Below are 54861 nucleotides of genomic sequence, written 5' to 3'. Positions count from 1 at the left end.
ATAATTTCTGGACCATTCGTGCATCGCCATCACGAGCTTTACGCCCACCTTCAACAGGCAGGGGCAGCCAATGAGGTCAAGTCAGCAACCGAGTTGGGCGATGCCGTCGTACAGCTTCTGGCACCAGACCGCGCCGCTGACATGGCTTTGGCTGGATGGCAGATAATCACCGAAGGTGCGCCGCAGGCAGACACCCTCATCGAAATGGTGCAGGATATTCTGGACCAGCGGAGCGCAGATCATGCGGGCACCTGATTTCTGGAACAGTCCTCCGGACCAGCCGGATCTGAGGGCGCGGCTTCTGGCCCCGCTGGGCCGCCTTTATGCTGCGGCGACGGCCCGCAGGATTGCCTCGAAATCAGGGGAAAATCCCGGTGTGCCCGTGATCTGCATCGGCAATCTGAATGCAGGAGGAACCGGGAAAACGCCCACCGTGATCTGGACCCTCGAACAACTGGGTAATGCCTGGCACAAGCCCCATGTCGTGACACGAGGACATGGCGGGTCACTGGAAGGCCCGGTGCAGGTCGATCCGGGCAGGCACTCCGCCGCCGAGGTGGGGGACGAGCCGCTGTTGCTGGCGATGTTTGCCGAGGTCTGGGTTGCCAAGGATCGGGCGGCGGGCGCGCGTGCAGCGGCCGCAGCGGGGGCAACAGTGATCGTTCTGGATGATGGCTTTCAGAACCCTTCGGTCGCCAAGGATTTCTCGATTATCGTTGTGGACGCCCAGCGCGGATTTGGAAACGGCTTATGCCTGCCAGCCGGTCCACTGCGAGAGCCCGTCGATACCGGCCTGCAACGGGCCGATCTTGTACTGTCCTTGGGGGAAGAGGCGGCACAAAAGGTATTTGCCAACAACTGGAAAGGCCGGTTGACCGTTCCTCATGTCACCGGGGCAGTCGAACCCCTGCAAACCGGTATGGATTGGTCAGAAACGCGTGCGTTGGCGTTCGCAGGCATCGGCTATCCCGAAAAGTTCTTCCAAACCCTGCGACGGCTGGGTGTGGATCTGGTACGGGCCGAGGCGTTGGACGATCACCAGCCGTTGACACAAGCCCTGATGACCCGACTGGAAAACGAGGCGCGTTTGCTGGACGCTCAGATGGTCACCACCGAAAAAGACGCCGTTCGCCTGCCCCCCGCTTTCCGAAGCAAGGTGATCACTTTGCCGGTTCGGCTTCAAATTTCAGATGCCGACAGGGTCAGGGACATGCTTTTGAAAGCCGCCCCTTCACCAAAGTAACTCAGGCTGGCCCCCGGCGGGGCCAGCTGGGGTCGAGTCAGCTGCCGAGCTCTGCTTCGATCAGCTTTTTGAAATCCGCGTAGGACTGATTGTCGACTTTCTTGCCGTTCACGATGAAGGACGGGGTTGCGTGAATTCCATCGCGTTCAGCGTTTTCCTGATACCACGCGGCCAATGTCCGCGCCTTGGTGCCATCCTGCAAACAGGCCTCAAGCTGGTCGCCATCGATACCTGCCAGACGACCGATCTTGCGCAGTTCATCGACGATCTCGGCCGGACCTCCTGCGCGCGTCCATTCTGACTGACCTTCATAGATCAGATCGGTGATGCCAAAGAATTTCTCGGGACCGGCGCAGCGGGCCACCATTGATGCCCACAGACCATAGCGATCAAAATAGACCTCACGATAGGTGAACTTGACCTTACCAGTATCAATGAAATCCTTCTTGAGCTGTTTATACGCGCTCTTGTGGAAATTCGCGCAATGCGGGCAGGTGTAGGATGCGTATTCGATGATTTCGACAGGCGCGCCCTCGGCGCCCTGAACCATGTCAATGATGGTGGATGTATCCAGGTCCGCCTCTTGCGCCTCGGCGGCGCTGACCAGCGGAAAACTTGTGTTGGAATTTGACAGCGACACCCAATAGCCGCCTGCGGCCACGGCGACGGCCGCACAGATTACGGTTGCAATACGGCTCATTCTCAGCCCTTTCTCAGCGTTTCTGTTTGGATAAAACGTTGCGCCCAAGACGTTCAAGGGCCGCGCGCAATTCTTCATCATTTACACTGCGTGACACTTTGTCTGCCTCGGCAGCAATTTCAGGTGCAATCTCGGGTTTTGCTTGCTTCGGTTTATGGTCGAAACTGGCCTGCCCCTCGGCAAATCCGGTCGGAGCGGTCTGAGTAATGCGGACACGGCTAATGGCATTGTAACCGTAAACCGCGTTCACTTTACCACGCAGCTGTTCCTTCTGCATTTCCAGCATCGGGGCCTGCGGACCTGTGGTCAGAACGGTCAGGGTCGCGCCGAAACCACCTTTGCCATAGCCGACACTGACTGGGCGCGCGATAGCGGCGGTATCCTGACCCACGATCTCGGCCCAATGGGTCAACAGACGTAACACAGCAAAGCCCCGGCTTTCCCCGGCGCGCCTGATCTGGTCATTCAGCAAAGACGCGGTGCGCTTGAACCCGCGGGTTGACGAACGTCTGCGTTGCATCTGGTTTCCAACTCCTGCACCGCTATTGTAATAGGCAGAACACCGGGTGCCAGCGAAACCTGACAGGGAGACGAATAAAACTTGCGTGATTCCTTTGAATTCACCGTCAGCGCTGCGCTTCTGGAGTGGTATGACCACAACGCTCGCGCCATGCCATGGCGCACAGGACCGGCAGAGCGCGCCGCCGGGGTGCGCCCTGACCCTTATCGGATCTGGTTATCCGAAGTGATGTTGCAACAGACGACTGTAGCAGCGGTGCGGGATTACTTTCTGCGCTTCGTGACACGTTGGCCTACGGTTCAGGCGTTGGCCGCCGCGCCGGATGAGCAGGTCATGGGGGAATGGGCCGGCCTTGGGTATTACGCACGTGCGCGAAACCTTTTGAAGTGCGCCCGCGTTGTGACGCGGGATCACAATGGTCAGTTCCCCGAAACTTATGATGCGCTGCTGAAGTTACCCGGAATCGGCCCTTATACAGCTGCGGCAATCTCGGCCATTGCCTTTGATCAGCCTGAAACAGTTCTGGATGGCAATGTCGAACGCGTCATGGCCCGATTTTACGACATTGATGCGCCGCTGCCCGGCTCGAAACCCCTGCTGAAGGAAAAAGCTTCAGCGCTGACACCCTCTTCTCGGCCCGGTGACTACGCACAGGCAGTCATGGATCTGGGGGCCACGATCTGCACGCCGAAATCCCCGGCATGTGGCATCTGCCCGCTGCGCGATCCATGCCAAGCGCAGCTTGCGGGAACACAGGCTGATCTTCCCCGAAAAAGACCGAAAAAGCCCAAACCCACCCGTCACGGTCACGTTTACATCGCGCGCATGCCAGATGGGGCCTTGCTGCTGGAGCGCCGACCGGACAAAGGTTTGCTGGGCGGAATGCTGGGCTGGCCCGGATCGGAATGGGCTGACGATCCGGTCGAGCACCCCCCGCTTGCGGCAGATTGGAAGATGGTGCCGGGCGAGGTGCGCCACACTTTTACGCATTTTCATCTGATTTTAAGAATCTGGACCGCAGAAACCACCGGTCAAGATGTTCCCGATCATCTGATCGCAGTGGGAAAGCACAGCTTCAAACCCAGCGACCTGCCCACGGTGATGCGCAAAGCCTATGATCTGTGGAAAGGGCAATAACACCGCTGTGCATTCCCTGGCCTCGCGGCTAGGCTGTCCCCATCTAGTAGGAGCACCAGAGATGAGCGCAACAGTCTCGTTGGCACGCTGGCAACCGGCATCACCCTTCTGGGTGTCCCTTCTGTTGATCCCACTGATCTGGTTCACTGCTTTCGCGGGCGGATGGTGGGTTCTGCTGATCCCGATCTCGACCTGGTGGGTCTTTGCCGTGCTGGACCGGATCACCGGGCTCAACGTGGGAAATGCGGACCCTGAGACGCCAGACGATGCTCTGCAACGGTATATCCTGCTGACCAAGCTTTGGGCACCCCTTCAGTTCCTTACCCTGTTTGGCCTGATCTGGTACGCGAGCCACGGCAGTCAGCTTTCGACGCCTGAGAAAATCGGCCTGTTCTTTGGCATGGGTGTTATCACGGGTACGGTCGGTATCAATTACAGCCACGAGCTGATGCATCAGAAAAGCCGTTGGGAACGCTGGCTGGGCGATATCCTTCTTGCCATGGTGCTCTATTCTCATTTCCGGTCCGAGCATCTGCTGGTCCATCACCGTCATGTGGGAACGCCACGCGATCCGGTGACGGCGCGATACAACGAAGGGTTTCACCGCTTTTACCCTAGGGTGTTGCGGCAAAGTCTGATCTCGGCCTTCAACGCCGAGCGCGGAAAACTGGCCCGCAAGGACCGCCCCTGGACCGACCGCTCCAACCCGTTCTGGCGGTATTGGGCGTTGCAAGGGGGGATGCTGGCACTGGCGGCCCTGATCGGAGGATGGTCCGGTCTGGCCCTTTTTCTCTTGCAGGCCGGGGTCGCGATCTGGCAGCTGGAACTGGTCAACTACGTTGAACATTACGGGTTGACCCGGAAATATCTGGGCGACGGGCGGTATGAGCACGTCCTGCCCCGGCATTCCTGGAACGCCTCGCAAAAGGCTTCAAACTGGTTGCTGATCAATCTTCAGCGCCATTCGGATCACCACTACAAGCCAAACCGCCGGTTCCCGCTGCTTCAACACCACACGCCCGAAACGGCACCGCAACTGCCCTATGGCTATCCCGTCATGACTGTGGCTGCGATGATCCCACCGCTGTGGCGACGGGTTATGAACCCGCGGGTCAGGGAATGGCGGCGCCAGTACTACCCCGAGATCACCGATTGGCACGCCTATAACAAGGCCCTGAACCCGGTACCTGATGCGTAAACGATGCGCGCCGGGCGGGCGCATCAGGCCCGGCGCTTTGGGTACTGTTCTGGCGAGGTGTAAGGTCTTCAGCCTTTCATCACCCAGATATCCATCGGTGTTTCCACGCCGCGCACAGATTGATCGGTAAGCTCTGTAAAGCCAGTCATGGCGACAGACGCAGACTGGTTTTCCTCTGCGATCCGCGCGCGCACGGCATCACTGACCACGATACGCGCCTGCAAATCACGCGTCAGCGCCTCGAACTTGGCCGCGACATTGACGGCATTCCCGATGACAGCAAATTCAAGCCGGTTCGCGCCAATGTCTCCCAGCACGACCGAGCCATAGTGCACCCCGATCCCGACATGGATTTCAGGCTCTCCCACCCGGCGGCGGTCCAGATTCCATCGATCAATCACGCTGACCATCGCGCGTGCGCATCCCAGCGCATTGCTTGCGTCCAGCGGTGTGGGCACCGGGGTGCCAAAGGTCGCCATCAGGCCATCCCCCAAATACTTGTCCAGGGTTCCGTGGTGGCGAAAAACTTCGGTTTCCATGCGGGCGTGAAAGCCCCGCAGCACTTCGATTACGTCATAGGGGTCGCGCCCGGCGGCGTATTTTGTAAACCCGACGATGTCGATGAACAGAACGGCCACATTCTCTTTTCGGACCTGTTTCAGCGGCTCGTCATTCTGGCTCAGCTCCTCCACCACGTTGGGCGAGAAATAGCGTGACAGGTTGGCCCGTTCCCGTTCCAGCCCTGCATTGCTCATCAATAGCCGGTTCAGCCGCTGCATCGAAAGGCCCAAAGTCACGGCCACCATCATGAAAACGATCACCTGCTGGATGCGCTGAGGCGCCATGAAACTGTTCGGATCCAGAAGCTCGGCAACATCCGGGTAGCCTTGCAAAGCAGTCGCAACTTTTTCGCTGATCCCGGGAATGGGCGTTGCGACCCACCAGGCAACGATCCACCCGATCGTCCACATCATCGCCGTCCAGGTCCCGATGGCGATCACGGTCCGCCAAGAATAGGCCAATGTGCCTGCCGCCAGAATGATGAAGAAGTACTGAAAGTTGTCGAACCGGTATTGCATGGCCAATGGCCTGACATCATCGCTGAAGGGATTGGGTACGATCATCCCAAGTGTCATGATCAGCAGGTCGACGAAAATCAAAAACAACTCGCCCCGCGATTGCCCGACACGACCTGCACGGCGGATCAACCACCCGTTGCCGCAGATCAGCAGCAGAATGAAGTGATACCAAAGCACCTCCCATTGCGGGTTCAGAAAAACCAGCAGCACCGCAGTCAGCGCCATCGCCACCCATCGCGCACGCACAGCCAATTCCAGACCCTCGCGCTTGTGCCGTTCCAACGCGGCCTCGGTATATTTGTTGTCCAGATCAAACGCATCGGGCTGGGTGAAAAACAGGCTTCGGCGGGGCTGTGCGGTCGTCTCGGTCATGGCCGTGGTCTTTCTTGCGGAGGCTAGGCAGCCTTATGCAATCACTGTTGAAGGCAAAACAAAAGACCCCGCCGGTTGATCGGCGGGGCAAGGCATAGTGCCATGTGTCAGGCCACAGGCACCGGCGGTGTTCGTGAATTCAGTTGTGCATCTCTGCGCGGATCTGTTGCCGCAAGATGTCAATCGGTACGGTCTTGCCGTCCCGCTTGAAGCACCAGTATGTCCAGCCGTTGCAGGACGGGGCGTTTTCCAGATGCGCGCCGACCTGATGGATTGACCCTTTGACATTGTCACCCACCAGCGTTCCATCCGCACGCACCTTTGCCTTGTGGCGCTGGTTCATGGAATAAAGCTCTTCACCCGGGCGCAACATCCCGCGTTCGACCAGTTGGCCGAATGGCACGCGTGGCTCGGCACGTTTGCTGGCACTGACTTCCAGAGCTTCGCGATCAAACTTGCGGACCTTGGCGATGCGTTTTTCAGCCACCTTGCGATAGCTTTCCTCTCGCTCGATACCAATGAACTCGCGCCCCAGCATCTTGGCGACGGCCCCGGTGGTGCCGGTGCCAAAGAACGGATCCAGCACCACATCGCCAGGGTTGGTCGAGCCGACCAGCACGCGGTGCAACAGCGATTCCGGTTTTTGCGTCGGATGCGCCTTGTCGCCGTTTTCATCCTTGAGCCGCTCATGCCCGGTGCAGATCGGCAGCACCCAGTCGCTGCGCATTTGCACACCCTCGTTCAGGGCTTTCAGCGCCTCATAGTTGAAGGTGTATTTCGCGCCTTCGCGCTTGGACGCCCAGATCATCGTCTCATGCGCATTGGTGAACCGTTTGCCGCGGAAATTCGGCATCGGGTTCGACTTACGCCACACAACGTCGTTCAGAATCCAGTATCCGGCGTCCTGCAGCGCTGACCCCACGCGGAAAATGTTGTGATAAGACCCGATCACCCAGATCGCACCATTGGGTTTCAGCAGACGATGCGCCGCCTTCAGCCATTCGCGTGTAAACTGGTCATACGCCCCGAAGCTTGCGAACTGATCCCAGTGATCATCCACCGCATCGACCTGGGAATTATCCGGACGATGCAACTGACCTTTCAATTGCAGGTTATACGGCGGGTCCGCAAAAATCAGATCCACTGACGCCTCGGGCAGACTGTTCATCACATCGATGCAGTCCCCGGATAGAATCGTGTTTAAAGGGAGCGCTCTTGCGCCCTTTTTGGTGGTTGTTGTCATATCACTGCCTCAAGTGTCCACGGCGCTTTTGCGCTCATTTGGTTGAGACAAGGATGAGTCAAAGTCGATTCGCCGTCAAATTCTTTTTTGAATCAGCAGCTTACGATTTACTCTTGATACAAGATATTGTGCACCGGTTTGAACGAACGCCTATGGTGTGGGGTCACGCCAAGATTTCGCAGCGCTTCCTTGTGTTGTTTTGACGGATAGCCTGCGTTGGTTTCCCACCCATAACCCGGATGCTGTTGCGCTAAATCCACCATCACCTGATCGCGCCAGTTTTTCGCCAGGATCGAAGCAGCCGCGATCGACACCGATCGTGCATCGCCCTTCACAACGGCCTGTGACGGAATTCTCAGACCCTGCGGTATCAGGTTGCCATCAATCAGCACAAAATCAGGTGCCGAGGTCAACGCCTCCACCGCGCGCATCATCGCCAAGTGCGACGCCCTCAGAATATTGACCTCATCAATTTCGGCGACAGAAGCTTCGGCCACCGCGAACTCAGCAGTGTCCCGAATCTCGGCGTCCAGCACGGCCCGGCGTTTTGCGGTCAGCTTTTTTGAGTCATTCAGGCCATCAGGAAAGTGCTGCGGGTTCAGAATCACGGCGGCAGCCACAACCGGCCCGGCCAATGGGCCGCGCCCGACCTCATCCACACCTGCGATACGGATGTGGCCCATGTCCAGCAGCGCCTGCTCAAGTTCGAAGTTTGGCATTGTCATGCCCTTGGCAAACCGCGTTTCGCGTAGCACCGCAAGAAGAAAAGAGAGGGCGGCGCACACCACCCTCTCTCTCACGGCACTTCTTTGGCGCCGTTCCTGCTCAACCCGAACTACTGATAAACGACGCGGTATCCCTTCTGGCGCAGGCATGCAGGTTCATAGGCCCGCCTGACCTTTTTGCCATTCCAGAAACCGACCTTGCACTCTTGCGGCAGGCTATTGGCATGTTTGTAATGTTTCTCGAGGCATTTCGGCCCAAGCAGCGGATGGTCCTGCGAATACCCATCATAGGTGCGCAGGCAGCGCTGGGGCAGGTCGTAACGCGCCACATGCGGCGGCAACGGACGCACCGGCTGCGTCACATGTGGTGTATGGGTATAGGTCTGTTGACGCGTCGCCCGATCCTTTTTCTTTTCCTTGTTATAGTAATGAACGCCGGCACCGATAATAGCGATGGCCGCCAGCCCCCCAAGAATGTCCTTTGCGTCGGCCGCCTTCGCCTGAGAAGCCGACACACCGGTAATCGCAACCGCGGTCGCAATGATCAAAGCGATGAATTTCTTATGCATGATGCCTGTCCTTTCGGATGTTCGTGCGACCGTATGACGGACCGCGTGCTGATTGCCCTGAAAGTGGGGGCACCTGCCCAAGACAAGCAATAACGGCCCGGTGTTATCGGATATCAGGGGCAGCAAACCCCTTGGGTTATTGAATATCGCGGCAACTCATGCGCAGGATGCGGCCTATGAAACAGATCCTCTCTTCTCTGACCTTTGCGGCCCTGTTATCGCTTGGTTCTGCTGCGACAGCGGCAGATTGTTATGCGGACTACAAAGCCAAGAAGGACAACCCGCTGCGTTTGCATTACGGCGTCATGCAGGTCACAAGTTGCGACAAGGGGCAGGCCCGGGCAGATATCGCCCAGCGCCTGAACGCGTCAGGTTGGACCTTGCTTGAAGTGCAGTCCGTTTTCGGGCCGGAAGGGTTGGATCAGAGGAAAGGCAATGCCGGACAATTCTATCTCCGTTTCTGATGCACGCCGGTCGGGTGTCCGTCTGGTTGTGCTGGGCATCGCGGCCATTGTCGTCATTCTGATCACCGCTGCCGTTTTCCTGTTCTGGACCTTGCCGGACGCAAATGCGTTCAACGCACGTGTCGAGCGGCTGTTTGTCGAGGCCGATCTGACGTCACAGACTGAGATTCGCCTGCTTGAAATTCTGGCCCAGTCTGGCACCGCCTTTGCTGACACCCTGTCCAGTTACCGGATGGTGATCTATGTGCTGCTGGTTTTTGCCAGTGCGATGATGATCTCGGCACTGGTCTTTCTGGTGATGCTGGTCTTGTTGAACCGGCGCATGGCACAGATCGAACGTACCGGCATTCAGGTAACGTCGCTGCTGATCAGTCGCGAAGAAAACACTGTCTACCTTAACAACATGGATTTCAAACTGACGCCCGCCGCGATGGAAACCTTGTCGATTCTGGCGGAATCCCGGTTGGATGACGAGGTATTGTCCGGCGCCCAGATCGAGGCCATGATTTCCGGTCGCGATGCCGCCGATTGTGACGAAGCCGCGGGCGCAACACGGATCAAGCGGTTGCGCGACGCGCTTGGCAACCAGATGGTCAGCGAACTGCTGGTCAAGAATATTGCCAAGAAGGGGTATATGCTGTCGATCGAGAAGGACGTCATTCAAATGGTCTGACGTTTTGGCGCGTCGCTCGCGCCCGGTAAATTCCCGTTGCAGCCTCTTGGAATGTCAGGTGGAAAGCCCCATTCTAAACAAACCCCAGGCAGAGGAGGTCGCTTATGAACGTCCACGCCGCGCCACAGATGAATGGATATGGAATCTCAGTTGAGCCGCTGGAAGGCAGGATTGCCATTTACCGGAACGACATTCTTCTGGCTGAAAGCACAAACGCAAAGGTGATGTATGAAACGCGTTTGCCGCCAACGATTTACGTTCCCCGCGCAGATGTATGTGTGGATCTGAGCGAAGAAACAGACCTGCAAACATTCTGCCCGTTCAAAGGCACCGCCACTTACCACGACATCCAACTGGCCTCGGGGCCCCTGACCAATTCCGTCTGGGCTTATGAACAAGCCCTGCCGGAAAGCGCGGACATCCGGGGCTGTATCGGGTTTGTGTCCGGCGCCTACACCCGGATTGACCTGGGCAACAATCGCCTGCGCGAGCCTGACGACGGCAATATCAGCGGACCACTGATCGACTGGCTGATGCGCGGTGCTTCCGCCGCGACCACGCCCGAAAGCTTTACCCAGGCATTGGCCGAGAAGATGCTGGAGCACGGCATCGCCATCCAGCGGCTGAGCATTCTGGCATGGTCCTTGCACCCCCTGATCGCGGGCAAACACTATATCTGGGAAAAGGATCAGGACGAGATTCTGACCCGCGCCCCGACCTACGAAATCTATGATCACCCGGCTTTCATCAACAGCCCGTTGCGCCATGTCTCGAACGGGTTGGGCGGCGTACGGCAAAGACTGAACGACGATAACCCGCATTACAGCTTCCCAATCATGGAGGAGTTGCGGGCAAAGGGTGCCACCGACTATGTCGCGATGCCGTTGCCCTTCTCTGACGGTCGGACCAACGTTCTGACCCTGACCTGTGACCATCCCAACGGGTTCACCACCGAGAATCTGGGCCTTGTATTCGAATGCTCTTCGGTAATCGCACGCTTTTACGAAGTGTTCATGCAACGCGAGAATGCACAGGTTTTGCTGGAAACATATGTTGGAAAACGCTCTGGCGCACGCGTGTTGGGGGGTGAGATCCGGCGCGGTGACGGGGATGAAATCGACGCTGCAATCATGTTCTGTGACCTCCGCAACTCGACAAGCCTCGAAGAGAAACTGGGGCGGGGCACATATATCAGTGTTTTGAACGAGTTCTTTGAAACCGTCTCGGGTATCGTTCACGAAAACGAAGGTGAAGTTCTGAAATTCATTGGTGACGCTGTTCTGGCGGTATTCCCGGCAGCCAATGAAAACGCCAGCGCGGCCCGTGCCAATGCCCAGCGCTCGGCAATCAAAATCGTCGAAACGTTGGGAGAGTTGCGTAAAGCAGGTACCGGCATACATTGCGACTGTTCTATTGGCGTGGCTTATGGGCGCGTCACCTATGGCAATGTGGGCTCTCGTGAACGACTTGATTTTACGGTTATTGGACAAGCGGCCAACATAGCAGCGCGGTTGGGCGAATATGGGAAAACCGAAGGCCATCGCATAGTCGTGTCCGAAGATATTGAGCCTGCCTGTTCCAACGCCTTACCATTGGGCGCGGTCAACCTGCACAACGTGACTCGACCCGTTATATGCTACGCATTGCAAACCACAGCCGACGAGATTTTGAACGGTTAACTTTTGGTTTGTGCAGGTCAAACGAGAGATGTCGGGTACTAGATTGCGACCAGGGCTTTTGCCCGCGTCTTCTGATTACACAGCCCCAAGCAAGATCAAAGCGGTCTGCGCTGACGAGATCGTACTTTGAAGACCCGCGATTTGACTTCTGGCCAGATAGGTGTCGGTGAGTTTCTCAACCGCCTTCTGGTCGGAAAACTGTGCCAGATCATCCGATCCAGTCAGACGGAATAACCGGCTTTTGAACTCGACCAATTGCTTGTCGATATCCAGTTGGGCGAATGATGGTGGTAGCCCAAGCGCCGTTTCCATCATTTTGCGCAGCGGTGGCAATCCCATAAGATCGAACCATTTCGTATCTGTACTGCTTCCGCTTTTCGCCAGATCAGACAGCTCGCGCTGGGCATAAAGCGAAATGCGCATCGTCTCATCTGACTGTCCGACCGCGATCTCAAACCGCGCTGAAAGGCTGGCCTGAGCTATCTCTTCCATATTTGTGACCAGCACCGTTTTTCGAACAGCTCCCGGACCAAACCCGAAAGCATCCGAAAACTCCCGGTACCGTTTATCCGCCAAACGATTGGACAAAGCGTCATCCGCCTGTGTTCCATCCTCCAGGATTTTCCGGATAAAGAACCGGTTATCCACATCCCCTTCCAACCCAAAGGCACCCAAAGCGACCTGCAACAATCTGCGGTCAGAAACCAACTGTTCGGCGGTCTTCACTTCCCCAATGTTGTCCAGGAAATACTTCGTCTCCCTCTCATTCACTGCCGAAGACGAGAAACTTTGAAACTGACCTTGATAAGTACGTTGCAGAAACCGCCAGCCGACGATTCCGCCAATCGGAATGACAGGTTGAAAGCTCATTGCTGATAGGCCATCAACCGTTCTTCGCGCGGAAGAAGCGAGCGAAGTGACTTGAGGCATTTATAGTATTGCTCGGCCACCAGCGCGTCTGTCGCCTCGGACAATACACGACGGCTGTCTGTATCCGTAAAAACCTGGCTTAGCTCTTCTACGCTGCGCAACAGGTGTTGACGCGCCCGAGCCGGATCCATGTCTCCGGACAGAACAAGTTGCGCGGCATAGCAGACACGGCGCACCGGAGTATTTACTTCATCCGGATGTATCGCATCGCGCAACCGCAGGACATTGGCCTGCGGCGTCATGATCGAAAACCGGCCGCGGCGGTCGCCGTTTTCAATCACAACACCATTGATCAGCACCCTTTCCTTCGGGGCGAGTTTCAAAACCAGCCCGCTCATCAAGTTGCCCTCATCTGGCGCAATCCGCGCAAAATCGCTGTGTTTATTTCAAGCAATGGTTCGATGGACGCGCCGTCCGTTAAAATGCGGCTGCTGTGCAGTTCCGTAAACTCGGCAAGGTAGAAAATCCTGGCGCGAATATCGTTCGGCAAAGCGTTTGCCGAATCCGCGACACCTGTCGCCAACACCCCCCATAACCGGCGGTTCTCGTGCACGGCCTGAACAAACGCCGAGAAATCCGTTGCCTTGCGCGCCGTGGCCGCCTTGAGACGCCGTGTAATTCTGGAAATTGCCTCATATTCAGTGTCACGGGGCGTTCGCGTCGGCGCGGCGGCTTGCGCATAGGTGTATTGAGCGAGGGTTTGCGGGGTCACTTGAAATCCTTCCAAAAAGCCGTCGTCAGATAGTCACGACCGGGGCGCGAAAACCGCGCCCCGGACCGCGTTGCGTATTAGCGGAACAGCGACAGGATCGACTGCGGCGCCTGGTTGGCGATCGAAAGCGACTGTGTTGCCAGCTGCTGCTGCACCTGAAGGGCCTGCAAACGCGCCGAGGTTTCTTCCATGTCAGCGTCGACCAGCGCACCGATACCGGATTTGAACGAGTCAGAGAGATTCGAAATGAACTCTTTCTGGGTCTCGATACGACCCTGCGCCGAGCCAAAGGCGGCCGAGGCATCAATCGACGTGTCGATAAGCGATTCGACAGCCGCCAACGCAGCGGTCGCCCCCGCACCTGTCGACACATCAATACCTGCCAGCGCGCCCAAACCACCGGCACCCGCATTCACGAACTGAGCCGAGAACGAGATGTCAGATCCTGTGCCGTTTGTAACCGACAACGTACCCGCAGTGCCGGAGTCGTAATCGACAGTCAGACCGGTAATTCCCAGCTCTTCGATCTTCGATTTCAATCCGACAGCAACAAGGTCACCGGTCGTCGTCGCGGCAGCGTCTTCCGCGGAAACGGTATAGGAAACAACCTGATCGTTAATGGCGACGACAACCTTATCTCCGGCCGCGAAAGCACCGCTGGATTCATCGGTCACCAACGCCGTCGCGGCCGTTGCACCATTGTCAATGGTTGCCCCCACGCGGTCATTGCCGGTCGATGCGCCGGTAGAGCCGTCGAAAACCTGTTTGGTGACATATCCACCGGTCGACAGGTTCTGCCCCGAGACTGAGATTGACGACGCAGTCACCGCCCCGGTGTTGTCCCGATCCAGCGATGCGAGGATCGATGCAGAGCCGGTCGAGCCGTCGACAAGGTTCAGACCGTTGAACTGGGCCGCGCTGACAACCGATGCGATCTGATCCTTAAGTGCGGTCACATCGTCATTGATCTTACCGCGGTCAACGTTGTCTTCCTGCGCCGCGACGATCTTGCTTTTCATCTGAGTCAACAGGTCGGTGACTGTTTCAGACGCATTTCGCGCAACCGCAACAGTCGATTCGCCCAGCGCGAGGCTGTCTTTGATCGCGTTGAAGCCCTTGACGTCGGATTCCATCACCTTCGAGATCGCCCAAACCGCCGAGTTGTCCTTGGCAGTCGCGACGTCCTTGCCGGTCGAAATCGCGTTCTGGGTCATTGCCAGGTTCTTGTTGACCGACTTGAGAGTTTGCAGCGCAACCATCGCGCCATTGTTTGTCAGAATGCTGGACATTGCCTTTTCCTTTTGCCTTCGGGCCATTTTCGCCCATGTTCACCCCGCTGTATCTGCGGGCATTGGTGTCTTTCTGACTTGTGCGACGCGCCGCGTGGCTGTTCGCGCCACCTGATGTTTTCAGGTGCAGCATCACTTTTGAGCCCGATCCCCTAACGGAGTGCTAAAACGCCCGGACCAGAAGTTTCAGATTTGAATTAAACCCAGGCCTATGCGCGTTTTTCCAGCTTTGGCGTGTTACGAACGGGAAACTCACTTCGTTGCCCATCAGCGCCGTAAGTACTGAACTCCTGCCGAACCCGCCGCAGTTCAGCCATGCGGCTGGCGACGGCCCGAATCCCCTCGGCGGCACTGTTCAGCAATGCCTGGTTGCGTTCGACTTTCTGCTGCACTCGAACCAATGCATCACTGTCAAGCACCTGAAGGTCGTTGATCGCGCCGATCAGTTTTTCTTTTTCCGGCACCATATGCGTCAGACGATCCAGATCACCCTGGACAAGCGCGGCACGCTCCAGATCCAAAACTTCTTCCAGAGATTTGATCAGTGCCATGTCGACTTCAGATGTCATCGGTTTTCTCCATCAGTGATTTCAGCAGAATTTCTGACAAACCCACCCCGCCAGCCCGGGCCAGTTCGCGTGCCTGATGCTGAACAAGAAACGAAGAAAACTGATCTTCACCGGCTCCTCCTCCAAAAGACTGGCGCGTTTTGCCCAATCCGGCCGACTTCATCATTTCGCTGAGGAATGCGGCCTCCAACTCGATGGCCGCGTCTTTCAGTCGTGTCTGGGCCAATGGCGTTTGAGCCACCTGGGGAATTGCTGAGACGTGCATGGTTTTCTCCGAAAATGCTTCGAACTTTCTCGATCAAAGGTGAAAGCGGTTAAAATAAACGTAACTTCCTGCGGGCAGAGTTCTGATCAATCACACGGAGCCAGAGCAAAATGCCCAACCCACTAACGCTGGCAGCCGCAGCGCCAACAGCAACTGCGAAACCCAGTTCGCCCGCCAAAGATCCGGGTCGTACTGCCGGGTCGGACAGTTTCGAGGACATCCTTGAACAGGGAAACCAAACACATCCTCTCCCCGGCACCACGGCTTTGGCCACTTCTATCGAAACCACCGACGAAACTGCCGAGATTGAGGTTGAGGCCGTTCTGTCAAACACGGCTGAGGCATCTGTCGAGGCGATTTCACCTCGGGCACCAGAGTTGGCAAACAACATTTCGTCGCAGACCGAGATGGCCGGGACATCCGAAACGCCTGGGGCAGATACAGTGCATCCCGCGCCGTTTGTTCCTGCCGCAGCGGATATCCCCGCAACGGGTACGACAGAACCGGAACAAACCGTTGCGTCAATGGGTTTGCCCCGTCAGACCGACATTCAACCCTTTGTGCCCGGGCAACCAATCGAAGAGCAGGTTCACACCGCTTCGACCCAGGTCACGCCAGCCCAAAAACCCTCAGAGGCTTTGCCTGTGCTGAGCCAGCCAACCCGATCAAAGGACCAGACAGCCGGGTTGAAAGCCGAACCCCTCCTTGAAAGCGCAAAGACGGCGCCCGAGACAGCGGAAGTCGCTGCCACGCCCAATCCGACAAGTCCAAACCGCGCGACACCCGTTGCGCAGCTTCAGCTGATCCTCAACTCAATCGAAGCGGAACAGGCGGCACCGGTTCATGAGGTTGACTCTGTGCCCATCGCCTTAGACGAACCCGTTCAGCAAGCCCCCCGCGAGGTGGCACAACACTCGGCGATGCCCTCTCCGTTCGCCCGTGCTGAAATTGCCCGTGCCATAGCCGGGCAATTGGCGGCAACGATTCAGACCCGACCGGGAACCGGCATCATGGAAATCTCGCTAAGCCCCGAAGAATTGGGGCGCGTATCCATTGTGCTGAACGGTCGGGATGACGGGCTCCAGATGACAATCGCCACCGAACGCCCGGACACGATGGAACTTTTGCGCCGCCACCTGTCCGTTCTTACGGAGGAGTTTCAGAAACTGGGCTATGGGAACCTGAACATCGATCTGGGGACTCCGTCGGATTCAGGTGCACGGGATCAGTGGACAGATGAATTCGACGCTCAGGCCGCACCGGAATCCGAACCGGTTCAGAACGTACACCTCGCGCAAGCCACGCCGCTTCCACAAACTCCTGCTCCGGTCAGGGGCATCGATATGAGATATTGAAAAATGATCACACCCGTCACCGCCACACAGGCTGCCACCTCTCAGCAAACTGCCGGTCCGTCCCGGAGTTCTGCGATCACCTCGGATTTCGAAACGTTTCTGCTGATGCTGACCGCGCAGGCCCAGAATCAGGACCCGCTGGAGCCGATGGATTCAACCGAATACGCATCGCAACTTGCGCAGTTTTCGATGGTTGAACAACAGATTCAAACCAATGACCTGCTTTCCGCCCTGACCAGCACGCTTGGCAGTGTCAATCTGAACGACCTTGCAAGCTGGGTCGGAATGGACGTCCGATCTGCATCGGGGTTCCATTTCAACGGCCAGCCGGTGACCCTGTTCTCGAACGCGGATTCTGACGCGGACGCAACCAGACTGGTGATCCGTGATCATGAAGGCACAGTCGTCGACACGGTTTCTGTTCCCACAACAGCGACGGAGTTTGCTTGGGCAGGTGTGAATTCCTCAGGCGATCCGATGGCCGCTGGCAACTACACCGCGACGCTGGAAAGCTATAAGAATGACCGGCTGATTTCCGAGAAACCGGTTGCTGCCTATAACCGCGTCGTCGAAGCGCAGGTGGGAGAGGATGCTGTTCTGCTGACCCTGCAAGGTGGTCAAGTGATTTCCGCAGATCTGATCACTGCGGTCCGAACGGGCGCTTGATCTGTCAGGCAGTACGGGCCAAAGGTTGGCAACTCGACTCGCCAGAAGAAGTGAAAAGACCTCTGCCCGACCTGCCTGCCCCCCCTCATGATCTGGTTGAACACCTCAGCACTATGGGGTTGGTCAACATGTACGCGCAGTTCGAAATCCTGTATGGTGGTCGGACCAACAGGGTGTGGAAAGTGCTGGGGGACAACGGCGACAAAGTACTGAAGCTCTACAGCCCGACCTTACGCAACCCCTTGTTTCGAAATGATGCAAAGCTGGAAGCTCTCTGCCTCAAGGCGCTTGGACCGACCGGATTTGTACCAAGGCTGCGCGCCGCAGGACAGCACAGGAACGCGCATTGGGTGTTTTACGACCACGCACCCGGAACACCTTGGCGGAATGGGTCGGACAAGGTTGGTGAACTGCTGCGCAGGTTGCACTCGCTGCCCAACACCATTCCAGCGCCCGCCGGGTGTAACGGCAGCGCGGATCTGATGGCCCATGGGCACAGAATTCTGCAAGGGTGCAGGTCAGAAACCCGAAACGAACTGGCAAAACTGCAACCTTCGATATCTGTTCCTTCCACGACCAAGACTTGCCTGATCCATGGCGACCCGGTCGCTGGAAATATTCTGGTCGCGTCCCGCGGCCTGACCTTGATCGACTGGCAATGCCCGGCCTTTGGCGACCCGTGCGAAGACCTTGCGCTGTTTCTGTCCCCGGCAATGCAAAGGTTGTACCGGGGCTCACCATTGTCGGACGCGGAAGAAGTTCAGTTTCTGTCCGCCTATCGCAGACCCGAGATTGTCGCCCGTTATCAACGGCTCAAGCCATGGTATGCTTGGCGCATGGCCGCTTATTGCCTGTGGCGCGCAGAAAACGGTGCACCCGACTATTCCGAAGGGTTGAAACTGGAAATCGAAACCCTGAAACCGATTGAGTTTACCTGAGGTCGGAAAGCGCAAACAGGGCGTATGCCGGTGGCATCAATGCGCGACGCCAGCGGCCCATCGGAAACCGTTCAGGAGTTTGCCTCATCGGGGCTGGCAAGTGGGCCTCCTTGCCCAATGCCAGCCGCGCCAATGCGCGCCCGCTGTAAGTCCCCATAGCGACGCCGTTGCCATGATACGCAAATCCGGCAAACATGCCTGGCTGCTTGGGCACGGCACCGACATAAGGCATCAGGCTTCGCGAAAGGCACACCATCCCCGACCAGATATGAGTCGCCTCAACCGCTGCCCAGGCCGGGAACATGCGCTTGAAGTCCTGTTGAACCTTTGCCCGGATCGCGGCCTCGGACCGGGGCGACGACAACAAGCCGCCTCTCATTCCGAACAAAAAGCGCCCATCCGGCATCAGGCGAAAATAGTGCAGAAGATTGCGCGTGTCGTAACATATCTGGTCCGAGTTCCAGCCCTGCGCCGACAGTTCTGCCTGGCTAAGTGGGCGTGTTACCATAACCGTCGATTGCGCGGGCAAATAGCGTCCGGACATCCAATCGGGGATGTCTTCGCTGGAATACCCGTTGGTACAAATCAGCACGACCTGTGCGTTAACCTGCCCCGCGCTTGTTTGCAGCCTGAAGCCGGACGTCGTTTTTTTAATGTTCAGAACGGGGCTGTTCTGGAAGAAATTCGCTCCCAAAGCTGCCGCAGCGCTTGCCAGCCCGAACAGGTATTTCCGGGGATTGAGCCCGAAGCCAACCGGCAGAGTATACCCACCGAAAAATGCACCACCCATACCGAGCGCTGGTAATTCAGCAGCTTGGTGCAGAATGCCGGTCTCGTCCGCGTATCGGCGCAGGACATCCATCGCATGCCGCGAATGGGCCAGTTGAGTCTCACCGTTGGAATGCGTATCGGCATCTATCCGATGCCGCGCCAGTAGATCGGCAACCAGCTGGACCGCATCCTGCTCAGCCGTCTCATAGGCTTGCGCCGCTTCGCGGCCATAGCGGCGCACCATAGACTTTTGCCCAAGCTTCGATCCGCCAAGACAGCAGAAACCGCCATTGCGACCTGATGCGCCCCACCCCGGTGGGCCTGCCTCGAACACAGCTACGGAGGTCGCGTTTTCTGCCAGATGCCAAGCCGCTGAGACCCCTGTAAAGCCGCCACCGACGATGGCAACATCAACGTTCAGATCGCCCTGAAGCTCTGGCCAGTTCGGGTTTGCAATGGTTTCGTCCCACCAGCAACCACCACGAGGACCTGCGCCATAGGTGTATTCGGGAAATATCCGTTTCATTCGGTGCGCGCAGCGGCCTGCTCGTCCTGCCGTTGGCGCATCATCGCGCGTTTGGTCACAAGTGAGGCCGTGATCACCCCAACCGTCACGACCGCGATCATAATCGTCGACAGCGCGTTTATCTCGGGGCTGACGCCCAGCCGCACGGCCGAAAAGATCTTGATCGGCAGGGTCGTCGCCGACGGGCCCGATGTGAACGACGCGATAACCAGATCATCCAGCGACAATGTGAAAGCCAGCAGCCAGCCCGAGATTACCGCAGGCGCGATGATCGGCAGGGTGACCAGACCAAAGGCCTGCGCGGGTGAACAACCCAGATCCAAAGCGGCTTCTTCCAGCGATTTGTCGAATGTCACAAGCCGTGACGAGACGACAACCGAGACAAAACACATCGAAAATGTTGTGTGAGCCAGAACGATTGTCAGGATACCCCGGTCCAGCCCGATCCCGATAAACAGCAACAACAGCGACAGGCCGGTGATCACCTCGGGCATCACAAGTGGCGCGTAGATCATGCCGGAAAACAGTGTCCGGCCAAAGAACCGCTTGCCCCGAACCAGCACATAAGCGGCCGCAGTCCCCAGAATCGTTGCCAGTGTCGAAGAAAACACCGCAACCCGGACCGTGACCCACGCGGCATCCAGAAATGCCTCGTTCTGAACCAGTTCGCCATACCATTTGGTCGAAAACCCGGCCCAGACCGTGACCAGCTTGCTTTCGTTAAAGCTGAAGATGATCAGGATGATCATCGGAATATAGAGGAACGCAAAACCCAGCGTCAGCGAAACTGTATTGAACCAGCTTAATCTGTTCATCCGTCAGCCTCCGCCTGTTTCTGCTGGTTGCGCTGGAACAGCACAATGGGAACGACCAGAATAAGCAACAGCACGATCGCGACAGCACTTGCCACGGGCCAGTCTCGGTTCGAGAAAAACTCTTCCCACAGAACCTTGCCGATCATCAACGTGCCGGACCCACCCAGTAGTGACGGGATCACAAACTCACCGATCACGGGGATCATCACCAGAAAACAACCTGCGATGATGCCCGGTCTGGACAGTGGAATGGTGACCAGCCAGAAGGCTTGTGCCCTCGAGCAACCCAAATCCTCGGCCGCCTCGATCAGCGAACCATCCATGCGTTCCAATGACGAATAAATCGGCAGGATCATGAACGGAAGATAAGTGTAGACAATACCGATATAGACGGCAGTCGAGGTGTTCAGGATCGTCAAAGGCGTCGAAATGATGCCCGTCCACAGAAGCAGTTGGTTAAGGTACCCTTCATTCGACAGAATGCCCATCCACGCATAGACCCGGATCAGGAATGACGTCCAGAAAGGCAGGATCACCAGCATCATCAGTGTTGGCCGCCATTCCTCGGGCGCACGGGCCATGCCATAGGCGATGGGGTAGCCAACCAGCAAAGTCAGGAAGGTTGAGATCAAAGCGATCTTGACGCTGGACAGATACGCTTTCCAGTACAGGTCGTCCTCGGTCAGCCAGATGAAGTTTTCAAGATCAAGCTGGCTGAAGAACTCTTTGATCCCCGACCAACCAGCTGAAAAATCCAGTGTCGGTGTATAGGGCGGGATCGCAAGCGCGGTGTCCGACAGCGAAATCTTCAGAACGATGAAGAATGGCACCATGAACAGCGCCAACAGCCAGACATAAGGTATGGCGATCAGAACAGCGCGGCGCATCAGTCGGCCAGCAGGACCGCAGCCGTGGCCGTCCAGGACAGCCAGACCGGGTCTTCCCAGGTGAATGAACGGCGCGAGATGCGGCGGGTATTGGCCGTCTGCGCCTTGATGATTGTGCCGTTTGCCAACTCAACGTGGTAAGTGGACAGATTGCCCAGATACGCGATGTCATGAACCTTGCCTTGCACCGCATTCACTGCATCTGCCGGACGCTCGGCCGAGATTGTCACTTTTTCCGGGCGGATCGCCAGATGGCAAAACTGACTTTTTTCAAAGTTCTTCGCTGATGCGGCGGTCAGCGGCGCTTGCCCTTCGGCCCAGTCTACCTGATAGGTATCCTCTCCGACAGATGTCGCGCGCCCTTCGATGATGTTCACGTCCCCGATGAAATCAGCGACATAGACCGAGGCGGGGTTCTCATAAATCCGGTCCGGAGTGGCAACCTGCATAAGCTGACCCTGATCCATCACCGCCACACGGCTGGCGACTGTCATGGCCTCTTCCTGATCGTGCGTAACGATCACGAATGTGGTGCCGGTTTTTTCCTGAATATCCATCAGTTCGAATTGGGTATCCTGGCGCAACTTCTTGTCCAGCGCGCCCAGCGGTTCATCCAGCAGCAAAAGCTTGGGCGCTTTGGCAAGTGAGCGCGCCAGCGCCACACGCTGCCTCTGCCCACCCGATATCTGATGCGGTTTGCGGCGGGCGAACTGTTCAAGCCGGGTCAGGCGCAGCATCTCTTCGACCCGGTCTTCCAGATCGTGTTTGGGCATTCTGTCCCGGCGCAAGCCAAAGGCGATGTTTTCCCAGACGCTAAGATGAGGAAAAAGGGCATAGGACTGGAACATCATGTTCACGGCCCGCTTGTTGGGCGGGATCGGGTCGATATCCTTCCCCCCAAGCAGGATTTGGCCTTCGGTCGGTGTTTCGAACCCGGCCAGCATCCGCATCATCGTCGTTTTGCCACATCCAGACGGACCAAGCAGGGCAAAGAACTCTCGCTCGAAGATATCCAGAGACAGGTTGTCGATGGCAGTAAATTCACCAAAACGCTTGGTCACGTTTCGGAACTGGATCAAGGGTTTCGCCTGCGGGTCATCCCATGGCGCAAAGACGTCAGAATTCACTACGGCCCTCGTTCGAATAGCTGGAAAGAGAGGCAAGGCGGCGGCGCCGCCCTGCCGGTGCAATTCGGATCAGGTACCCGATTTGACCTTGGTCCACAGACGCGTCACGACCCGCTGTGTTTTCGCCGGATAAGGTGTCGTGATGTACAGGTTCTGCATCGTGGCATCATCCGGATAGATGGCCGGATCGCCGATCACGTCCTCTTCCAGAAATTCCTGAGACGCTTTGTTGCCATTGGCGTAATACACATAGTTCGATGCCGCCGCCATGTTGTTGGCGTCCAGAATGAAGTTAAGGAACGTGTGTGCGCCTTCGGGATTTGGAGCATCGACAGGAATTGCCATCTGGTCGAACCACATCAGTGACCCTTCGGCGAAGGGGTGATACTCGATCTCCACCCCGTTATCTGCCTCTGCGGCACGGTCGCGTGCCTGAAGGATGTCACCCGACCAGCCCACAGCAACGCAGATATCGCCGTTTGCCAGTGCATTGATGTATTCCGAGCTGTGGAATTTCTGGATATGCGGGCGGACCGCCGTCAGAACCGCTTCGGTCTTGCCAATCACGTCCGCGTCGTGGCTGTCGGGGTTTTCACCAAGGTATTGCAGCACCATGGGAATGATCTCGGCCGGGGCATCCAGGAAATGCACGCCGCAAGTGGCCAGCTTTTCCATGTTCTCGGGCTTCAAGACCAGATCCATGCTGTTCAGAGCAACGTCGTCGCCCAGAACCTCTTTGACCTTACCGACATTCACGCCGATCCCGGTTGTTCCCCACATGTAGTTGATCGAATACGCGTTGTCCGGGTCATAACCGGCGGTTCGCTCTTCGATTACATCCCAAAGGTTTCCGGCGTTCGAAAGCTTGCTTTGGTCCAGCTGCTGAAACGCGCCGGCCTGGATCTGGCGCTGAAGGAATGTACCTGACGGCACCACCACATCATAGCCCGAACCACCAGCCAGCATCTTGGTTTCCAGAACCTCGTTGCTGTCAAACACGTCATAGATCAGGGTCAGACCTGTTTCTGCTTCGAATTTGCTCAGCAGTTCTTCGTCGATGTAGTCGGACCAGTTGTAAACACGCACCTCTTCAGCAAATGCCGCCGAAGTCCCCAATGCGATGACCGCCGTCATAGTCAGCGTTTTGATTGTCATATTCTTCTCCCTGCAAGTGTACGGGTATTTTCCCGTTTTTTTGGATTTGATCAAGTTTTGCGTTTTCCCTCGATCCAGCGTATGGTTTCACGTGGCCAGTCACCTGACAAGTCAGGCTTAGTCGAAATGGGAAGAACCAATTGGATTTGATCAAAAATAAGGCATATGCGCCGTCGACCGAAGGGGGCAAACAACCCGCGCATGAGCAGGTTTACCAAACACTCAGATCACAGATTCTGTTCGGTGAACTGGTCCCAGGTCAGCCCGTCACAATCCAGGGCCTGACTGATTCGCTGGGTGTTGGGATGACTCCGGTCCGCGAAGCGATTCGCCGGTTGATCTCGGATGGAGGGTTGGTTTTCCAGGGCAATCGGCGCGTCAGTGTACCGCTGCTGAACTCGAACGATATTGAAGAGATGATCTTCGCCAGAATTTCAATAGAATCAGAGCTTTCCAGACGTGCAACCGCCAACCTGAATACGCAGGACATTGATCACCTGGAACGCCTGGACAGGCATTTGGATCGCATGATCGCCGATGGTGATGTCGGTGGCTATCTGCGTTTGAACCAAGCTTTTCACGAAACGCTGTATTCTTACGCAAACGCGCCGATCCTCAGTGATCTGGCTGAAAGACTTTGGTTGCGGTTTGGCCCCTCTTTGCGTGTTGTCTGCGGGCGCTTCGGCACACAGAGCCTTCCGGATCGGCACAAGGACATTATTGCCGCTTTGCGCGCCGGTGACGCAGAAATGACTGCAAAGGCAACCGCTCAGGACATCGAACAGGGTATGGACCTGATGGCGGAGGCATTGACGTCTGTCTGATCTAACTTGATTCGATTGACAGGAAAAAATTTGATCATATTGTGTTCGCCAACTGCGTTCTTGTAGGAGATTCTCCGATGTCTACCATCACCAACCACATGCCGACCGCCGAATTGCAGGCGCTGGATGCCGCGCATCACATTCACCCTTTCTCGGCCAATGGTGCGCTGGGGAAGGAAGGGGCGCGCGTGATCACACGTGCCAATGGTGTTTATCTGACCGACAGCGAAGGCGAGGAAATTCTGGATGCAATGGCAGGCCTGTGGTGCGTCAATATCGGATATGGGCGTGATGAGCTGGCCGATGTTGCCGCGCGCCAGATGCGCGAGCTGCCCTATTACAACACCTTCTTCAAAACGACCCACGTCCCCGCGATTGCTTTAGCCGCCAAGATTGCCGAACTGGCACCGGGCGATCTGAACCATGTCTTTTTCGCAGCAGGCGGGTCCGAGGCAAACGATACCAATATCCGCCTCGTGCGCACCTACTGGGCCCAGAAAGGCCAGCCTGACAAGAACATCATCATCAGCCGCAAGAACGCCTATCACGGCTCATCCGTGGGTTCGGCCTCGCTGGGTGGTATGGCCGGGATGCACGCGCAGGGCGGCATTCCGATCCCGAATATCCACCACATTAACCAACCCAATTGGTGGGCCGAAGGCGGCGATATGTCGCCCGAAGAATTCGGTCTGGCCCGCGCGCGCGAGCTGGAAGAGGCGATCGAAGAGTTGGGCGAAGACCGGGTCGCCGCCTTTATCGCCGAGCCGGTTCAGGGCGCAGGCGGTGTAATCGTGGCGCCCGATACATACTGGCCGGAAATTCAGCGTATCTGCGACAAGTACGATATCCTGCTGATAGCTGACGAGGTCATCTGCGGATTTGGCCGGACAGGCAACTGGTTCGGATCGGAAACCGTTGGCATCAAACCGCATATCATGACCATCGCAAAGGGCCTTAGCTCGGGCTATGCACCCATCGGCGGGTCCATCGTGAACGACGAAATCGCCGAAGTGATCGGCGGTACCGAATTCAATCACGGCTATACCTATTCCGGCCACCCGGTCGCGGCTGCCGTGGCGTTGGAGAACCTGCGCATCCTCGAAGAAGAGAAGATCGTTGAGCACGTGCGCGACGTTGCCGCCCCCTATCTGAAAGAGAAATGGGAGGCACTGGCAGATCATCCGCTGGTGGGTGAGGCCAAGATCGTTGGCATGATGGCCTCCATCGCGCTGACCCCGAACAAAGCAAGCCGCGCCAAATTCGCATCCGAACCCGGCACGGTCGGCTATATCTGCCGTGATCGGTGCTTTGCCAATAACCTGATCATGCGCCACGTCGGCGACCGGATGATCATTTCACCCCCGCTGATCCTGACACCCGCGGATATCGACGAGATGTTCGTGCGGATCTACAAGTCGCTGGACGAAGCACAGGCCGAGATCATTGCGCAAGGGCTGATGAAAGCCGCATCTTGATTTAGCGATTTATGCGTCTTCAAAGGCGGCCCATTCGGGCCGCCTTTTCTTTACCGTAACCTCTCCAGCAGGTTTGGCGTGGGGTATCCGTCCGGGACCAGCCCCTGCGCCAGTTGATACGCCCGAACGGCGTTGATCGTATTTGGCCCGGTGCGCCCGTCGACACCCTTTGTGTCAAAGCCCGCATCCGTCAGACGGGTCTGAAGTTCCTTTTTCTCGGCAAAACTCAGCACCAAGTCGCCGCGCGGCCAGTCGGATTGAAACGGTGCGCCCCCTACAAGCCGGTCAGACAGATGCCCGATGCCGATCACATATGCGTCGGCCCCGTTATACTCCTCGATCACGTTGAAATTGTCAAAAATCATCAGCGCGACGCCCTGACTTCCGGCCGGAAGCAGGATCGCGGCCTTCCCATGATCCGGCACGGCGGTGCCATCCCGCGCCACGACACCCCGTGCGGCCCATTCGGACGGCGTCAGCGTAAAATCACGACGGGCTGAGGCGTAATCGAAATCGGTGGGCAGACGCACCTCCACGCCCCACGGCTGACCCCTGGTCCAACCATGCCGCGCCAGATAAGACGCCGCCGAAGCCAGCGCATCCGTCGGGTCATCCGACCAGATGTCCCGCCGGCCATCACCGTCAAAATCCACCGCGTGATCCAGATATGACGTGGGCATGAATTGTGTATGCCCCATTGCGCCCGCCCAACTGCCAAGCATGTTGCCGGCGCTGATATCGCCAGCCTGCACAATCCGCAGGGCAGCGACCAACTGCGTTTCAAAGAATTGTGCCCGCCGCGCATCAAAGGCTAGCGTTGCCAATGAACGAAGCGTTGGACTGCTGCCGCGATAAGACCCGAAAGAGGTTTCAAGCCCCCAGATGGCAGCGACCACCTCTTTTTCGACACCGTATTCAGCCTCGATCCGGTTCAACACCTGCCGATGCCGCTGCATGGCCGCACGCCCGTTCGACAGGCGCGTTTCCGACACTGCGGTCTCAAGATACTCCCAGATGGGTTTCGAAAACTCGGCCTGATTGCGATCCCGTTCCAGGACATCTTCGTCATAGCTCATCCCCGAGAACACCTGATTCAGTGTTCCCTGCGAAATACCCTGCCGTCGCGCACGGCCCTGAAAGGCGCCGAGCCAAGACTGAAACCGTGCCTTTGTCGCAGAAGCCACGGGCAAGGCCTCAATCAACGGGCGCGGGACCGGACGGATCGAAACGGTTACATCCGCCGAAGCCAGTTGCAGCACATCGCGCGATTTCCCGCCGTCTGCCCATCTGGAGTTTTCTGTTGTTTCCGCCTGCACTATGGATGCCCACAATGCGACGGTCATGACGCCGCCTACGCATTTTCGCATTCCGTTTTTTCCTGATTACTGCTCGACCACAGGGTAGCGCAAAATCGGAAATTCACAAAGTGCTCAGACGTTCGCCTCACGCTCCTGCGCAGCACGCTCTGCCCGAATGCGTTCCAATGCCTCGCGCAGCAGGGGCACGCGGTTCGGCCTGAAGCTTTGTTCGGTCACTGACATGTCCTGCAACCGATCCAACCGGAAAACGCGGAAATCCTGTCGCAGGTGGCACCAGCCCAACAACACGTTCGAGTGATCCAGATAGACGATACTCAACGGGTTGACGCGCCTGTGCGTAGCATCGCCTTTCGCATCTGTATAGAAAAACTCGACCGCGCGCTCATCCCACGTCGCCTGCCGCAGAGTGGCCACGTCAATCGAGGGTTCAGGCGGGCGGTTGAATCGCGTAGCCGCCAGAACCGCATGGCTGAGCCGATGGGACTGGCGTTGCGGCAAGCGTCCCTGAAGTTTCCGCAGGGCCGTACCCGCCGCGCCCGACAAAGCCGGATCGCCAATCACCTGAACTTCGCGCAGGCCCAGAACCAACGCTTCAAGCTCATCATCAGTGAACCCCAATGGGGGCAGGGTCGCGTCCTCGATCAGGGTAAAGCCAAACCCCGCTTCGCCGTCGATCACGGCACCCAGTCCGCGCAATGCATCAATATCCCGATGAATTGTTCGGGCCGAAACACCCAAATCCTGCGCCAACTGTTCGGATGTTCTGGGCGAAGGACCAGAACGCAGGGCTTGCATCAGTTGGAACAATCGGGCGGTGCGGGACATGATGTACAATAGCTTACCCCTAATGACAGAAAATGTCATTAGGTCCCGATACTCAGTCAGCACACAATGACACGGAGCCTCATAATGCTGACCCTTCTCACCTTCCCCTCTGCCTTCGGCCTGTTCAGTGCCAGCCCCTTCTGCGTCAAGACAGCATTGATGCTTCAGCAGTCCGGTCAGACTTGGCAACGCTCGGATATGCTTGACCCCCGCAAGATGCCCCACCAGAAGCTGCCCGTTTTGCGGACGCCGGAACGCCTGGTTCCGGACAGCGACCTGATCCGCGAATGGTTGGAACAGCAGGGCGCGGATTTCGACAAAGGGTTGACGGATGTCGAAAAGGCGCAGTCCCGCGCACTGGTGCGCATGGCCGAAGAGCATCTGTATTTTCACATCGTTCTGGATCGTTGGGGCAATGACGAAGTCTGGCCAGTCTTACGCGATACGTTCTTTACCGGAATTCCGGCGTTGATCCGGAAACCGGCATCCAATGCGATCCGGAAATCCGTTCTGAAGGGGATTACGTCACAGGGAATCGGGCGGTTTTCGCTGTCCGAACGGTTGGACCGGATCGAACGTGACCTCGAGGCGATCTCAGCCTATCTGTGGCAATCCTCTTTCCTGCTTGGGGACCGTCCGACATCGGCTGACATGAGCGTTGGTCCAATGCTTGCCGCGATGCGCGCCACACCTGCGGACACCCCCCTGACCCGCCGGATCAAACAGGATAACCTGCTGAACAGCTACGTGGACCGGTTGGAACAGGCGATACCAATTGCATGAAACCCTTTGAGAACCCTTTGGTCGCTTCGGCCTTTGAGACCCTGCCCCCGCAAACCCGTGCGGGGGCGCTGGCCTTGCGGGAGCTTGTGTTTGACACGGCAGCCTCTCTGCCTGCCGTCCGCACGGTGCGAGAGGAACTGCGCTGGGGTCAGCCCGCCTATCTTGCGCCCAAAGGGTCAACGATCCGGCTGGGCGCGCACAAATCGGCAAGTTTCGCCTTGTTTGTGCACTGTCAGAGCCGGTTGATAAGCGATTTCACTTCCGCCTTTCCGGCCGAGGACCGGATCGATGGGACCCGTTCCGTTCTGTTTGATGACACCGCACAAATCGATCCAACACGCCACGGATGGCTGATTGCCCGCGCGTTAACCTATCACCTCTGACGGCGCCTGCGTTCGACCTTGCGCTTGATCTTGTCTTTCTTGCGCTTGGTGCTGATCGCTTTGCGCCGGGATGATCGCCCTTTTGGCCCATGTCCACGCGGCAGGGCCTGGTCGTCAATGGACAGCAGCTCCAGCTCCAACCCACCGGTCACAGGTGTCGCTTCGGTCAGTCGAACGGTGACACGTTGGCCGATGGCGATAATCAGCCCCGTGTCCGCCCCCATAAGTGTCCCGGCCTCGCGGTCGAAATGGAAGAACTCGCGCCCCAATGATCGCACCGGAACCAAGCCATCCGCGCCGGTTTCGTCCATTTTGACAAATGCACCAAACCGGGCAATGCCGCTGATCCGGCCTGTGAACTCATTGCCAACCCGCTCGCTGAGATACGCGGCCAGATAACGGTCAGTCGTGTCCCGTTCAGCCATCATGGATCGGCGTTCGGTATCTGAAATATGAGTCGCCGTTTCTTCGAGCCGGGTAATCTCGTCTTCGGTCAAACCGTCCGTGCCCCAACCGTGGGCTGAGATCAGCGACCGATGCACGACCAAGTCGGCATAGCGCCGGATCGGCGAGGTGAAATGCGCGTAGTTCCGCAGCGCCAGCCCGAAATGGCCGAAGTTTTCTGGGTTGTAATAGGCCTGTGCCATCGACCGCAGGGTGGTCAGGTTGATCAGTTCCGCATCCTCGGTCCCGGCGGCGGCGTTCAGCAGCGCATTCAGGTGGCTGGTTTGCAGCACCTGCCCCTTGGCAAGGTTCAATCCGGCGGCCTGCGCCGTTTCACGCAGGCTTTCCAGCTTCTCGGGCGCGGGTTCCTCGTGCACACGAAACAGCAGCGGACGGCGCTTGGCGATCAGTGTCTCGGCAGCCGAAACATTGGCGAGGATCATGAACTCTTCGATCAACCGATGCGCATCCAACCGGTCGCGGAACGCCACGCTTTCAACATGACCCGTCTCGCTGAGCACGATCTTACGCTCGGGCAGGTCCAGTTCCAGTGGCTGTCGCACAGCCCGCGCTTTCTTTAGCGCGGCATAGGCGGCATAAAGCGGTTTCAAGACCGTCTCCAGCAATGGCCCAGTGCGGTCGTTCGGGTTGCCGTCGATGGCCTCCTGCACTTCGGCATAGTTCAGTGACGCAACCGAACGCATCAACCCCCGCACAAAACGATGACCAATCTTGTTACCGTCCGCGTCAATCTGCATCCGCACAGCGACACAGGCGCGCGGGACACCTTCATGCAGGGAACACAGATCACCCGACAGCCGATCAGGCAGCATCGGCACCACACGGTCAGGGAAATAACTTGAATTGCCCCGCTTGCGCGCCTCGCGGTCCAGGGCCGAGCCGGGCAGCACATAAGCAGCAACATCGGCGATAGCGACCCAGATCACATGTCCACCAGGGTTCTTGGGGTCTTCATCCGCGTGCGCGTAACAGGCATCATCACGATCGCGCGCATCCGAAGGGTCGATGGTCAGCAGCGGCATGTCCCGCAGGTCCTCGCGGCCCTTCAGGCCAACGGGTTTGGCATTGTCTGCTTCAGCAATGACCTTGTCGGGAAAGTCATCCGGGATACCGTGCTGGTGGATCGCGATCAGCGAAACAGCCTTGGGCGCGGTCGGATCACCCAACCGTTCAACAATGCGCGCACGCGGCAGGCCCATGCGATTTTTCGGCCCGGCCTGTTCGGCCTCGACCAATTCGCCGTCTTTGGCACCATGCACCGCGCCATCGGCAACCAGCCATTCAGTCTGGCCCGCCTTGTCGATAGGGACGATTCTGCCCCCTTCGGCCCCTTTGCGGAATATGCCCACGATCTTGCGCGGGTTGGTCCCGATTCGGCGGATCAGGCGGGCTTCGTAATTGTGATCTTCTTCGTGCACGACGGTCAGGCGGGCCAGAATGCGGTCACCCTCACCCAGGGCCGGGTCGCTGGCCCGCGCGATGATCAGAACGATGGGCTCGACCCCTTCGCCATGCCATTCCAGTGGTCGGGCAAACAGATCACTATCGGCATTCGGGGCCTTCACTTGCAAAACACTGACAGGCGGAAGGCGGTCCGGGTCGCGATAGCTGCGCTTGCGTTTTTCAAGATGCCCTTCGGCCTCAAGCTCTTTGAGGATGCGCTTGAGGTCAATACGATCCGCGCCCTTAATGCCAAAGGCTTTGGCGATATCGCGTTTCGAGGTCAGGGTGGGGTTCGCCGAGATCCAGTCAAGGACCTCCTGCTTGGTAGGGATGCGAGTCATCCTTCCGGCGTAGCACGCGTTTGCGACCGCGTCATGACCAAAAAATCTCAGGGCTTCAGATCAGCGACCGTATCCACATCGCGCAGCTGGTCCAGCAGGGTCACACGGCAGTTTGGGATCGAGGCAAGTGTGTCGGCCAAAGCATGTTCTGTCGACCAGCGCACATCGCGGAACAGACCTGCGGGCAACGCGCTGTAGCGCTGCGCACCGACCAGCCAATAACCGCCATCCGGCGCGGGGCCGAACACCATCCGGCATCGCCCAAGCGCACCAAAAGCACGAGCAATATGTGCACGCGAAATGCCCGGAATATCCGCTCCGATCAGGCAAACCGGCCCCTTGGGCATTCCGCGCAACATCCGGCTCATCCGGTCACCCAGATCGCCGGACCCCTGCGGCACGCGCGGCAGATCAACGGGCCAAATACGGCTTGCAAGACCTTCGGCATCGGGCGACACGGCCAGCACGATCTGCCAGCGGGGATCACGCAGCTTTCGGATCAAAGCGCGGGTCTGGTGCCGAAACCACCACGCGGCGCCAACCATGCCGATGTCACGCCCAAGCCGCGTCTTGACACGGCCCGGTCTGGGTTCCTTGACCATGATCACCAATGTGCGTTGCATGGATCAGGCGAAATAATCCGTCAGGATACGGGTATAGATCGATTTGAGCTGCTCGATCTGCGCAACCTCAACACACTCGTCCACCTGATGCATCGTGCGCCCGACCAAGCCGAACTCCACCACCGGGCAATGGTCTTTGACAAAGCGCGCGTCCGAGGTGCCGCCGGTTGTCGACAGCTCAGGCGTAACGCCGGTTTCGGCTTCGACCGCTTTGGCCACCAGATCCGACAAAGGCCCCGGCGGGGTCAGAAAACTTTCACCCGAAATACTGATCGTGACACCGATTTCGACACCGTACTGAGCTGCCACCAGATCCGCTTCTGACTGCAACCAGTCACTCAGGCTGGCTCCGGAATGCAGATCGTTAAAGCGGATGTTGACCGCGCCGCTGCATTGCGCCGGGATCACGTTGGTCGCGGCGTTTCCAGTGTCGATGGTGACAACAGCCAGCGTGGAGGCGTCGAAATGGTCCGTGCCCTGATCCAGTTCATGGCTGGCAAGCCGATCCATCAGCCGCGCCATGGCGGGCAGCGGGTTTTTGGCCCGATGGGGATAAGCCGAATGCCCCTGCACACCTGTAATCTTAAACCACGCAGTCATTGAGCCCCGACGACCGATCTTGATCATCTCACCCATTTTGTTCGGGCATGTTGGCTCTCCTACCAGACAGACCGACATACGCTCACCCGCGCCTTTCATGTAATCGAGAAGCGCAGTGGTGCCGTCCAACGCATCGCCTTCCTCATCACCGGTAATTGTCAGGACAATTGCCCCATCCGGAGGGGTGTCACGCACGAAATCCATTGCCGCAGCCGCAAAAGCCGCAACTCCGGATTTCATATCGGTAGTGCCGCGCCCAAACATCACCCCATCCCGCACTTCGGCCCCGAAGGGCGGCGCAGTCCAGGCAGCTTCGTCGCCGACAGGGACGACGTCCGTGTGACCATTGAATCCGAAACTGCGCGCATGACCTTTCTGCCCCCAACGCGCGAAAAGGTTGCTGATGCCGCCGCGATCAACGCGCGTGCATTCGAAACCTGCCTCCGACAGCACCGCCTCAAGCAAAACAAGTGCTCCGCCTTCTGAGGGTGTGACCGAAGGGCAACGGATCAGTTCGGCTGTCAATTGGACGGGATCAGTCATGCGGGGGCCTCTGGAACTGTGTCTGACGCGGGTTCGCGCACAGATTCAACGATTTGGCCGGTTTTCCAACCCCAATCCGTAAAAAACGGTCATCCGAATATTTAGATATCAAAGCGACACCCCAATAAAACATGACACTTTACCCTGCGACCACCTTGCCGCCCGCCACAAATTCGCGTTACAGGGCCGCGAAACAGGTGAATTGAATATGAAGCGCGCCTTCTTCGCACTGATCTGCCTGACTTTCGCCGTCATCGCACAGCAAAGCCTGGCACAGTCCCTTTCGGTCACAACCGTGACCCGCCCGCCATTTTCCTATGTCGAGGATGGCGACGAAACCGGCTTCTCTATGGATTTGCTGGCGGCTTTGGCCGAGGCTCTGAACTGGGACTACACGGTCAACCGCGTCGAGGCGTTTTCTGACATGTTGGGTGCCGTGCAGAGCGGATCTGCAGACCTTGCCATCGCCAATATCTCGATCACCGCCCTGCGTGAAACGCAAATGGATTTCTCTCAGCCGATCTTCGAAGCGGGTCTTCAGATCATGGTACCCTCGGACGCGGTACGAAAACCATCGCTGTTGCAGGCCCTGCTCTCGAAAGAACTGTTCATCGCCATAGGGCTGGCCTTTGCCATTCTCCTCGGTGGCGGCATGTTGATGTGGAGCTTTGAACGCCGCGCCCAACCCTATTTCGACCGCGACTTGAACGAAGCGTGGTTCCCATCGTTCTGGTGGGCGCTGAACTTGGTTGTGAATGGCGGGTTCGAAGAGCGAATGCCGCGCACTCCGTTCGGTCGAATGTTGGGTGTCGTGCTGGTGGTGTCATCCTTGTTCATCGTTTCGGTGTTCACCGCCCGCATCACCTCGGTCATGACTGTGGACGCCATTACCGGCAGCGTGAATTCGGTGAACGACCTGTACGGCAAGACTGTCGGGACAATATCAGGGTCGACTGCGGCAAGTTTTCTGAACCGGCGCGAGATCGAGTTTACCAGCTATCCGGGGCTGAATGAGATGCTGGACGCTTTCAAGGCCGAAGATCTGGATGCCGTCGTATTCGACGCGCCGATCCTGTCCTATTTTGCGGCCCATGAAGGGCGGCGCATTGCGTCGATGACAGGTGGTGTTTTCCTGCGCGAAAACTACGGCATCGCTTTCCCGACCGGATCACCTCTGGTCGAGGATGTCAACCAGGCATTGCTTGGCTTGCGCGAAGACGGAACCTATGACGAAATCTATCGCAAGTGGTTCGGATCGCGGAACTAGGCCTGCGCCTCGTCTCCGAAAAACGGTGTCATCTGCGCGACGATCACTGCGTTTTCATCCAATGCTCTTTGCATCAGCGCACGTTCGTCCGCCTCGATATCGTGACCTTGCGCTTCACGCTCGGCCAATGTGCCGTATCCGGTGACATCCAGCGGTGCGGTGTCGGCCTGCTTCAGGATCGCGACCGTCTCACGCACGGCCTCGGCCTCATCCACGCCGCTGGCATAGCACATTAGCGCCGCGCCGGTCGCCCCATCGGGCAGCCCGTCGCCCTCCTTGCGGCCAATCTGGACCAGAAGGGTATAGACTTGCTGACGCGAGGGTTTCTTTTGCTTCTCCATGCACCGGGCCATAGCCCCGCGCCAGTTCGCGGTCAAGCAGCCAACAATTGCAGGAGCCCCGCCTTGCCCCCATAGTACCCGGAATAAACCGATCCCGAATACAAAGGACGCCTTCATGCCCTACCCAGATTTCATAGCGAGTTTTCCCAGCCTCGACGTACCGTTCCCCGACGACGTGGTGCAAACGGCCGTGATCCGGTCGGATGCAGGATTGGTGGCGTTCTTTACGTTTCTTCAGGATTTCGAATTGCCCTTACATTCTCACAAAGCCCAATGGGGCATAGTGGTGGAGGGTGAGATTGAATTGACCATCGACGGGCAGACCCGGACCTACCGCTCGGGCGACAGTTATTCGATCCCATCAGGCGTGGAACATGGCGGCAAAATCAAGGCTGGCACACGGGTCATAGATGTTTTCGAGGAACCGGACCGATATCCGATCAAGGGATAAGCTGGGTGAGAGACTCAGTGAACGCGAGTCTCGGCCTCCCTCATTGATTGAAGGCCTCCGGCCTGAAAAGCTGTTGAGTTGAATCCGGCACTTTTGCGCCAGTCTTCCTCTTCATTTTGGGCCAATTCCCGCTAGCCGGGACACGACGCCAGCAATTCACAACTAAGCGTCGATGCCGGCCCTACGCTGCGGGTACTGCATAAGTCATTTTCAAAGGAGAGTTGAGATGAGTGTTCTGTCCAGATTGATGACAACAACAGCAAGCGTGATTGTACTTTCCGGTATACCGGCTGTTGCAATTCTGTCCTTTGTAACAAGTGATGCTGCTTATGCCCAAGAAGCGGGCGGTGAAGGCGGCGAAACCACCGGTGGCGGCGAGGCCGAAGGCGGCGCGCAGACCGAAGGCGGAGGTGAATCCGGCAGCGATGGTGAGGCCGAAGGTGGCAGTGACACCGAGGGCGGTAGCGATTCCGAAGGCGGTAGTGAGGCCGAAAGCGGAGGCGAATCCGGCGGCGATGGTGAATCCGGAGGTGGCAGTGAAGCCGATGGCGGCGGCGAGGCCGAAGGCGGTGGTGCGGAAACCAATGCAGGAAGCACAGAAGTGGAAGCCATGCAGGGTGAGAGCCGCTAAGCAGCACTTCAAGGCAGGCTAGGACCACAAGCTTGGTATCTGCCTTAGCCGACCTGACCCAAAGAACAAATAAGGCCGGAGCGTAACTGCTCCGGCCTTATGACATTCCCAGAACGATCAGTCCCGCAGCAATTCGTTGATGCCCGTTTTCGAGCGGGTCTTTTCGTCGACCCGCTTCACGATCACAGCGCAATAGAGGCTGACGTTGTTCTTCGACGGCATGGAACCCGCGACCACAACCGAATAGGGCGGAACCTCGCCATACATGACTTCTCCGGTTTTGCGGTCCACGATCTTAGTGGACTTACCAATGAACACGCCCATCCCCAGAACCGAGCCTTCGCGGACGATACATCCCTCGACCACTTCCGAGCGCGCGCCGATAAAGCAATTGTCTTCAATGATGGTGGGGCCAGCCTGCATCGGCTCAAGCACTCCGCCAATACCAACGCCGCCCGACAGGTGCACATTCTTGCCGATCTGTGCGCAGGATCCGACGGTGGCCCAGGTATCAACCATCGTGCCTTCGTCAACATAGGCCCCAAGGTTCACGAAAGACGGCATCAGCACCACGCCCGGTGCAATATATGCCGACTTGCGAACCACACAGTTTGGAACCGCGCGGAACCCGGCAGACCGCCACTGGTTTTCACCCCAACCGGCGAACTTGCTGTCCACCTTGTCCCACCAGCCGCCGTCCTGCGGACCGCCAGGCTGGATTTCCATGTCCTTGATACGGAAGCCCAGCAGAACCGCCTTTTTGGCCCATTGATTCACCTGCCAGTCACCGGTTTCCAGCTTTTCCGCCACGCGCAGCGAGCCACTGTCCAGCGCATTCAGCGTATCCTCGATCGCCTCGCGCTGCTCGCCTGCGGTGGCGGGCGTGATTGTCTCGCGTGCCTCCCAGGCGGCTTCGATGGCGGCTTCCAGTTGCGCGTTGGACATGGGGTGTCTCCCTACAGAATCTGTTCACGTTGATTTGGCCTATACGCAAGCCGGACCCATGGCGCAATGCGACGTAGACGGGCCCAATTGCGTCTGAGGCAGAGGGTCATCAGCTCGCGCGCCGAATATGGCGGGTCAGGATCGCCGTTGCTGTGGCCATTTCCTTGCGCTTCAAAGCCCGCACAATGGCCGCATGATCCGTGTCAGCCCGTTGCACCCATTTCAACCGCCATTGCGCGAACAGATGGCGTGCGCTTGCAATATGCAGATCGTCGATTGCGTGCAAAAGCCGAGGCAGCCCGCAAGGCGTCAGAATGGCGCGATGGAACGTTCTGTTCAGAGCCTCCCATTGCGGCATCGACTGCGCCTCATCACAGGCGATGCGTGCGTTTTCGATCTTTTCCAACGCGACCGGAGACATGTTTTGCATCGATTGCTGCAACGCCAGCGTTTCCAAGGCCACCCGCATTTCGATCACCTCCCGAACTTCTGCCGGGTCCAGCGCCGTAACCCGCATTCCCTTGCGCGGTTCATGCCGGGCCAACCCATGCGCCTCAAGCCGCAACAAGGCTTCGCGCACCGGAACATGGCTGGTGTCGAAGGTTCGGGCAATATGGTCTTGCCGCAGCTTTTCACCAGCTGCCAGCTCTCCGGTGATGATCCGCTGGCTGAGGCTTTGGTAAATCGTGTCGGAAATCATTGCAGTCATGGATTATAGATAAAATCCACCATCCACATCCACAACCCGATAATTCACCCAGCGAACGGGTCCGGCGCAATATTTGCACCGCACACCAGAACACCCACGCGTTCACCCTGTTCGGGTCGATACGCACCCGAGGTCAAGGCGGCCAATGCGGTCGCGCCGGCAGGTTCTACCAGAATGCGATGCGCGCGCCAAAGCGCCTGTTGTGCCGCCGCGATGGCATCGTCTGACACCAGAACCGAACTCATACCCTGCGCCAGTTCAAAACAGATTTCGCCGATCCGCCGCGCGCCCAGCGCGTTTGCGGCGATGCCCGACACGGAAACATCAACCGGCTCACCAGCGCACAACGCAGCATTCAACGCACAGGACGTTTCCGGCTCGACCGCCACAACCTTGCGCACGCCACCGAACCAGGCCAGCGCCCCGGCGATCAGCCCGCCGCCGCCAACAGCGACCAGTACCGTATCCGCCTGCAAGCCCTGGGCGTCCCATTCGGCAAAACAGGTCCCTTGCCCCGCCACCGTGGCCGGGGCGTCATAAGCATGGATCTGCATTGCACCCGTCATTTCCTCATGCTCTTGCGCTGCGGTCAGCGCGTTTGCGTATTCACCGGAAACAACGCTCAGGTCGGCACCGGTTTGCCGGATCAGTGCGATCTTGGACGGACCCGCCAGTTCCGGCACAAATATCTTTGCAGGATACCCCAGCGTCTGCGCTGCATAAGCTGCCGCCGCACCATGATTGCCACCGGATGCGGCGACCACACCCGCAGCCGGCACATCCGAGCTGAGCAGCGTATTGAACGCACCCCGCGCCTTGAAACTGCCGGTATGCTGCATGTGCTCGAGTTTCAGTTCAACCGGATAGCCGGGAATGTTGCTTTCCATAACCGGGGTCACCTGCGCATATCCCGCGATGCGGTCCCGTGCTGCCGATATTTCACTTTTCCAATTCATTCTCGTCTTTCCGTGACTGGCACTCTGCCCGCGAACCCTATAGCTGTTTGTCAAACACGCAAGCAGGGATCGATCACCGATGAGAGAAGACCGCCACAGTCCGTTTCGCGATGCGCAGACCGACCGCTCGACCGCAAAAGAGGTTCCGGACACACCGCAAACACGCTCTCCGGCCTACCGTCTGGCTTTCGCGGATGACGAGTTTCTGTGCCGGGACGAGCTGCGCCCTGTACGCTTGCAGCTTGAGTTGCTGAAACCCGAAATGATCATGACCGAGCGGGAGATCACGTCGACCATCGTCATGTTCGGCGGCGCCCGCATTCCCGAACCCTCGCAAAAGCACACCGCGCGGACAGAAACCCTGGCCGGTCTGTCGAAATATTATAATGAGGCACGCGAATTCGCGCGACTGATGACCGTGAAATCGAAAGAAACCGGATGCCGCGAGAATGTGATCGTCACTGGCGGCGGCCCCGGTGTAATGGAAGCTGGCAATCGCGGTGCACACGAAGCAGGCGGGTGCTCGATCGGGCTGAACATCGTGCTTCCGCACGAACAGGCGCCAAACAGTTTCGTGACGCCAGATCTCAGCTTTAATTTCCACTATTTTGCGATCCGCAAAATGCACTTCCTGATGCGCGCCCGCGCCATCACCATCTTTCCCGGCGGGTTTGGGACGCTGGATGAACTGTTCGAATCCCTGACCCTGATCCAGACCGGCAGAATGGATCGTGTGCCTTTCCTGCTGTTTGGCCGCGCGTTCTGGGAAAAGGTCATCAACTGGGACGCACTGGCGGATGCCGGTACGATCTCGGACGAGGATCTGGACCTGTTCCGCTTTGTCGACACCGCGCAGGAGGCGGCCGAGATCATTGACAACTGGGAACCCGCCCCGCCTCGCGACGAAATTCCGGGGCGCTGAGCGATGAAACCCCCAAAGACAGGCGAAATGCTCCACCTGCGTGGCAACGCGTTGTCAAAAGGCGAACCCGTCGCCCTTCCACTGACGCAAAGCAGCATGTTCCATCTGCCCGGTGCGCCGGACGGTCACCCGACCTATGGCCGTGTCGATAACCCCACCTGGGTACATCTTGAGCATGTTTTGTCGCATCTGGAAGACGCGCCTTGCCTCAGCTTCCCGTCCGGCATGGCCGCGATTTCTGCGGCTCTGTTTGCAACGGTGCAAGCCGGTTCGCGCCTTCTGATCCCTTCGGACGGGTACTATGTCACCCGTCTGCTGGCGGACCGGTTCCTTTCGCGTCTTGGCGTGACAGTTGAAGAGCGCCCGACCACAGCGTTTGCCGCAGGTGGTTTTGACGGGTTTGACGTTGTGTTCGCCGAAAGCCCTTCGAACCCCGGTCTGGACATGATTGACCTGAAAGTTATAGCCGAACAGGTGCGGTCTGCTGGCGGGGTGACGATTGCCGACAATACGACGATGACACCGCTGGGTCAGCGCCCGTTGGATTTGGGCATCGACGTGGTCGTGTCGTCCGACACCAAGGCTATGGGCGGGCATTCCGACATGCTGATGGGTCACGTGGCCAGCCGCAACAGTGACATCATGGAACGGGTCGAGGAATGGCGGAGAGTCTCCGGCTCGATCCCCGGACCGCATGAGGCATGGCTGTTGCATCGCGGGTTGGAAACGCTGGATGTCCGGTTCGACCGGATGTGCAACTCGGCTCAGGTAATGGCAGAACGGTTGGCAGGTCACCCGGCGGTCAAGCAGGTCCGCTATCCCGGGCTGGCCGATGATCCATCACACACACTGGCGCAGGCACAAACGGCACGGTTCGGATTTCTGCTATCCTTGACTTTGGAAAGCGAAGACAAGGCCGAGGCCTTCATCAACACTTGCCCGCTTTTGCGCCCCGCCACCTCCTTCGGTGGTGTTCACAGCTCGGCCGAGCGCCGCGCGCGCTGGGGCGATAGTGTCGACCCGGCCTTCATCCGCCTGTCCGTTGGATGCGAACCGGTGGACGAACTGTGGAAGGCGATCGAGGCCAGCCTGAACGCGCTGTGATTACTTCTTCGCGGCACGCAGGTCCTTGAAAACGTAGATCGGCAGTACCACGCTGGCGATCAGCGCCCCCAGCCAGACAAGCAGCGTCGCCGCCAGCAGGTTCGAGATACCGCCAACGGTCAGCCCCGACGCGATGAGGTCGGTCACCAGCAGGCCCACAAATGTCACGACCAGGGCGATCCCGCCTTTCAATGCGGGCGCTTTCTTTTCGCCAAGCTTTAGTATCAAGGGCTCGGCGATCACCTGAACGACGGTGAAAACAATCACAACCACGATAAATGAGATCGGTTTGATCGCGAAACCGGACAGTATCAGCGAAGCCAGCAACAGCCCGATGGCATTGCCGGCCAGCAGGGCCAAAGCGGATTTGATTCTGCGCGACATGGGATGGCCTCCGTCAATCTACAATCAGAAATATGAAGATATTAGCAGGCTTCTGAGTTTTTTCGAGACAATTCAATCGCCTCTTCCTTTTGACCCGTTGAAAACACGTGGTAGAACACATTCATCAAGATCAGACCTGTCCCTGACCCGTGAGTGTGAGATGAGCGACGATCCCTATTCCGTCCTTGGCGTATCGAAAGACGCCAGTGCCGACGAAATCAAGAAAGCCTACAGGCGTATTGCTAAGGAGTGCCACCCGGACCTGAAACCCGGCGACGCCAAGGCCGAGGCCAAATTCAAGGCCGCCGCCGCTGCGTATGACGTGTTGAAAGATCCTGAAACCCGCGCCCGTTACGACAATGGCGAAATCGACGCATCGGGTCAGGAACGCCCGCAACAACACTATTACCGGGACTATGCTGAGGCCGCTGGAAACCCCTATCGCGGGCGTCAGGCGGACCCGGACGACATGTCGGACATCTTTGCCGAATTCATGCGCGGCCGCAGTGGATTTGGCGGCCAGCAAAGGCATGAGTTTCATGCGCCAGGGCATAACCTGAACTATTCCCTGCAAATCAGCTTTCTGGATGCCGTGTTTGGCGCCAGTCAGAAACTGACGCTACCAGACGGCAACCGGATCGAGGTCAAGATCCCCGCCGGGATAACCGAAGGTCAGACCATCCGCCTGCGCGGCAAGGGTGCTCCGGGTTATGGCGAAGGCCCTCCGGGGGATGCGTTGGTGACCGTCACGGTCGCCAAACATCCGGTGTTTGACCGTCAGGGCGACGACATCCATATCACGCTGCCGATCAGCATCGATGAGGCCATTCTGGGCGGGAAAGTCGCCGCCCCCACCATCGATGGCGGTGTGAACGTCAATGTTCCGGCGGGCACAAGCAGCGGCAAAACCCTTCGCCTGCGCGGCAAGGGGGTGAAGAAACGCGGCTCGTCCCTGCGCGGCGACCAACTGATCGAATTGACTGTCTCGATGCCCGACAAGATCGATGATGATCTCAGGCAGTTCATGGAGACATGGCGCGAAACGCACCGCTACGATCCGCGGAAAGGAATGCCGTCATGACCCTGACCGAAAAGGAACTGATCGAAACCGTCTCGCGCCTGACCTCGGACCGCCTGACCGAGTATCTTGCGGCCGAGATCGTGATCCCTGAACAATCGGAGCAGGGGCTGGTCTATCACAGTATCGACGTTGCCCGGCTGGAACTGGCTTGCGAGTTGCACGAGCAATACGACATGGAGGCCGATGCGCTGTCGATGATGATCTCGCTGATTGATCAGATGCATGGGCTGCGCGCCGAACTGCGTGAGGTTCTGAACGCAGTCGAGGCGCAACCCGAGCCGGTGCGCCAACAACTGATCGAAGTTATCGGCACAGCGCGGTTCCGTCGCAGATAACAGGGTTTTGGGCGCAATGATTATGGCGTAGAAGGCCGCCTTGATCCTTTGTCAGGTAGCTTCCATGACCCAGCCCAGATCCGAGTTGCTGATGCCTGCGGGCAATCTGCGCAAACTTAAACTCGCCATCCTCTATGGGGCAGACGCCGTGTATCTGGGCACGCCGGATATGTCGCTGCGCACCAAGTCCGAGTTTTCGCTGGACGAGGTAATTGAAGGGGTCGAGTTCTGTCACAGCCATGGTCGGCGCGCCTACCTGACACTGAACTTGTTCTCGCATAACAAAGACATCCCGAAGCTGGACGAATACATCGACACGGTGCGCAAGGTGCAGCCCGACGGGTTGATCATCGCCGATCCAGGCGTGTTCCAATACGTCCGCGAGCGCGCGCCCGAACTGCCGCTGCATATCTCGACCCAGGCCAATATCTGTTCGTGGCTGTCGGTGAAGTTCTGGCAGGATCAGGGGGCCGAGCTGGTGGTTCTGGCGCGTGAGGTTTCCTATCCCGAACTGGTCGAGATCCGTGAGAAGTGCCCTGATATCAAGCTAGAATCCTTCGTGCACGGTGCTATGTGCATGACCTATTCGGGCCGTTGTCTGCTGTCGAATTTCATGGCCGAACGCGGGGCCAACCAGGGCAACTGCGCCAATTCCTGTCGCTGGAACTATGGTCTGAAACTGCGCCTCAAGGATGGCACACATCAGGAGCTGCGTATCACCGAGGAAAACGCCGACCTGTTCGAATTCCTGCTGGAAGAAGGCTGCCGCCCCGGTGACCTGATGCCCATCGAAGAGGATGATCGCGGCTCGTACATCCTCAACTCACGCGACCTCTGCATCATGCCGAAGCTGGATGAGTACCTGAAAATCGGTGTCGACAGCCTCAAGGTCGAAGGGCGCGGCAAATCGGAATACTACGCCGCGATCGTCGCACGGGCCTATCGTATGGCGATAGATGACTATTTCGCGGACCCCGAAAACTGGGACCCCAAGCCTTACATGCGTGAGCTCGAAACCGTCGGGAATCGCGGCTATACGCTGGCCTTCCACGAAGGGCGGCTGACCAATTACGCCCATGATTACGAACACACCGCATCCATCGCGCAATGGGAATATGCCGGGATCGTCACCGAAGTGACCGAGGATGCCTTTCTGGTCGAGGTGAAGAACAAGCTGGAACCGGGTGATGTGCTGGATTTCGTCTCGCCAGTTGCGCGCGACACGGTTCTGCTGCGGGTTTATGATTTCGAACGCGCCCATGATGGCGCACGGCTGGACGTCGTGCATGGCAGCACAAAAACCATCATTCGGATGCCTTTCACCCTGTTCGATCACGAGGATATCGACGATCTGCGCGCCCGTTTTCCGGTCTATTCAGTGCTGCGCAAGGAACGCGCCCTGACCGACGAACACTGGAGCCGCATTCGCTTTGACAAGCTCGTGCAGGGATTGGAAACCACCGGTCGCGACAACCCAACTGCCTATGCACGCCGTCGCGATGATCTGGTTGAAAAGATTGGCCAAGACGGTAACGAACGCCGGTTCAAGACAAACCGCATCGGCACGGAAGGATGCTGCGGCAAGGGCTGCAACGGATGCCTGATCTTCTGGCAAGATGACAAATACGCGTTGGCCCGCGAGGTGCTGTCCAAACGGAAGCAAGGCGAACAGCTCAGCCGCCGTGAGGCGACAGAACTCAAGCTGCCGGGTGAACCGGCTTAGTTTCCCACCCGATATTCTTCGGGGATAAAGAACGTATAGTCGCGATCCGCCACTTGTTCGTGACAGACGTGGCAATAGGCAACTTCGCTGGCACGGGCGCCCATGGTATCGCCAAACAAGGACCCGTCCGGCAGCACCATGATATAACGCCAGTCAGCGGTGTTCGGGCTGGTACCCTCTGGCAGTTTTTCCATTATGAACATGGCACCGGGATGTATGTGACCTTCATCGGTCACCGTCATGCTGTCCTTGGCAAGCACCGATCCCACGGGCAGTTCTTCGCCCTGTCGCAATGTCCCATAGTTGTGCGCCATTCGGTTGGCATACGTGTTGACGAAACGCTGTCCGTGTGTGGCCGAGATATATGGCGCGTCGTTGAAAAGCGGCCAGCTTTGGTAGTTTAGAACCAGATCCAGTTGCGCCGCAGCATACCCCCGTGCCATGCGGCGGCTGAGCGAATGGTAGTGGGCCGCGGCCTCATCCTTGCTTAGCTCTGCCGGGTTTTCGATCGCTATGTGGGCGTTGTGACCATCTGCCGTTGCCAGTCCTGAAGAAATCAGAAGTATCGCGCACGCAATGGCCTTGTGCTGGAGAATTATTCGAAGATACGAGTCCATTATTACGACCCACCTGAAAATCAGTTCGCCTGAGCGCCACGTGACGACAGTGTTCTTATTCTAGCGGCTCCGGGAACTCTTACCAGCTCAGGTCCCGGAATCTCACCGCCTTGTGCATCGATTTGAACCTGCATCCTGCGGCATTGAATCATTAAAATATAGCAAATTATGCATATTGAATCAGCATCTGAAACATTAAGTTTACAGGCACACTTCATGCGTGCAGGCGGTCATCTTGGACAATCAAAGCACGACCACCCGATCCATGATGAACCGAACAGAAAAACTACGGGGTTAAACCGGCTTCGGACTCAATTTGTTTGCGCGATTTGCGGGCACGTTCGGTTGCCGATTTCAACTGACCGCACGCCGCCATGATATCCTCGCCCCGTGTCTTGCGAATGGGAGAGGCGTAGCCTGCCTGATAGATGATGTTGGCAAAAGCGCGGATGCGGTTGTTCGAGCTGCGCTTGTACGGCGCGCCGGGCCATTCGTTAAACGGGATCAGGTTGATCTTGGCCGGAATTTTGTGACGCTTGATGTGGTCGATCAAACGATGGGCATCCGCGTCGCTGTCATTCACACCGTCCAGCATCACGTATTCGAACGTGATCCGCTCGGAGTTCGAGGCATTGGGATAGCTGGCCAGCGCCTGCAACAACTCCTCGATATTCCAGCGTTTATTGATTGGAACCAGAACGTCGCGGGTTTCATCCGTGGTTGCATGGAACGAGATCGCCAGCAGACAGCCGATTTCCTCAGCCGTGCGCGCAATTTCGGGTACCACTCCACTGGTCGACAGCGTAATGCGGCGGCGCGACAGGGAAATCCCCTCGGGGTCCATCGCGATCTTCATCGCATCGCGGACGTTTTCGAAATTGTAAAGCGGCTCGCCCATTCCCATCAGAACGATGTTTGACAGAAGGCGCGTTTCATCCTTTGGCGCACCGGGGGTCGGCCATTCGTCAAGATCGTCGCGCGCCATCATGATCTGCCCGACAATTTCGGCAGATGTTAAATTACGTACAAGCTTCTGGGTGCCCGTATGACAAAACGAACATGTCAGTGTACATCCGACCTGAGATGAAATGCACAGCGTACCGCGATCTTCTTCGGGGATGTAGACCACCTCGACCTCGTGCCCGCCCGCGATACGGCACAGATATTTGCGGGTGCCGTCCTCGGATACCTGTCGGGTCACCACCTCGGGTATCTCGACCACAAAGTTTTCGGCCAGTTGCGCACGGTACGCTTTGGCGAGATTCGTCATCTGGGAAAAATCGCGCACGCCCCATTGATAGATCCACTGCCAGATCTGACCGGTACGCATCTTTGCCTGCTTTTCGGGCGTACCATGTTCGATCAGGACCTCGCGCAAACGGTCGCGGGTGAGACCGACAAGGTTCACCTTCCCCTCGGGCAATTTGCGAGGGAGGGTCATGACGTCTTGAGTGATCGGCGCTTTGGGCGACATTGTGGTACCTGCTGAGGCGTATCTTCAAGGATTCTGGCTTGGGATGCGCCTCTATATAGGAACCTGTGCAAAGATCAAAAGGAATCGTTTCAGTCAGTCTGCAAAACTCAACAGTTCTTCAACGCGTGCCCGCCCCAAATTCACCCGGCATGATGTGATTGCGATACCTGTACCCGATCCGCCACCAAACGACGCGCCGACGGCGGTGCAATGCGTATCGCGATAGGTTTCCCAGGCCTGTTGCGCCGCTATGAGGGCAGGTTCAGCCACTATCCGCCCGGTGACCTCGTCCAGCTCGTTGGCAGATTGTACCGCCAAATCAAAACTCACCTGCAGCGCGCGCGAGACCCGTGCTTCCATCTCTCCGACGCAGGATCCGATTTCGACTTGTGATCCGGCGTCGGAACATTCCAACGCCGGGTCGGCGGTTGCGGTGGCTGGCAAAAGCAGCGCGATCAAGATCAGACGCATGGCCGCCTCATTCATCCATTCAGCTGGGGTCAGGCCAGAGTAACATGTTTTGCCAGAAAGGTTTAGATGCCGGTTGGCCCCCTAAACCAACGGAAATGCAGTTCCGCGTCAGACACCCGCGGGTGGGATATAGCAATCTTCGGCATCCAGGGTCTTGACCGGATCGTTCGGTCCGCATTGTTCGCCGGTTACAGGATAAGTCTCGCCCTTGTTTTCGCAGGCACTCAGCAGCATGGCTGATATCATCATCAACGCGACAAGAGATTTGTTCAGCATGGTGGCAACTCCTTGGTTTCTCTTGAACTGATTAGTTCGGAAATCGTCAGAGCTCACATTGATACGGATCAAGTAAACGGGTTGATCCTGCGTAAAGGTACAGGGGAGCGTAAAAACAAAAAAAGCCCCGCCAAAGACGGGACCATTTGCTTAGGTCGGGGTGCTTACTTGGTGCAGCGCTTTTCGGCGTCTTCGATTGCTGCGGTAAAGCCCAGCAGCGAGAAGGTGTCCTTGGTTTGTGTGCCGCGTTCGGACCGGGCAGTCAGAACAGCCTCGGTTCCGCGTTTCAGCGCTGTGACGATCTTGGCGTCATCTGCATCTGATGCGGGCCAGGCCCACTCACCTTCGGTGAACAGTTCAAACTCGGACCCGTCGACATTCAGGTTCACTGTCGATCCCGGTGCAAACGGATAGCCGCCGGTAAAGGTCACTTGCCCTTTGACCTCGGCATTGGGGCGATAGAACACAAACAACAGGATGTCGCTGCGCCGCACGGATACGACGCGCCCGCCCCGGGTGTTCACGGTTTCCTTGGGGGCCGAAACGCTCCAGCATTCGGTGGGATCATCTTCGACAAAAACGCTCCAGTCCGTTTTTGCAGCAACCCGGTTTGTGCTTGTCGCCTGTTGGGCGAGTGCAGACGTTGCGGCGATGCCTGCCACACACAGGCCCGCGATCGTACGAACGAGCATTGATCCCATTTGTCCAGCCTCCTAGCTCGACCGATACCTCAAATCCATCGGACATGGCTGCGAACCCTTCCGGCCCGTCTATTCCGTTGCGCATTCCGATGATTGCCGACATACACACACTAACGCAGGTTTCGCCACAGGCGAAAGGGCGATTGGCAGAATTTTGCGCATAAATTTCGGAGGTCCAGATGACGCAGCCCGTAGCAATGACAGAACTGTGGCGTGGCAACTTGCTGGAAAGCCTGCATTTGGGTCACGCGGTCATCTGCGACGACACCGGCCAGATCGTGCGCAGCTGGGGCGACCCGCAAGCGGTTATCTATCCGCGCTCATCCGCCAAGATGATTCAGGCGCTTCCGCTGGTCACGTCAGGAGCCGCGGCAAAATACGGATTGAACAGCGAACATCTTGCGCTGGCCTGCGCGTCACACAACGGGGCCGCGATCCATACCGACCGCGTGACGGCGTGGCTTGATCATCTGGGGCTGAGCGAGCACGACTTGCGCTGCGGGCCACAGGAGCCAGCGGACACCGCAGCGCGGGATCGGCTGATCCTGGCGGATGACACCCCGTGCCAGATCCACAACAACTGTTCCGGCAAGCATTGTGGTTTCCTGACACTGGGTCAGCATTTGGGTGCAGGGCCGGAATATCTGGAAATCGATCACCCGGTGCAGCAGGCCTGCCTGTCTGCCATCGAAGAGACGTCAGGCGAAACCAGCCCCGGTTACGGTATTGACGGCTGTTCCGCCCCGAATTTCGCCGTGTCGCTGGCCGGGCTGGCCCGGTCGATGGCGTGGTTCGCAAGCGCCTCGGATCGGTCCGACCGTTCCAGCGAGGCGGCGGTTCAGTTGGTGGCAGCCATGGTGAAACATCCGGAACTGGTTGCCGGTGAGACCCGTGCCTGCACCGAACTGATGCGCGCCATGAACGGGCGCGTCGCCATCAAGACCGGGGCCGAGGCGGTGTTTGTGGCCATCATCCCGGAAAAACGCATGGGCGTTGCGCTGAAGATCACCGATGGCACCACACGGGCCAGCGAATGCGCCATCGCCGCTATTCTGGTGAGCCTAGGTGTGCTGGAGGCCGATCACCCGGCCACCCGCAAATTCATGAACGCCACACAATACAGCCGCCGGGGGCTGGAATGCGGCGTGATCAAACCTGCGCCGGGTTTCCCCGGCTAAGGCCCCTACATCTCGATCTCGTGCACCTCGGCCACCTCGACCGAGCCCGAGCCATTGACGACCATCGGACAGCCCTTGGCCATCTCGGTCGCGGCTTCGATGCTGTCGGCCTTGATCACGGTAAAGCCCGAGGCCGGGTTTGCGCCGCCATTGTCGACAACCCCGCTGCTGCTGACCGTATAGGACTGTCCGACCGGGTTGCCGGGGATCTCTAACGCTTCGGCCATACCCTGAAACCATGCGCCCCAAGCGGCCATGGTCGCCTCAATCTCGGCGGGGTCGGTCGGGGTGTGTCCCCCGTGATAAACAAACAAATACTGGGGCATATCGCTCCTCCCTGATGAAACCTTATTTGCACTTCGCTTCGAGTTTGCGCAGCGAAGACGTCCAGCCCTGATTGTGGTTCGCGGCTGCTTCGGCATCGGCCAGTTCGCGGTGGTCCAAAACCAAGCGTGACCCTGTGCCCGTCGCTGTGACTGTGAAGGAAACGTGGCTTTCGGCCCCGCGCTGATCCTGATCGTCATGCCAGCCCCAGGTAAACCCCACCGAGTTTGGCGGGTCGACATGCGTGACGTGGCCCGAGACCTTGTATTGCTGGCCCTCGCTGTTTTCCATGACCGAATACCACGGGCCGGTGCGCGAGAAATCCAGATTATGCTCGGGGACATGCATCCCTTCGGGCCCCCACCATTGCAACAACCGGCTGCCGTCGCTGATCCATGCAAACAGATCCTCTGGGCTGACGGGGAAGTCCCGTTCCAGTTTCAGGTCGGCCATGAATTCTCCCTTTCGATGATATCACTGAGGCGATCGAGGCTGCTTTCCCAGAATTGCCGTTTGGAGATCGTCCAGTCGGCAATCATCCGCAGCCCGTCGGACCGGATGGAGTACATCCGTTGGGTGCCCCGCACGCGCTGCTGCACCAACCCTGCCTCGCGCAACACTTTCAGATGGCGCGAAATCGCAGCACCGGACATTCCGCGCCCTTCGATCAGGTCACCGGCGGGCAGTTCGCCCTGCTCCATCAGCTGCTCGACAATCGAGAACCGGGTGGCATCGGACAAAGCGGAAAAGGTGGTCAGAAGCGTGCTCATGACCTCTATTTAACACAAATGTTAAATAATGAAAAGCCCTGTCAGGATTCGACAAAATCCGCGCGACTGTACCCTTGCAGGTAAAGCAGTGCCGTCAGGTCGCCGTGATTCACCCGCACGTCGCATTTCGCAGCCACCGACGGTTTGGCATGAAGGGCAACGCCGGTTCCGGCCCGCCCCAGCATGCCCAGATCATTGGCCCCGTCGCCCACGGCGATCACGTCATTTTCGGACAACCCAAGACGCGTGGAAATCTGCTCAAGCGCCTCGATCTTGGCTTGCCGCCCCAATATGGGACGCGCCACATCGCCCGTCAGTTTGCCATCTGCGGCCAGCAGAGTGTTGGCGCGGTTTTCATCGAACCCCAGCAGCTCTGCCACCCGCGCGGTGAAGGCGGTAAAGCCACCTGACACCAGCGCAGCATAGGCTCCGTTGGCCCGCATCGTTGCCAGCAACGCCTGTCCGCCGGGCGTCAAGGTGATCCGTTCGCGCAGGACTTTGCCAATGACGCTTTCATCCAGATCCTTCAGCAGACCAACCCGTTCGATCAGAGCACCTTCGAAATCCAGCTCTCCGTTCATGGCGCGGGCGGTGATGTCCTTGACCCTTTCGCCGACGCCAGCCTCATCCGCCAGTTCGTCAATGCATTCCTGCTGGATCATGGTGCTGTCCATATCGGCCAACAGCATCTTTTTGCGCCGCCCAGCCGCAGGCTGTACAATCAGGTCCACGCCCATGCCCTGCAAGTCTGCCCAAACGTCCCAGCGATTGGCGGGCATGTCGCGCAGGTCAAACTCGACCGCCTCGTCCGGGCTGAGCCACAGGACATCCCCACCGCCCCACGCGTTGCGCAACGATTCCGGCAAGGCGCGGTCCAGTGAGGGTGCAGCCGGGTTGGTCAGCAAAGTGGCGACGTACATATTCCAATCTCCAGTGTCATACCCATGCGGAACGGTCAGGGCGTCAATGGTGTTCGACCTTGTTCGGTCAGTTCCCAGCAATTCTGTCCCTCGAATACGGCGACGCCCGTCGGGCGTCCGTACCCGGCCCCCGTGTCCAGATTGATCCGGTTGCCATAATGCGTCGCCTGATCCACAGGCGTGTGTCCATGAACGATCAGTTTGGGATGCGGGCCTTGGTAGTCGTGGAAGTCCTGTCTGATCCAGATCAGATCACTTGCCTGCTGTTCATTCAGCGGCACACCCGGACGGATACCCGCATGAACAAAGGCAATCTCGGGCGTCTGATGCATCGCCACCAGATCGCGCAGAAAGGTCAGGTGCGATTTCGGCACGGCTGCCTGTGCCATCCGGTGCAGGTTTTCAAGGCGGATCTGACCTTCGAATTCCACCCCATAGCTGCGCAGGGTTTCGACCCCGCCCAACCTGTCATGCAGCCAGTGGTATCCCACCAACAAATGCGGATCGTGGCGCGGCGTGTCCTCCATGAACCAGGCAAACATGCGATCGTGATTGCCCAGCAGAGTGATCCAGTTCCGACCCGCATCACGCCCGGCAATCAGGCGTTCGATCAGCCCGCGACTGTCAGGGCCGCGATCCACGTAATCACCCAGAAACACGATCTGAGCGTCGGGGCCGCCATCGCTTTGGATCAGGGACAGCGCGCGCTCCAGCTCGGCCACCTGCCCGTGCAGATCACCAATAACATAGACAGGCTGTGTCATAGAAATACTCCGGATGTAATTTTCGCTTGCTTTTGCCCCAGATCGCTATCGGAGAGAACAATTGACCCGATCGCAGGTGCAACCGGGTCGTGAACTGTTCCTCAAACTCAACAGCCCCAATCAGGCGACGTCGAATTCCAGCGGCTTGATCTGCGTGAACAGGCCTGTTTCGGCAAGCTTCGCCCGCGCTTCGGCCGGGACCGGTTCGTCGACATAGAGCAATGCAATCGCTTCGCCTCCGGCCTCGGATCGGCCGAGGGTAAAGTTGGCGATGTTGACGTTGTTTTCACCCATGGTTTGACCCAGCGTGCCGATGATGCCGGGCACGTCTTCGTTGGTGGTGTACAGCATATGAGCGCCGACCTCGGCATCAATATTGATGCCCTTGATCTGGATAAAGCGCGGCTTGCCATCGCTGAACACCGTGCCAGCGATCGACCGTTCACGCTTGTCCGTTACGACCGTGACTTTGATATAGCCATCAAAAACACCCGACTTGTCCTGATTGGTGGTCGAGATTTTGATCCCGCGCTCTTTCGCGACCACAGGGGCCGAGACCATGTTCACCTCGGGGTTGAACTTTTTCATGATCCCCGCGACCACCGAACAGTTCAGCGCGGCCAGGTTCATTTCAGCGGCCACACCGTCATAAAGGATGTTGATCGCCTTGACCGGCTCATCCGTCATCTGGCCGATGAAGCTGCCCAGATGACCTGCCAGCTTGATCCACGGCCCCATCAGCTTGGCTTCTTCCGCGGTCACGCTGGGCATGTTCAGCGCGTTCTCGACCGCGCCTGTCAGCAGGTAGTTCGAAATCTGTTCAGCCACCTGCAAGGCCACGTTCTCCTGCGCCTCGGTCGTCGCCGCGCCCAGATGGGGCGTGCAGACCACGTTGGGCAGGTTGAACAATGCGTTGTCCTTGGCGGGTTCCTCGCTGAACACGTCAAAGGCCGCTCCGGCAACATGGCCGGATTGCAGCATCTCGGCCAGCGCCACTTCATCGACCAGACCGCCACGGGCACAGTTGATGATCCGTACACCCTTTTTGGTTTTGGCCAGATTCTCGCGGCTCAGGATGTTGCGAGTCTGATCCGTCAGCGGCACATGCAGGGTGATGAAATCGGCACGCGCCAGCAGTTCATCCAGCTCGACCTTTTCGACGCCCATCTTAGAGGCTTTCTCTTCGCCCAGATAAGGATCATAGGCGACAACCTTCATCTTCAGGCCCAACGCACGTTCGCACACGATGCCACCAATGTTGCCGGCACCGATCACGCCCAGTGTCTTGTTGGTCAGCTCGATCCCCATGAACTTGGACTTTTCCCACTTGCCCGCATGGGTCGAGGTGCTGGCCTCGGGGATTTGCCGCGCCACGGCGAACATCATCGCGATGGCGTGTTCGGCGGTGGTGATCATGTTGCCGAAGGGCGTGTTCATCACGATCACACCTTTTTTCGAGGCTGCCTCTTTGTCGACATTGTCGGTGCCGATCCCGGCGCGACCGATGACCTTCAGCCTGTCGGCTTTTTCCAGAAGGGTCGGTGTGACCTTGGTGGCCGAACGGATGGCGAGACCATCATATTGACCGATCACCTCGGCCAGCTTGTCCTTGTCTTTGCCCAGCTCGGGCATGAAATCCACGTCGATGCCACGGTCGCGGAAAATTTGCACTGCGGTTTCGCTGAGCTTGTCGGATACCAGTACTTTGGGAGCCATTTTGCTTGGTCCTTTGAATTCTTCAGGGGGATAGCGGGCTGACGCCCGCCCTATGTCGGTGATGGGGTAGGCCGGGCTTCAGCCCGGCACATGAAACTCAGGCAGCCTGCGCCTGCGCTTTGATCTCGGTCGCAAAGGCCCAGGCCAGCCAGGGCAGCATCGCCTGAATATCCGAGGTTTCAACCGTACCGCCGCACCAGATGCGCAGGCCTGCTGGCGCGTCGCGATAGGCGCCGATATCCAGCGCGATATTCTCGGTCTCAAGCCGCTTGGCGACTGCCTTGGCAAAGGCTGCACCGTCCTGAATACGGGCATCGGTGAACTTCAGGCAGACGGATGTGTTCGAACGCGTCGCCTCATCCTCGGCCAGGTTTGCGATCCAGCCGTTCTGGTCGCAGAACGCGTGTACCGCACCCGCATTGGCATCCGCACGCGCGATCAGCCCCTGCAATCCGCCCACCGATCGCGCCCAGTCCAGCGCAAAGAGATAATCTTCGACCGCCAGCATTGACGGCGTGTTGATCGTTGCCCCGGTAAAGATGCCTTCGATCAGTTTGCCGCCCTTGGTCAGGCGGAAAATCTTGGGCAGCGGCCATGCGGGGGTATAGCTTTCCAGCCGTTCAACGGCGCGCGGGCTGAGGATCAGCATCCCGTGGGCCGCTTCGCCGCCCAGCACTTTCTGCCAGCTGAAGGTTGTTACATCCAGCTTGTCCCAGGGCAGATCCATCGCAAAGGCCGCCGAGGTTGCATCGCAGATCGTCAGGCCCTGGCGGTCATCGGCAATCCAGTCGCCATTGGGTACCCGTACACCCGAGGTTGTGCCGTTCCACGTGAACACCACGTCATTTGCGAAATCGACCGAGGCCAGATCAACGATCTGCCCGTAATCCGCGGTCTTCACCTCGGCGTCGATCTTCAGCTGCTTGACCACATCGGTCACCCAGCCGGACCCAAAGCTTTCCCAGGCCAGCATCTCGACCTTGCGCGCACCCAGCAAAGACCACAGCGCCATTTCAACCGCGCCGGTGTCCGAGGCGGGAACGATGCCAATGCGGTAATCCGCCGGAATGCCCAGAATCTCGCGCGTGCCTTCGATGGCCGCCTTCAGCTTATCCTTGCCGACAGCGGCGCGGTGCGACCGGCCCAATGCGGCATCAGCCAGTTTTGTCAGGTCAAATGTGGGGGGTTTGGCACAGGGGCCCGAAGAAAAACGCGGATTTGCCGGCCGCGTCGCCGGTTGTTCGATCGTCATGTGTATTACCCTTCCAGATACACGCCCCTCGTTGGGGAGGGGTGTCCCACGGACAGACCTAGGGGGCCTTCGCACCTGCAGCAAGCAGAAAAGACGCTTTACCGGGTAAAAACGACATCTGAAACGGGCACAAATCAGAACACGCGTTTCCGATTGGCGAAAAACCCCGCCGATGTTTCGGCGGGGTAGGGTTGTGTTACTCTGCGGCGTCTTCGTATGCGTCCATGGGTGGGCATGTGCAGACGAGGTTTCGGTCGCCGTATGCGTTGTCGACGCGGTTGACGGGGGACCAGTATTTGTCGACGCCCATGGATCCCG

Annotated in this window: 62 protein-coding genes (1 of these 62 only partly in view); 23 read left to right on the top strand and 39 right to left on the bottom strand. The window is 58.1% G+C overall.

Annotation, left to right across the window (positions count from 1 at the left end):
- Together ACR0EK_RS14635 and lpxK are read left to right on the top strand one after the other, a co-directional pair.
- Positions 1-255, top strand: partial view of a 3-deoxy-D-manno-octulosonic acid transferase gene (locus tag ACR0EK_RS14635; RefSeq protein WP_480488584.1) — the 3' portion only. 984 nt of this gene lie to the left of the window's left edge; 255 of the gene's 1239 nt are visible here — the last part of the coding sequence; the start codon falls outside the window, past its left edge; it ends in the stop codon at positions 253-255.
- Positions 242-1243, top strand: a complete 1002-nt coding sequence (gene lpxK, locus ACR0EK_RS14630) for a tetraacyldisaccharide 4'-kinase (RefSeq protein ID WP_480506434.1) — start codon at positions 242-244, stop codon at positions 1241-1243. Before ACR0EK_RS14635 ends, lpxK begins: the two co-directional genes overlap by 14 nt.
- 37 nt (positions 1244-1280) lie before the next feature.
- Here the strand turns inward: lpxK and ACR0EK_RS14625 are convergent, their stop codons facing one another.
- Both ACR0EK_RS14625 and ACR0EK_RS14620 read right to left on the bottom strand, forming a co-directional pair.
- Positions 1281-1943 carry a DsbA family protein gene (locus ACR0EK_RS14625; RefSeq protein ID WP_480900468.1) on the bottom strand — a complete coding sequence of 221 codons (663 nt, stop codon included), beginning with the start codon at positions 1941-1943 and terminating at the stop codon, positions 1281-1283.
- 13 nt (positions 1944-1956) lie between these two features.
- Complete coding sequence (locus tag ACR0EK_RS14620; RefSeq protein ID WP_480967896.1) at positions 1957-2463, bottom strand: DUF721 domain-containing protein; 507 nt, start codon at positions 2461-2463, stop codon at positions 1957-1959.
- A gap of 81 nt (positions 2464-2544) precedes the next feature.
- Here ACR0EK_RS14620 and mutY point away from each other — a divergent pair, with 81 nt between their 5' ends.
- Positions 2545-3600 carry an A/G-specific adenine glycosylase gene (mutY, locus tag ACR0EK_RS14615; RefSeq protein ID WP_480871133.1) on the top strand — a complete coding sequence of 352 codons (1056 nt, stop codon included), beginning with the start codon at positions 2545-2547 and terminating at the stop codon, positions 3598-3600.
- A gap of 61 nt (positions 3601-3661) precedes the next feature.
- Entirely contained in the window at positions 3662-4798 is a 1137-nt protein-coding gene (locus ACR0EK_RS14610) for an alkane 1-monooxygenase (RefSeq protein WP_480871135.1), read from the top strand.
- A 68-nt stretch (positions 4799-4866) separates the two neighbouring features.
- On the opposite strand, the gene ACR0EK_RS14605 is transcribed toward ACR0EK_RS14610, so the two are convergent.
- The 4 genes from ACR0EK_RS14605 to ACR0EK_RS14590 all read right to left on the bottom strand — a co-directional run bounded on the left by ACR0EK_RS14605 (position 4867) and on the right by ACR0EK_RS14590 (position 8786).
- Positions 4867-6249 carry an adenylate/guanylate cyclase domain-containing protein gene (locus ACR0EK_RS14605; RefSeq protein ID WP_480871137.1) on the bottom strand — a complete coding sequence of 461 codons (1383 nt, stop codon included), beginning with the start codon at positions 6247-6249 and terminating at the stop codon, positions 4867-4869.
- A 139-nt stretch (positions 6250-6388) separates the two neighbouring features.
- Positions 6389-7492, bottom strand: a complete 1104-nt coding sequence (locus ACR0EK_RS14600; protein WP_480484129.1) for a DNA methyltransferase — start codon at positions 7490-7492, stop codon at positions 6389-6391.
- A gap of 107 nt (positions 7493-7599) precedes the next feature.
- On the bottom strand, positions 7600-8217 hold the full coding sequence (locus tag ACR0EK_RS14595) for a ribonuclease HII (RefSeq protein ID WP_480900471.1): 618 nt from the start codon (positions 8215-8217) through the stop codon (positions 7600-7602).
- 110 nt (positions 8218-8327) lie between these two features.
- Positions 8328-8786 carry a hypothetical protein gene (locus ACR0EK_RS14590; protein WP_480488575.1) on the bottom strand — a complete coding sequence of 153 codons (459 nt, stop codon included), beginning with the start codon at positions 8784-8786 and terminating at the stop codon, positions 8328-8330.
- A 176-nt stretch (positions 8787-8962) separates the two neighbouring features.
- On the opposite strand from ACR0EK_RS14590, the gene ACR0EK_RS14585 reads away from it, so the two are divergent.
- The 3 genes from ACR0EK_RS14585 (at position 8963) to ACR0EK_RS14575 (ending at position 11602) form a co-directional block, all read left to right on the top strand.
- Positions 8963-9250, top strand: coding sequence for a hypothetical protein (locus tag ACR0EK_RS14585; RefSeq protein WP_480774108.1), 288 nt, complete (start codon positions 8963-8965; stop codon positions 9248-9250).
- Positions 9222-9923 (top strand): winged helix-turn-helix domain-containing protein, encoded by a 702-nt coding sequence (locus ACR0EK_RS14580; RefSeq protein ID WP_267365085.1) that lies wholly within the window; start codon positions 9222-9224, stop codon positions 9921-9923. Before ACR0EK_RS14585 ends, ACR0EK_RS14580 begins: the two co-directional genes overlap by 29 nt.
- 104 nt (positions 9924-10027) lie before the next feature.
- Positions 10028-11602, top strand: coding sequence for a DUF427 domain-containing protein (locus tag ACR0EK_RS14575; protein ID WP_480484132.1), 1575 nt, complete (start codon positions 10028-10030; stop codon positions 11600-11602).
- 75 nt (positions 11603-11677) lie between these two features.
- Here ACR0EK_RS14575 and ACR0EK_RS14570 read toward each other — a convergent pair whose 3' ends face one another.
- The 6 genes from ACR0EK_RS14570 to ACR0EK_RS14545 all read right to left on the bottom strand — a co-directional run bounded on the left by ACR0EK_RS14570 (position 11678) and on the right by ACR0EK_RS14545 (position 15367).
- Positions 11678-12472 (bottom strand): DUF1217 domain-containing protein, encoded by a 795-nt coding sequence (locus ACR0EK_RS14570; RefSeq protein ID WP_480900473.1) that lies wholly within the window; start codon positions 12470-12472, stop codon positions 11678-11680.
- Positions 12469-12870, bottom strand: coding sequence for a flagellar biosynthesis repressor FlbT (gene flbT, locus ACR0EK_RS14565; protein WP_267366588.1), 402 nt, complete (start codon positions 12868-12870; stop codon positions 12469-12471). The genes ACR0EK_RS14570 and flbT overlap by 4 nt, the downstream gene beginning before the upstream one ends.
- Complete coding sequence (flaF, locus tag ACR0EK_RS14560; RefSeq protein WP_480900475.1) at positions 12870-13244, bottom strand: flagellar biosynthesis regulator FlaF; 375 nt, start codon at positions 13242-13244, stop codon at positions 12870-12872. The genes flbT and flaF overlap by 1 nt, the downstream gene beginning before the upstream one ends.
- A 77-nt stretch (positions 13245-13321) precedes the next feature.
- A complete protein-coding gene (locus ACR0EK_RS14555) occupies positions 13322-14533 on the bottom strand; it encodes a flagellin N-terminal helical domain-containing protein (RefSeq protein ID WP_209505009.1) in 1212 nt (403 codons plus the stop codon).
- 209 nt (positions 14534-14742) lie between these two features.
- Positions 14743-15102: a flagellar biosynthesis protein FlgN gene (locus ACR0EK_RS14550; protein ID WP_209505010.1), complete on the bottom strand. Its 360-nt coding sequence runs from the start codon at positions 15100-15102 to the stop codon at positions 14743-14745.
- Complete coding sequence (locus tag ACR0EK_RS14545; RefSeq protein WP_267366596.1) at positions 15092-15367, bottom strand: rod-binding protein; 276 nt, start codon at positions 15365-15367, stop codon at positions 15092-15094. Before ACR0EK_RS14545 ends, ACR0EK_RS14550 begins: the two co-directional genes overlap by 11 nt.
- Positions 15368-15477: 110 nt before the next feature.
- Here ACR0EK_RS14545 and ACR0EK_RS14540 point away from each other — a divergent pair, with 110 nt between their 5' ends.
- From ACR0EK_RS14540 to ACR0EK_RS14530, 3 genes are read left to right on the top strand one after another with little or no spacing between them, the layout of a single operon-like run.
- A complete protein-coding gene (locus ACR0EK_RS14540) occupies positions 15478-16722 on the top strand; it encodes a flagellar hook-length control protein FliK (RefSeq protein ID WP_480774112.1) in 1245 nt (414 codons plus the stop codon).
- 3 nt (positions 16723-16725) lie between these two features.
- Positions 16726-17388 (top strand): flagellar hook capping FlgD N-terminal domain-containing protein, encoded by a 663-nt coding sequence (locus ACR0EK_RS14535; RefSeq protein WP_480900476.1) that lies wholly within the window; start codon positions 16726-16728, stop codon positions 17386-17388.
- Between the two features lie 50 nt (positions 17389-17438).
- The gene (locus tag ACR0EK_RS14530) at positions 17439-18326 is read left to right on the top strand and encodes a phosphotransferase (protein WP_480871147.1); all 888 of its coding nucleotides are present in this window, start codon (positions 17439-17441) and stop codon (positions 18324-18326) included.
- Here the strand turns inward: ACR0EK_RS14530 and ACR0EK_RS14525 are convergent.
- The 5 genes from ACR0EK_RS14525 to ACR0EK_RS14505 form a co-directional block, all read right to left on the bottom strand.
- Positions 18319-19623 carry an NAD(P)/FAD-dependent oxidoreductase gene (locus ACR0EK_RS14525; protein ID WP_480900477.1) on the bottom strand — a complete coding sequence of 435 codons (1305 nt, stop codon included), beginning with the start codon at positions 19621-19623 and terminating at the stop codon, positions 18319-18321. The two genes, ACR0EK_RS14530 and ACR0EK_RS14525, sit on opposite strands and share 8 nt — an antisense overlap.
- Positions 19620-20438 (bottom strand): ABC transporter permease, encoded by an 819-nt coding sequence (locus ACR0EK_RS14520; protein WP_480474178.1) that lies wholly within the window; start codon positions 20436-20438, stop codon positions 19620-19622. Before ACR0EK_RS14520 ends, ACR0EK_RS14525 begins: the two co-directional genes overlap by 4 nt.
- Positions 20435-21325, bottom strand: coding sequence for an ABC transporter permease subunit (locus ACR0EK_RS14515; protein ID WP_480484141.1), 891 nt, complete (start codon positions 21323-21325; stop codon positions 20435-20437). The genes ACR0EK_RS14520 and ACR0EK_RS14515 overlap by 4 nt, the downstream gene beginning before the upstream one ends.
- Positions 21325-22452, bottom strand: a complete 1128-nt coding sequence (locus ACR0EK_RS14510; protein WP_480484142.1) for an ABC transporter ATP-binding protein — start codon at positions 22450-22452, stop codon at positions 21325-21327. The genes ACR0EK_RS14515 and ACR0EK_RS14510 overlap by 1 nt, the downstream gene beginning before the upstream one ends.
- Before the next feature lie 69 nt (positions 22453-22521).
- On the bottom strand, positions 22522-23607 hold the full coding sequence (locus ACR0EK_RS14505; RefSeq protein ID WP_267363696.1) for a polyamine ABC transporter substrate-binding protein: 1086 nt from the start codon (positions 23605-23607) through the stop codon (positions 22522-22524).
- Positions 23608-23747: 140 nt separating this feature from the next.
- On the opposite strand from ACR0EK_RS14505, the gene ACR0EK_RS14500 reads away from it, so the two are divergent.
- Positions 23748-24431 carry a GntR family transcriptional regulator gene (locus ACR0EK_RS14500; protein ID WP_480900479.1) on the top strand — a complete coding sequence of 228 codons (684 nt, stop codon included), beginning with the start codon at positions 23748-23750 and terminating at the stop codon, positions 24429-24431.
- 77 nt (positions 24432-24508) lie between these two features.
- Positions 24509-25906, top strand: a complete 1398-nt coding sequence (locus ACR0EK_RS14495) for an aspartate aminotransferase family protein (protein WP_480900481.1) — start codon at positions 24509-24511, stop codon at positions 25904-25906.
- 50 nt (positions 25907-25956) lie between these two features.
- Here the strand turns inward: ACR0EK_RS14495 and ACR0EK_RS14490 are convergent, their stop codons facing one another.
- Together ACR0EK_RS14490 and ACR0EK_RS14485 are read right to left on the bottom strand one after the other, a co-directional pair.
- On the bottom strand, positions 25957-27249 hold the full coding sequence (locus ACR0EK_RS14490) for a lytic murein transglycosylase (RefSeq protein WP_480900483.1): 1293 nt from the start codon (positions 27247-27249) through the stop codon (positions 25957-25959).
- Positions 27250-27336: 87 nt separating this feature from the next.
- Entirely contained in the window at positions 27337-28050 is a 714-nt protein-coding gene (locus ACR0EK_RS14485) for a helix-turn-helix transcriptional regulator (protein ID WP_480774114.1), read from the bottom strand.
- Positions 28051-28134: 84 nt separating this feature from the next.
- Here ACR0EK_RS14485 and ACR0EK_RS14480 point away from each other — a divergent pair, with 84 nt between their 5' ends.
- Together ACR0EK_RS14480 and ACR0EK_RS14475 are read left to right on the top strand one after the other, a co-directional pair.
- The gene (locus ACR0EK_RS14480; RefSeq protein ID WP_480900485.1) at positions 28135-28833 is read left to right on the top strand and encodes a glutathione S-transferase family protein; all 699 of its coding nucleotides are present in this window, start codon (positions 28135-28137) and stop codon (positions 28831-28833) included.
- Positions 28830-29216: a DUF1801 domain-containing protein gene (locus ACR0EK_RS14475; protein WP_480871153.1), complete on the top strand. Its 387-nt coding sequence runs from the start codon at positions 28830-28832 to the stop codon at positions 29214-29216. Before ACR0EK_RS14480 ends, ACR0EK_RS14475 begins: the two co-directional genes overlap by 4 nt.
- Here ACR0EK_RS14475 and rnr read toward each other — a convergent pair.
- Genes rnr through dapE form a run of 3 tightly spaced genes read right to left on the bottom strand, consistent with a single transcriptional unit; the run spans position 29207 to position 33231 of the window.
- Entirely contained in the window at positions 29207-31465 is a 2259-nt protein-coding gene (gene rnr / locus ACR0EK_RS14470) for a ribonuclease R (protein ID WP_480967895.1), read from the bottom strand. The two genes, ACR0EK_RS14475 and rnr, sit on opposite strands and share 10 nt — an antisense overlap.
- Positions 31466-31512: 47 nt before the next feature.
- Positions 31513-32088: a TIGR04282 family arsenosugar biosynthesis glycosyltransferase gene (locus ACR0EK_RS14465; RefSeq protein ID WP_480900488.1), complete on the bottom strand. Its 576-nt coding sequence runs from the start codon at positions 32086-32088 to the stop codon at positions 31513-31515.
- 3 nt (positions 32089-32091) lie between these two features.
- Positions 32092-33231, bottom strand: a complete 1140-nt coding sequence (dapE, locus tag ACR0EK_RS14460) for a succinyl-diaminopimelate desuccinylase (protein WP_480900491.1) — start codon at positions 33229-33231, stop codon at positions 32092-32094.
- Positions 33232-33439: 208 nt separating this feature from the next.
- Between dapE and ACR0EK_RS14455 the strand changes: the two genes are divergently transcribed.
- On the top strand, positions 33440-34498 hold the full coding sequence (locus ACR0EK_RS14455) for a transporter substrate-binding domain-containing protein (RefSeq protein WP_480484152.1): 1059 nt from the start codon (positions 33440-33442) through the stop codon (positions 34496-34498).
- Here ACR0EK_RS14455 and ACR0EK_RS14450 read toward each other — a convergent pair.
- On the bottom strand, positions 34495-34839 hold the full coding sequence (locus ACR0EK_RS14450; protein WP_209598381.1) for a hypothetical protein: 345 nt from the start codon (positions 34837-34839) through the stop codon (positions 34495-34497). The two genes, ACR0EK_RS14455 and ACR0EK_RS14450, sit on opposite strands and share 4 nt — an antisense overlap.
- Positions 34840-34954: 115 nt before the next feature.
- On the opposite strand from ACR0EK_RS14450, the gene ACR0EK_RS14445 reads away from it, so the two are divergent.
- Positions 34955-35290 carry a cupin domain-containing protein gene (locus ACR0EK_RS14445; protein WP_480774119.1) on the top strand — a complete coding sequence of 112 codons (336 nt, stop codon included), beginning with the start codon at positions 34955-34957 and terminating at the stop codon, positions 35288-35290.
- Positions 35291-35516: 226 nt separating this feature from the next.
- A complete protein-coding gene (locus ACR0EK_RS14440) occupies positions 35517-35921 on the top strand; it encodes a hypothetical protein (protein ID WP_480774120.1) in 405 nt (134 codons plus the stop codon).
- A 117-nt stretch (positions 35922-36038) separates the two neighbouring features.
- Here the strand turns inward: ACR0EK_RS14440 and dapD are convergent, their stop codons facing one another.
- The 3 genes from dapD to ACR0EK_RS14425 all read right to left on the bottom strand — a co-directional run bounded on the left by dapD (position 36039) and on the right by ACR0EK_RS14425 (position 38531).
- Positions 36039-36866, bottom strand: a complete 828-nt coding sequence (gene dapD, locus ACR0EK_RS14435) for a 2,3,4,5-tetrahydropyridine-2,6-dicarboxylate N-succinyltransferase (protein WP_480967894.1) — start codon at positions 36864-36866, stop codon at positions 36039-36041.
- A gap of 109 nt (positions 36867-36975) precedes the next feature.
- Complete coding sequence (locus ACR0EK_RS14430; RefSeq protein ID WP_209598385.1) at positions 36976-37575, bottom strand: GntR family transcriptional regulator; 600 nt, start codon at positions 37573-37575, stop codon at positions 36976-36978.
- 44 nt (positions 37576-37619) lie between these two features.
- Positions 37620-38531, bottom strand: a complete 912-nt coding sequence (locus ACR0EK_RS14425; protein WP_480967893.1) for a threonine/serine dehydratase — start codon at positions 38529-38531, stop codon at positions 37620-37622.
- Between the two features lie 79 nt (positions 38532-38610).
- On the opposite strand from ACR0EK_RS14425, the gene ACR0EK_RS14420 reads away from it, so the two are divergent.
- The gene (locus ACR0EK_RS14420) at positions 38611-39453 is read left to right on the top strand and encodes an LOG family protein (RefSeq protein WP_480967892.1); all 843 of its coding nucleotides are present in this window, start codon (positions 38611-38613) and stop codon (positions 39451-39453) included.
- Between the two features lie 3 nt (positions 39454-39456).
- Positions 39457-40557 (top strand): cystathionine gamma-lyase, encoded by a 1101-nt coding sequence (locus ACR0EK_RS14415; protein WP_480967891.1) that lies wholly within the window; start codon positions 39457-39459, stop codon positions 40555-40557.
- Here ACR0EK_RS14415 and ACR0EK_RS14410 read toward each other — a convergent pair whose 3' ends face one another.
- Positions 40558-40941, bottom strand: coding sequence for a hypothetical protein (locus ACR0EK_RS14410; RefSeq protein WP_267363718.1), 384 nt, complete (start codon positions 40939-40941; stop codon positions 40558-40560).
- A 160-nt stretch (positions 40942-41101) separates the two neighbouring features.
- On the opposite strand from ACR0EK_RS14410, the gene ACR0EK_RS14405 reads away from it, so the two are divergent.
- The 3 genes from ACR0EK_RS14405 to ACR0EK_RS14395 all read left to right on the top strand — a co-directional run bounded on the left by ACR0EK_RS14405 (position 41102) and on the right by ACR0EK_RS14395 (position 44080).
- Entirely contained in the window at positions 41102-42022 is a 921-nt protein-coding gene (locus ACR0EK_RS14405) for a DnaJ C-terminal domain-containing protein (RefSeq protein ID WP_480774121.1), read from the top strand.
- A complete protein-coding gene (locus tag ACR0EK_RS14400) occupies positions 42019-42357 on the top strand; it encodes a hypothetical protein (protein WP_480484160.1) in 339 nt (112 codons plus the stop codon). Before ACR0EK_RS14405 ends, ACR0EK_RS14400 begins: the two co-directional genes overlap by 4 nt.
- A 64-nt stretch (positions 42358-42421) precedes the next feature.
- Positions 42422-44080 (top strand): U32 family peptidase, encoded by a 1659-nt coding sequence (locus tag ACR0EK_RS14395; RefSeq protein ID WP_480900495.1) that lies wholly within the window; start codon positions 42422-42424, stop codon positions 44078-44080.
- Here ACR0EK_RS14395 and ACR0EK_RS14390 read toward each other — a convergent pair.
- From ACR0EK_RS14390 to ACR0EK_RS14370, 5 genes are all read right to left on the bottom strand, one after another.
- Positions 44077-44697 carry a cytochrome P460 family protein gene (locus ACR0EK_RS14390; protein ID WP_480900497.1) on the bottom strand — a complete coding sequence of 207 codons (621 nt, stop codon included), beginning with the start codon at positions 44695-44697 and terminating at the stop codon, positions 44077-44079. The genes ACR0EK_RS14395 and ACR0EK_RS14390 overlap by 4 nt on opposite strands.
- Positions 44698-44983: 286 nt before the next feature.
- Positions 44984-46171 (bottom strand): dual-specificity RNA methyltransferase RlmN, encoded by a 1188-nt coding sequence (gene rlmN, locus ACR0EK_RS14385; protein ID WP_267363724.1) that lies wholly within the window; start codon positions 46169-46171, stop codon positions 44984-44986.
- A 93-nt stretch (positions 46172-46264) separates the two neighbouring features.
- Positions 46265-46642, bottom strand: a complete 378-nt coding sequence (locus ACR0EK_RS14380; protein ID WP_480900498.1) for a lysozyme inhibitor LprI family protein — start codon at positions 46640-46642, stop codon at positions 46265-46267.
- A 108-nt stretch (positions 46643-46750) separates the two neighbouring features.
- The gene (locus tag ACR0EK_RS14375) at positions 46751-46918 is read right to left on the bottom strand and encodes a hypothetical protein (RefSeq protein ID WP_209505044.1); all 168 of its coding nucleotides are present in this window, start codon (positions 46916-46918) and stop codon (positions 46751-46753) included.
- A gap of 164 nt (positions 46919-47082) precedes the next feature.
- The gene (locus ACR0EK_RS14370; protein WP_209505046.1) at positions 47083-47619 is read right to left on the bottom strand and encodes an invasion associated locus B family protein; all 537 of its coding nucleotides are present in this window, start codon (positions 47617-47619) and stop codon (positions 47083-47085) included.
- 179 nt (positions 47620-47798) lie between these two features.
- On the opposite strand from ACR0EK_RS14370, the gene ACR0EK_RS14365 reads away from it, so the two are divergent.
- Entirely contained in the window at positions 47799-48797 is a 999-nt protein-coding gene (locus ACR0EK_RS14365; RefSeq protein ID WP_480967890.1) for an asparaginase, read from the top strand.
- Positions 48798-48802: 5 nt separating this feature from the next.
- On the opposite strand, the gene ACR0EK_RS14360 is transcribed toward ACR0EK_RS14365, so the two are convergent.
- The 7 genes from ACR0EK_RS14360 to ACR0EK_RS14330 all read right to left on the bottom strand — a co-directional run bounded on the left by ACR0EK_RS14360 (position 48803) and on the right by ACR0EK_RS14330 (position 54543).
- Entirely contained in the window at positions 48803-49123 is a 321-nt protein-coding gene (locus tag ACR0EK_RS14360) for a YciI family protein (RefSeq protein WP_267364302.1), read from the bottom strand.
- A 22-nt stretch (positions 49124-49145) separates the two neighbouring features.
- On the bottom strand, positions 49146-49574 hold the full coding sequence (locus ACR0EK_RS14355) for an SRPBCC family protein (RefSeq protein ID WP_480474207.1): 429 nt from the start codon (positions 49572-49574) through the stop codon (positions 49146-49148).
- Positions 49562-49891, bottom strand: coding sequence for an ArsR/SmtB family transcription factor (locus ACR0EK_RS14350; protein ID WP_171638620.1), 330 nt, complete (start codon positions 49889-49891; stop codon positions 49562-49564). The genes ACR0EK_RS14355 and ACR0EK_RS14350 overlap by 13 nt, the downstream gene beginning before the upstream one ends.
- Positions 49892-49932: 41 nt before the next feature.
- Positions 49933-50811, bottom strand: a complete 879-nt coding sequence (gene serB / locus ACR0EK_RS14345; protein WP_480488529.1) for a phosphoserine phosphatase SerB — start codon at positions 50809-50811, stop codon at positions 49933-49935.
- A gap of 35 nt (positions 50812-50846) precedes the next feature.
- Positions 50847-51575, bottom strand: coding sequence for a metallophosphoesterase family protein (locus ACR0EK_RS14340; protein ID WP_480900506.1), 729 nt, complete (start codon positions 51573-51575; stop codon positions 50847-50849).
- Positions 51576-51695: 120 nt separating this feature from the next.
- Positions 51696-53291 carry a phosphoglycerate dehydrogenase gene (gene serA / locus ACR0EK_RS14335; RefSeq protein ID WP_267364308.1) on the bottom strand — a complete coding sequence of 532 codons (1596 nt, stop codon included), beginning with the start codon at positions 53289-53291 and terminating at the stop codon, positions 51696-51698.
- Positions 53292-53388: 97 nt separating this feature from the next.
- Positions 53389-54543 carry a phosphoserine transaminase gene (locus ACR0EK_RS14330; RefSeq protein WP_480484181.1) on the bottom strand — a complete coding sequence of 385 codons (1155 nt, stop codon included), beginning with the start codon at positions 54541-54543 and terminating at the stop codon, positions 53389-53391.
- Between the last annotated feature and the right edge of the window lie 318 nt (positions 54544-54861).

Source organism: Ruegeria sp. AE4 (genome assembly GCF_056542185.1).
The sequence above is the reverse complement of the archived record's forward strand: the minus strand, read 5'-3'. Positions and strand labels throughout refer to the sequence as shown.

Coding starts and splice junctions, on each gene's coding strand:
- lpxK (WP_480506434.1), top strand. CDS start 242: ATGCGGGCACCTGATTTCTGGAACAGTCCTCCGGACCAGCCGGATCTG.
- ACR0EK_RS14625 (WP_480900468.1), bottom strand. CDS start 1,943: ATGAGCCGTATTGCAACCGTAATCTGTGCGGCCGTCGCCGTGGCCGCA.
- ACR0EK_RS14620 (WP_480967896.1), bottom strand. CDS start 2,463: ATGCAACGCAGACGTTCGTCAACCCGCGGGTTCAAGCGCACCGCGTCT.
- ACR0EK_RS14610 (WP_480871135.1), top strand. CDS start 3,662: ATGAGCGCAACAGTCTCGTTGGCACGCTGGCAACCGGCATCACCCTTC.
- ACR0EK_RS14605 (WP_480871137.1), bottom strand. CDS start 6,249: ATGACCGAGACGACCGCACAGCCCCGCCGAAGCCTGTTTTTCACCCAG.
- ACR0EK_RS14600 (WP_480484129.1), bottom strand. CDS start 7,492: ATGACAACAACCACCAAAAAGGGCGCAAGAGCGCTCCCTTTAAACACG.
- ACR0EK_RS14595 (WP_480900471.1), bottom strand. CDS start 8,217: ATGACAATGCCAAACTTCGAACTTGAGCAGGCGCTGCTGGACATGGGC.
- ACR0EK_RS14590 (WP_480488575.1), bottom strand. CDS start 8,786: ATGCATAAGAAATTCATCGCTTTGATCATTGCGACCGCGGTTGCGATT.
- ACR0EK_RS14585 (WP_480774108.1), top strand. CDS start 8,963: ATGAAACAGATCCTCTCTTCTCTGACCTTTGCGGCCCTGTTATCGCTT.
- ACR0EK_RS14580 (WP_267365085.1), top strand. CDS start 9,222: ATGCCGGACAATTCTATCTCCGTTTCTGATGCACGCCGGTCGGGTGTC.
- ACR0EK_RS14575 (WP_480484132.1), top strand. CDS start 10,028: ATGAACGTCCACGCCGCGCCACAGATGAATGGATATGGAATCTCAGTT.
- ACR0EK_RS14570 (WP_480900473.1), bottom strand. CDS start 12,472: ATGAGCTTTCAACCTGTCATTCCGATTGGCGGAATCGTCGGCTGGCGG.
- flbT (WP_267366588.1), bottom strand. CDS start 12,870: ATGAGCGGGCTGGTTTTGAAACTCGCCCCGAAGGAAAGGGTGCTGATC.
- ACR0EK_RS14555 (WP_209505009.1), bottom strand. CDS start 14,533: ATGTCCAGCATTCTGACAAACAATGGCGCGATGGTTGCGCTGCAAACT.
- ACR0EK_RS14550 (WP_209505010.1), bottom strand. CDS start 15,102: ATGACATCTGAAGTCGACATGGCACTGATCAAATCTCTGGAAGAAGTT.
- ACR0EK_RS14545 (WP_267366596.1), bottom strand. CDS start 15,367: ATGCACGTCTCAGCAATTCCCCAGGTGGCTCAAACGCCATTGGCCCAG.
- ACR0EK_RS14540 (WP_480774112.1), top strand. CDS start 15,478: ATGCCCAACCCACTAACGCTGGCAGCCGCAGCGCCAACAGCAACTGCG.
- ACR0EK_RS14535 (WP_480900476.1), top strand. CDS start 16,726: ATGATCACACCCGTCACCGCCACACAGGCTGCCACCTCTCAGCAAACT.
- ACR0EK_RS14525 (WP_480900477.1), bottom strand. CDS start 19,623: ATGAAACGGATATTTCCCGAATACACCTATGGCGCAGGTCCTCGTGGT.
- ACR0EK_RS14520 (WP_480474178.1), bottom strand. CDS start 20,438: ATGAACAGATTAAGCTGGTTCAATACAGTTTCGCTGACGCTGGGTTTT.
- ACR0EK_RS14515 (WP_480484141.1), bottom strand. CDS start 21,325: ATGCGCCGCGCTGTTCTGATCGCCATACCTTATGTCTGGCTGTTGGCG.
- ACR0EK_RS14505 (WP_267363696.1), bottom strand. CDS start 23,607: ATGACAATCAAAACGCTGACTATGACGGCGGTCATCGCATTGGGGACT.
- ACR0EK_RS14495 (WP_480900481.1), top strand. CDS start 24,509: ATGTCTACCATCACCAACCACATGCCGACCGCCGAATTGCAGGCGCTG.
- ACR0EK_RS14490 (WP_480900483.1), bottom strand. CDS start 27,249: ATGACCGTCGCATTGTGGGCATCCATAGTGCAGGCGGAAACAACAGAA.
- ACR0EK_RS14485 (WP_480774114.1), bottom strand. CDS start 28,050: ATGTCCCGCACCGCCCGATTGTTCCAACTGATGCAAGCCCTGCGTTCT.
- ACR0EK_RS14480 (WP_480900485.1), top strand. CDS start 28,135: ATGCTGACCCTTCTCACCTTCCCCTCTGCCTTCGGCCTGTTCAGTGCC.
- ACR0EK_RS14475 (WP_480871153.1), top strand. CDS start 28,830: ATGAAACCCTTTGAGAACCCTTTGGTCGCTTCGGCCTTTGAGACCCTG.
- rnr (WP_480967895.1), bottom strand. CDS start 31,465: ATGACTCGCATCCCTACCAAGCAGGAGGTCCTTGACTGGATCTCGGCG.
- ACR0EK_RS14465 (WP_480900488.1), bottom strand. CDS start 32,088: ATGCAACGCACATTGGTGATCATGGTCAAGGAACCCAGACCGGGCCGT.
- dapE (WP_480900491.1), bottom strand. CDS start 33,231: ATGACTGATCCCGTCCAATTGACAGCCGAACTGATCCGTTGCCCTTCG.
- ACR0EK_RS14455 (WP_480484152.1), top strand. CDS start 33,440: ATGAAGCGCGCCTTCTTCGCACTGATCTGCCTGACTTTCGCCGTCATC.
- ACR0EK_RS14450 (WP_209598381.1), bottom strand. CDS start 34,839: ATGGAGAAGCAAAAGAAACCCTCGCGTCAGCAAGTCTATACCCTTCTG.
- ACR0EK_RS14445 (WP_480774119.1), top strand. CDS start 34,955: ATGCCCTACCCAGATTTCATAGCGAGTTTTCCCAGCCTCGACGTACCG.
- ACR0EK_RS14440 (WP_480774120.1), top strand. CDS start 35,517: ATGAGTGTTCTGTCCAGATTGATGACAACAACAGCAAGCGTGATTGTA.
- dapD (WP_480967894.1), bottom strand. CDS start 36,866: ATGTCCAACGCGCAACTGGAAGCCGCCATCGAAGCCGCCTGGGAGGCA.
- ACR0EK_RS14430 (WP_209598385.1), bottom strand. CDS start 37,575: ATGACTGCAATGATTTCCGACACGATTTACCAAAGCCTCAGCCAGCGG.
- ACR0EK_RS14425 (WP_480967893.1), bottom strand. CDS start 38,531: ATGAATTGGAAAAGTGAAATATCGGCAGCACGGGACCGCATCGCGGGA.
- ACR0EK_RS14420 (WP_480967892.1), top strand. CDS start 38,611: ATGAGAGAAGACCGCCACAGTCCGTTTCGCGATGCGCAGACCGACCGC.
- ACR0EK_RS14415 (WP_480967891.1), top strand. CDS start 39,457: ATGAAACCCCCAAAGACAGGCGAAATGCTCCACCTGCGTGGCAACGCG.
- ACR0EK_RS14410 (WP_267363718.1), bottom strand. CDS start 40,941: ATGTCGCGCAGAATCAAATCCGCTTTGGCCCTGCTGGCCGGCAATGCC.
- ACR0EK_RS14405 (WP_480774121.1), top strand. CDS start 41,102: ATGAGCGACGATCCCTATTCCGTCCTTGGCGTATCGAAAGACGCCAGT.
- ACR0EK_RS14400 (WP_480484160.1), top strand. CDS start 42,019: ATGACCCTGACCGAAAAGGAACTGATCGAAACCGTCTCGCGCCTGACC.
- ACR0EK_RS14395 (WP_480900495.1), top strand. CDS start 42,422: ATGACCCAGCCCAGATCCGAGTTGCTGATGCCTGCGGGCAATCTGCGC.
- ACR0EK_RS14390 (WP_480900497.1), bottom strand. CDS start 44,697: ATGGACTCGTATCTTCGAATAATTCTCCAGCACAAGGCCATTGCGTGC.
- rlmN (WP_267363724.1), bottom strand. CDS start 46,171: ATGTCGCCCAAAGCGCCGATCACTCAAGACGTCATGACCCTCCCTCGC.
- ACR0EK_RS14380 (WP_480900498.1), bottom strand. CDS start 46,642: ATGCGTCTGATCTTGATCGCGCTGCTTTTGCCAGCCACCGCAACCGCC.
- ACR0EK_RS14375 (WP_209505044.1), bottom strand. CDS start 46,918: ATGCTGAACAAATCTCTTGTCGCGTTGATGATGATATCAGCCATGCTG.
- ACR0EK_RS14370 (WP_209505046.1), bottom strand. CDS start 47,619: ATGGGATCAATGCTCGTTCGTACGATCGCGGGCCTGTGTGTGGCAGGC.
- ACR0EK_RS14365 (WP_480967890.1), top strand. CDS start 47,799: ATGACGCAGCCCGTAGCAATGACAGAACTGTGGCGTGGCAACTTGCTG.
- ACR0EK_RS14360 (WP_267364302.1), bottom strand. CDS start 49,123: ATGCCCCAGTATTTGTTTGTTTATCACGGGGGACACACCCCGACCGAC.
- ACR0EK_RS14355 (WP_480474207.1), bottom strand. CDS start 49,574: ATGGCCGACCTGAAACTGGAACGGGACTTCCCCGTCAGCCCAGAGGAT.
- ACR0EK_RS14350 (WP_171638620.1), bottom strand. CDS start 49,891: ATGAGCACGCTTCTGACCACCTTTTCCGCTTTGTCCGATGCCACCCGG.
- serB (WP_480488529.1), bottom strand. CDS start 50,811: ATGTACGTCGCCACTTTGCTGACCAACCCGGCTGCACCCTCACTGGAC.
- ACR0EK_RS14340 (WP_480900506.1), bottom strand. CDS start 51,575: ATGACACAGCCTGTCTATGTTATTGGTGATCTGCACGGGCAGGTGGCC.
- serA (WP_267364308.1), bottom strand. CDS start 53,291: ATGGCTCCCAAAGTACTGGTATCCGACAAGCTCAGCGAAACCGCAGTG.
- ACR0EK_RS14330 (WP_480484181.1), bottom strand. CDS start 54,543: ATGACGATCGAACAACCGGCGACGCGGCCGGCAAATCCGCGTTTTTCT.